Here is a 55,683-nt window from a genome sequence, read left to right as displayed (position 1 = left end):
AAGGACGACCTCGATGCGCGCGGGAACGGTGCCGCCCTTCGCCGCGTGATCGGCAGACGCCGGGGCGAGCCGCTGCGCTTCGGCGTCGTGCATCCCTATTCGGGCCATAACTACGAATTGCGCTACTGGCTGGCGGCGAGCGGCATCGATCCGGACCGCGACATCGAGATCGTCGTCCTGCCCCCGCCGGACATGGGCGATGCGCTGGCGCAAGGCCTTATCGACGGCTACTGCGCGGGCGAGCCCTGGAATACGTTCGGCGTGCTCGAGCGCGGCGGGCATCTTGCCACCGTCAAGGCGGCCATCTGGAAGTCGAGCCCGGAAAAGGTGCTCGGCGTCAATGCCCGCTGGGCGGAAAGCCATCCCGAGGCGCTGGCGGCATTGCTCGTCGCGCTGCATCGGGCCTCGCTCTGGTGCGCACGGCCGGAAAACCATGGGGAACTGGCGCAGCTTCTCGCGCGGCCCGCCTATGTCGGGCGGGACGCCGCGCTGCTGCTGCCGGCCCTCAGCGGCACATTGCCGGTGGGCGGCGGTATCGTGCGGCAGGTCGGGGATTTCTTCGTTCCCCATGCCAAGGCCGCGACCTTCCCGTGGAAGAGCCATGCGCTGTGGTTCTATACCCAGATGGTGCGCTGGGGGCAGATCGCGCATACCGCCGGCCACCGGCGGATCGCCGCGCAGACCTACCGGCCGGATGTCTACCGCGCGGCGCTGACGGCGCTCGGCGTCGCCATGCCTTCGGCGAGCGCCAAGGTGGAGGGCGCCTTGACCGTGGAGACGCCGGTCGGCTCCTCCGGCGCGCTGACGCTCGGGCCCGACGGTTTCTTCGACGGCGGCCGGTTCGATCCGGACGACGTGGACGCCTATATCGAAATGCAGGCTGCCCGCCGATCGGGCGACTAATTTATGCGCACTGCACAAAAAATGGCTTCGCGGTGCGTCGATCTCCAGATTTCCACGTGCAAAAACAATAGTTTGATGAACTTGGCACGCCGGTTGCTTATCTTCTCGTAGGCCTTCGGGCCACGATATCGGCGTCCAATGACGGGCGCCTCCAGCAAAGCCGCTGATCAGGATCCTGCGAACCGGACCGTCCGTCTCGCGTGGCCCTGGCCAGCGGCTTTTCGTTTTTCACCCTCAAGATGGAGCGGCACGACCTTGTCGGGCCACGGAGAAGCCATGTCCGAGATCAAGCAACCTGTCCCCGCGCACGCACCCGCCGTCGCCCTGTGGATGTCCACCTTCGCCTTCACCATCTGTTTCGCCGTCTGGACGATCTTCGCGATCATCGGCATCCGCATCGGTAAGGACCTCGGGCTCAGCGAGGCCGAGTTCGGCCTCCTCGTCGGCACGCCGATCCTCACCGGCTCGCTGGTGCGCGTCGTGCTCGGCGTCTGGACGACCCGCTACGGCGGGCGCCTCGTCTATACGCTGACCATGCTGGCGGCGGCGCTTGCGACGCTCCTCCTCTCCCATGCCACGACCTATCCCCAGATGCTGCTCGCCGGCCTCGGCGTGGGGCTTGCCGGCGGCACCTTCGCCGTCGGCGTCGCCTATGTCTCGCCGTTCTTCCCGCCGGAAAAGCAGGGCACGGTGCTCGGCATCTTCGGCGCCGGCAATGTCGGGGCGGCGCTGACGAAGTTCCTCGCGCCCTTCGTGCTCGTCGCCGCCGGCTGGCAGATGGTGGCGCAGTTCTGGGCGGCGGCGCTGATCGTGGCGGCCTTCCTCTTCTGGTTCACCACGACCGACGATCCCGCCTTCCGCGACCGGCGCGCCGGCGCGGCGCCGCGGCGCAGCCTGCGCGAGGAGTTCGCCCCGCTCGGCGATGCCCGTGTCTGGCGCTTCTCGCTCTACTATTTCTTCGCCTTCGGCGGCTTCGTCGCGCTGTCGCTCTGGCTGCCGCGCTACCTCGTCGGCGTCTACGGCTTCGATATCGCGACGGCCGGCATGGTCGCCGCCGCCTACTCGATCCCGGGCAGCGTCTTCCGCGCGCTCGGCGGCGTGCTCTCGGACCGCAAGGGCGCCCGCAGCGTGCTCTACGGGATGTTCGCCGTCTCGGCCGCCGCCACCCTCGTCCTGTCGCTGCCGGCGGGTGTCTCGCCCGCGATCTTCATCGTCGCCGTCTTCGTGCTCGGCTTCGTCATGAGCCTCGGCAAGGCAGCCGTCTACAAGCACATCCCCACCTATTACCCGCAAAGCGTCGGCGCGGTCGGCGGTGTCGTCGGCATGGTCGGCGGGCTCGGCGGCTTCGTGCTGCCCATCGCCTTCGGCCTCCTCAAGGATGCGACGGGCCTGTGGCAGAGCTGTTTCATGCTGCTCCTTGCCGTCGTCGCCGCCGCGCTCGTGTGGATGCACCTGTCGATCCGCCGGATGGAGCGCCTCTCCGTCTCCGCCATCGCCGCATAATCGCAAGGAAACATCATGACCGAGAAACTCGTCATCATCGGCAACGGCATGGCGCCGGGCCGCATGCTGGAACATCTCCTGGAAAAAGCGCCCGGCCGCTACGAGGTGACCATCTTCAACGCCGAGCCGCGCGTCAACTACGACCGCATCATGCTCTCTCCGGTGCTGTCCGGCGAGAAGGACTACGAACAGATCATCATCCACGGCGACGGCTGGTACATCAAGCACGGCATTACGCTCTACAAGGGCCACCGCATCGTCGCCATCGACCGTGACGCCAAGACCGTCACCTCCGACCATGGCGTGACGGAGAGCTACGACAGGCTGGTGATCGCCACCGGCTCCGTGCCCTTCATCCTGCCCGTGCCCGGCAACAACCTGCCCGGCGTCATCACCTATCGCGACCTCGACGACGTGCAGGCCATGCTGCTGGCCGCCCAGTCGCGCGAAAAGGCGGTGGTCATCGGCGGGGGCCTGCTCGGCCTGGAAGCGGCCGCCGGCCTTGCCGGCCGCGGCATGGACGTCACCGTGCTCCACGTCATGCCCACCCTCATGGACCGCCAGCTCGACCCCGCCGCCGGCTACCTCCTGCAGAAGGAGCTGGAAGGGCGCGGCATCAAGGTCGTCTGCAAGGCCAACACCAAGGCCATCGTCGGCAAGGGAAGGGTCGAGGGCATCGAGCTTGAGGACGGGCGCGTCATCCCGGCGACGCTGGTCGTGATGGCCGTCGGCATCCGCCCCAGCGTCGGCCTTGCGAAGGAGGCGGGCCTTGCCGTCAATCGCGGCATCGTCGTCGACCACGGCATGCAGACCTCGGACGGCTCCATCTGGGCGCTCGGCGAATGTGCGGAAGTCGGCGGCATGGTCTATGGCCTGGTCGCCCCGCTTTACGAAATGGCGCGCGTCGCCGCCGCCCATCTTGCCGGCGATCCCTCGGCCGCCTTCGTGCATTCCGATACGCCGACCAAGCTCAAGGTGACGGGCATCGAGCTGTTCTCGCTCGGCGATTTCGCTGATGGGGACGACCGCGAGGAGATCGTGCTGCGCGATGCCTCGGCCGGCGTCTACAAGCGGCTGGTGCTGAAGGACAACCGCATCATCGGCACGGTCCTCTACGGCGAGACCGCCGACGGCGCCTGGTTCAACGACCTGAAGAAGAAGGCGACCGACATCTCCGAGATGCGCGAGACGCTGATCTTCGGTCAGGCCTACCAGGGGGGGGGCCCGCTGGACCCTATGGCGGCCGTTGTAGCCTTGCCGGATGATGCGGAGATCTGCGGCTGCAACGGCGTGTGCAAGGGCAGGATCGTCTCGGCGATCACGGAAAAGGGCCTGACCTCGCTCGACGACGTGCGCGCTCACACCAAGGCGTCGGCCTCCTGCGGATCCTGCACCGGCCTCGTCGAGCAGTTGATGACGCTGACGCTGGGCGATGCCTACAACCCCGCCGCCGTGCAGCCGATTTGCGGCTGCACCGATCTCGGCCATGACGACGTGCGCCGCCTCATCAAGGCGAAGAAGCTGAAGACCATTCCCGCCGTCATGCAGGAGCTGGAGTGGAAGACCTCCTGCGGCTGTGCGAAGTGCCGGCCGGCGCTCAACTACTACCTCGTCTGCGACTGGCCGGACGAATATGCCGACGACTACCAGTCGCGCTTCATCAACGAGCGCGTCCACGCCAATATCCAGAAGGACGGCACCTATTCCGTCGTGCCGCGCATGTGGGGCGGCGTCACCAATGCCTCCGAGCTGCGTGCCATCGCCGACGTCGTCGACAAGTTCGAGATCCCGCTGGTGAAGGTGACGGGCGGCCAGCGTATCGACCTGCTCGGCATCGAGAAGGAGGACCTGCCGGCCGTCTGGGCCGATCTCGGCAAGGCCGGCTTCATCTCGGGGCAGGCCTATGCCAAGGGACTGCGCACGGTGAAAACGTGCGTCGGCTCCGACTGGTGCCGTTTCGGCACGCAGGATTCCACCGGGCTCGGCATCCGCATCGAGAAGTTCATGTGGGGCTCGTGGACGCCGGCCAAGCTGAAGATGGCGGTCTCCGGTTGTCCGCGCAACTGTGCGGAGGCGACCTGCAAGGATATCGGCGTCGTCTGCGTCGATTCCGGCTTCGAGATCCATTTCGCCGGCGCGGCCGGCCTCGACATCAAGGGCACGGAAGTGCTCGGCCTCGTCAGAACCGAGGACGAGGCGCTGGAGCATATCGTGGCGCTGACGCAGATGTACCGCGAGCAGGCGCGCTATCTCGAGCGCATCTACAAATGGGCAAAGCGCGTCGGCCTCGACGAGATCCGCCGCCAGATCATGGGCGACGCGGACAGGCGCAAGGCCTATTTCGACCGCTTCGTCTTCTCCCAGAAATTCGCCCAGGTCGATCCCTGGTCGGAGCGCGTCTCCGGCAAGGACAAGCACGAATTCCGGCCGATGGCGACCATCGGCTACGGTCAGGCCGCGGAGTAAGCCCATGGACACGAACTGGATCGCCATCGGCAATATCGCCGACATCCCGCTCCGCGGCGCGCGCTGCGTGAAGACCCCGCAGGGCAGGATCGCCGTCTTCCGCACCGCGGAAAACGAGGCCTTCGCCATCGAGGATCATTGCCCGCACAAGGGCGGACCGCTCTCGCAGGGCATCGTCCACGCCAAGGCCGTCACCTGCCCATTGCACAACTGGGTGATCTCGCTGGAAACCGGCAAGGCGCTCGGCGCGGACGAAGGGGCGGTGAAGACCATTCCGCTCCGCAACGAGGACGGGGCGCTGTTCATCGCGCTCGAAAGCCTGATGATGGCGGCGGAGTAGAGGCTTGATGCAAACAAAAGCACCCCCCTCTGCCCTGCCGGGCATCTCCCCCTCAAGGGGGGAGATCGGCAAGACGAAATGGCATCGCCCGAACTCGACGTCGACGATGGGCGAAACAGTGCTCCATCCAATCTCCCCCCTTGAGGGGGAGATGCCCGGCAGGGCAGAGGGGGGTATCGGGGCACGCCGCCTCCCGCCGCTGACGGGAGCCGCCCATGCCCGTTGAGACGAAAACCACCTGCCCCTATTGCGGCGTCGGCTGCGGGGTCGTCGCGACGGTGGCGGAGGACGGGGGCGTCTCCGTCAGGGGCGATCCGGATCATCCGTCGAATTACGGCCGGCTCTGCTCGAAGGGATCGGCGCTCGCCGAGACGATCGACCTCGACGGCCGCATCCTCCATCCCGAGATCGGCGGCCGGCAGGCCTCCTGGGATGAAGCGCTCGACCTCGTCGCCGGGAAATTCGCCGCCGCCATCAAGGAATACGGCCCGGATTCCGTCGCCTTCTACGTCTCAGGCCAGTTGCTGACGGAGGACTATTACGTCGCCAACAAGCTGATGAAGGGCTTCGTCGGCTCGGCGAACATCGACACCAATTCGCGGCTCTGCATGTCGTCCTCCGTCGCCGGGCACCGCCGTGCCTTCGGCGCCGATACGGTGCCGGGAACCTATGAGGACCTCGAACTGGCGGACCTCGTCGTCCTTGCCGGCTCGAACCTTGCCTGGTGCCATCCCGTGCTCTACCAGCGCCTTGCCGCGGCCAAGGCGAAGCGGCCCGGCATGAAGGTCGTCGTCATCGATCCGCGCCGCACCATGACGGCCGATATCGCCGACCTGCACCTCGCGATCCGTCCCGACGGGGACGTGGCGCTCTTCGCCGGCCTCTTCTCCCATCTGGTTGCCGGCGATGCCGTCGACCAGAATTACATCGCCGCGCATACGTCCGGTTTCGCCGATGCCTTCCTGGCGGCCGGCCGCCTCTCCTTTGCCGAAGTGCTGGAGCGGACCGGCTTGCCGGCCATGCAACTGCGCGAATTCTACCGCCTGTTCGCGGAAACCGAAAAGGTGGTGACCTGCTACAGCCAGGGCGTCAACCAGTCGTCCTCGGGCACGGACAAGGTCAATGCGATCCTCAATTGCCACCTTGCCACCGGCCGCATCGGCCGGCCGGGCATGGGGCCGTTCTCGCTCACCGGCCAGCCGAACGCCATGGGGGGGCGCGAGGTCGGCGGGCTCGCCAACATGCTCGCCGCCCATATGGCGCTCGAAAATGCTGACGACCGCGACCGCGTGCAGCGCTTCTGGCGCGCACCGGCCGTTGCGCAGAAGCCGGGCCTCAAGGCCGTCGACCTCTTCAAGGCGGTGGGCGAGGGGCGCATCAAGGCGCTGTGGATCATGGCGACGAACCCTGTCGTCTCCATGCCGGATGCCGATGCGGTCGCGGAGGCGTTGGAAGCCTGCCCCTTCGTGGCTGTCTCCGATGTCCTGGGAAAGACCGACACCACCCGCTACGCCCATGTCCTGCTGCCCTCGCTCGGCTGGGGCGAGAAGGACGGTACGGTCACCAATTCGGAGCGCCGCATTTCCCGCCAGCGGGCGTTCCTCGCGGCGCCGGGGCAAGCGCGCGCCGACTGGTGGCAGCTTGCCGAGGTCGCCCGCCGCATGGGCTTTGCCGATGCCTTCGCCTATGCGGCGCCGGCCGATGTCTTTTCCGAGCACGCCGCCCTCTCTGCCTTCGAGAACGACGGCAGGCGGGATTTCGATATCGGCGCCCATGCCGGTCTCGCGCGCGCTGCCTATGAGGTCCTTGACCCCTTCCAATGGCCGCAGCCGGCGGGGCGAGAGCCTGCGGAAAGCCGCTTCTTCGGTACTGGCGGTTTCTACCATGCGGACGGCAAGGCCCGCCTTGTCGCCGTCGCGCCGGCCGAAACCGACCGCACCGATGCCGCCTATCCCTTCACGCTCAACACCGGCCGCATCCGCGACCAGTGGCACACCATGACGCGCACCGGCAAAAGCGCGCGCCTTTCCTCCCATATCGCGGAGCCCTTTGCGGAACTGCACCCGCGCGATGCGATGGAGATCGGCGTCGGCAATGCCGGGCTGGTCGAGATCGAGAGCCCGCAGGGCAGGGCGGTCGTTCGGGCCCTCATCACCGAGCGGCAGGCGCGCGGCAGCATTTTCGCGCCCATGCACTGGAACGACCAGTTCGCCGCGCGCGCCCGCATCGATGCCGTCGTGCCGGCGATCACCGATCCGTTCTCGGGCCAGCCGGCCTCGAAGAACGTCGCCGTTGCGGCCCGCCGGTTCGCGGCGCGGCACTATGCCTTTGCGGTCTCGCAGGCACGGCCCGTCGAACCGGATGCCCCCTATTGGGCGCTGGCGAAGGCGGCTGGCGGCTGGCGGCTGGAGCTTGCCTTCGCCGAACCGGCCGGGGACTGGGCCGGCTGGTGCCGCCGGGTCTTCGCCATTCCGGACGGCGTCGAACCGCTCGGCTATGCGGATGCGCAGACCGGCGACATCAGGCTCGCCTTCTTCGACGGCACGCGCCTTCTCGCCGCGTTCTTCCTGGCGCGCGGGCCCGTCGCCGTCGCGCGCAACTGGGCGATCGCGCAGCTTGCCGCCGACCATGCCGATCCGCGCCGGCGCTTTGCGCTCGTCGCCGGGCGGCCGGGGGCGGACAAGCCGGATCCCGGCGCGACCGTCTGTTCCTGCTTCGGCGTCGGCGTCAACCAGATCGTCGCCGCCGTGCGCGGCGGCTGCCACAGCGTCGAGGCCGTCGGCAAGACGCTCAATGCCGGGACGAACTGCGGCTCCTGCCGCGCGGAAATCCGGGGGATCGTCGATGGATGCCTTGCCGCGGCCGCGGAGTGAGGCGGCCGCTTATCACGCGGGCGTCGGCTCTGACGGCGTGAACAGAGGCGGGATTACCGGACTGGGGAGAGCGGCCGCGCGCGGTCGGGATCGGCAAGGCAGGAGGCAATCGCCGCGCCGTCTCCGGCTGCGGCATGCAACAGTTCGACGCAGCGCCGGCGCTCTTCCTCTATGCCCTCGACGATCATCGCGACGGGGTCGGTCTGCCCGCTGAGAAGGTGGCGTGCCGCGATGTTCCAGGCCATGCGCTCCGTGCTCGATGCAAAGATGCCCGTTCCGTTGTCCAAGGGTTTCTCCGTGCTGGTGGTATGGCGGTGGAAGATGCATGGACGTCCTTGTGCGAAGATTGCCGCTACAGGCGCGGACGGCCTTGTTTCGCCCAATATGAGCATTACCTTTTTAAAAGGATGAAGCGCTGCCGCTTGCGTGCAGGCCGTGCAGTCGAGGTGACCCGTGAAGAGCATCGCGGACGTTATTGCCGAACTCACCAGGGCGGCCGACGAGGTGCGGACGCTTTCGGAAGGCGAGAAGCTGCGCCTGATCGGGCGGGCCTACGTCACGATCAGGGAAGGCTGGGACATGCTCGGCGCACCGGCGCAGCTACGGGAATCCGCCGAGGCCATGGACCTCATCCTGGCCGGCGGGATGCCGGTGCATCTCTATGACGACGAGATGAGGGCCATCTTGCTGGAAGCGGCCAAGGTGATAAGCCAGATCGAAGCCGCCATGAAGGCGAAGAGCGTCGAAGGACCTGCGGCGGACGGGCGATGATGCCGCCGGTGCCGCCGCAGGGTGTGTCTCAGCCGATCTCGTCTGCTGCCGCCTCGCCGGACGAGGCGGCGCGCAGGTCGTTTTCGGTGATATGAAGCGGGCCGGTGCCGTTCGGATCGTATTTCTCGCCCGCGATGCGTTCGAGCAAAGGCCTGTGCCGTTTGAGCAACCCGACCGGGCCAACGGAGTCCGGATCGAACGCCTGCAGCGCGCTGGCATAGACATAGACCTCGACGGTCGTTCCCTCGGTCGTCTGCATTGGCCAGAACAGTCCGAGTTCCTTCGGCGCCGGTGCGCCGGTCTTCCTGATAAGGGGCATTTCATTTCCTGCATGCATTTCACTCGACGGGTGGACCCGGCGCAGCGGAAGCTGCCCGGATCAACCCGGCACCTCCGCCAAAGCGGAGGAACGGCGGTGATCTGGCGCATCGCGGCAGGAAGTCAAATCATTATCGTGGCATGCCCGCAAAAAGACGAAGGGCGCTCGACCCTTTCGGGGAGCGCCCTTCCAACCCGGACGACTACGAACGCGCGACAGAGCACCATCGCTGCAGGCAGTCATCGATGACGGGCAGTGAGCGATAGATGGGAAGAGGCGTCGGGGAATTCAAGGCCGTCCGGACCGTCCGTCGCGTGGACGGGCAAACCGAGGCATGCATCGCAAATGCCGCAGCCGTCGTCGTCCATCGGCTGGTCCGCCCGCTGGCAGCAGACGCAGACGGCCGCGCCTGAAAAACCGCGCTTTCGTCTGTGCGGCACAGAGACTTCCACCGTATCGTCCGATACGAGATCGATGACGAATTCCTTCATCGCGGCTGCTCCTTGACCTCCCGCTAAAGAGATAGGAACTGCCGGACGCTTTGCAACGGCGAGGGCGTCTCCTCCCTACGTTCCGCCCGCCTTTGCAGCCGGTGCGGAGATGTCGTGCCAGCCATGCGGCGGGCCGAAGCCCTTCATCGCTTCGGCCGGTCCCCAGGTGCCGGGCTCGTAGAGGGGCGGGGGCGCCGGATCGTCCAGCACGGGCTCGACGATGCGCCAGGCGATCTCGCTGGCGTCCTGCCGGGTGAAAAGCTGTGCGTTGCCGTTCATCGCGTCGCCGATCAGCCGCTCGTACGGCGTCATGTCGCCGGTGTCGTCGTCGACGGCCAGCAATTCGACGGGCTCGCCGACCATGGCATCGCCTGCGGCCTTGCGCCTTGCGCCGAGCGCGACGGCGACCTGTGGGGAGATGCGGAAGCGCAGGTAATTGGCGTCGTCGGGGCGAAGCGTGTCGAACACGTCGAGCGGCGGGCGCTTCAGGCGCACGACGATCTCCGTCGCGTGGACCGGCAGGTTCTTGCCGGCGCGGATGTAGAAGGGAACGCCTTCCCACCGCCAGGTATCGACATGGAAGCGCACGGCCGCGAAGGTCTCGGCCGGCGAGTTCTCCCGGACGCCCGGCTCGTCGAGATAGCCCTTGAACTGGCCCCGCACCACATCCTGCCTGCGGAGCGTGCGCACCGCCTTCAGCACCTGCACCTTCTCGTCGATCAGGTCGTCGGCCGTGCGGCCGGCGGGCGGCTCCATGGCCAGCAGCAGGAGGGCGTTGAGCAGGTGGTTCTGGATGACGTCGCGCAGGCACCCGACCTCGTCGTAGAACTTGCCGCGGCCTTCCACGCCGAAATCCTCGGCCATGGTGATCTCGACGCTCTCGACGTGGTTGCGGTTCCACATCGGCTCCAGGAAGGAATTGGCGAAGCGGAAATAGAGGAGGTTCTGCACCGCCTCCTTGCCGAGGTAGTGGTCGATGCGGAAGATCGCCTTCTCCGCGAAAGCCCCGTGCAGGATGGCGTTGAGCGCCTGGGCCGATTGCAGGTCGCGTCCGAAGGGCTTTTCCACCATCAGCCGCCCGTCCGTCGCAAGGCCCGTCTGCTGCAGGCCCGTGACGACGGTCTCGAACATGCTCGGCGGAACGGCGAGATAGAAGAGCCAGTGCCGGCGCTTGCCGATCGCCGCCTTCAGCCTGTCGAAGGTCGCCTTGTCGCGGTAGTCGCCGCTGACATAGGTCAGGAGCGAGGCGAGCTTGGCGAAGACCCTCTCGTCGACTGATCCGAAGGCGTTGGCGATGCCGTCGCGGGCGCGTTCCACCAGCTTTTCGAGCGGCCACGGATCGTAGGCGATGCCGATGACGGGTTCATCGAGATGCCCGCGCTCCACCATGCGGTAGAGGGCGGGGAAAATCTTCTTGTGCGCGAGGTCTCCCGTCGCGCCGAACAGCACCAGTCCGTCGGAACGTCCGTCCATCGTGCCCTCTCCCGTCATTTCTTCTTCTCGACATGGCCGCCGAAGGCGAAGCGCATGGCGGAGAGGAGCTTGTCGGCGAAGGCGGATTCGCCTTGCGAGCTGAAGCGGTCGAAGAGCGCGGAGGAGAGCACGGGGGCGGGAACGCCCGTGTCGATCGCCGCCTTCAGCGTCCAGCGGCCCTCGCCGGAATCCGAGACGCGCCCGCCGAAATTGGCGAGCGCCGGATCGTCCTTCAGCACGCCCGCCGTCAGGTCGAGCAGCCAGGAGCCGATGACGCTGCCGTGCCGCCAGACCTCGGTGACAGCGGCAAGGTCGATATCGAACTGGTAGTATTGCGGGTCCTTGAGCGGGCTCGTCTCCGCGTCCGCCTCGCGCCTGCGCTTGCCGGCATTGGCGGCCTTCAGAATGTTGATGCCCTCGGCATAGGCGGCCATCACGCCGTATTCGATGCCGTTATGCACCATCTTGACGAAGTGGCCGGCGCCGCTCGGCCCGCAATGGAGATAGCCGTAGGGGGCCGTGCCCTCGCTTGCCGCGGGTGTCGCGCCCGCGTCGGCGCCCGGCGCGAGGGTTGCGAAGATGGGGTCGAGATGGCGCACGGCCTCGTCCGGACCGCCGATCATCAGGCAATAGCCGCGCTCGCGGCCCCACACGCCGCCGCTCGTGCCGACGTCGACGAAGCTTATGCCTTTCGGCTCCAGCTTGCCGGCGATGTCGACGGCATCCTGGTAATGGGAGTTGCCGCCGTCGACGATGATGTCGCCGGGCTGCATCAGCGCGGCGACCTCCCCGGCGATCCGGCCGGTGATCGCGGCCGGCAGCATCAGCCAGACGCAGGCGGGCTTGGAGAGGCCGGCGACGAAATCCTCCATGGAGGCCGCGCCGGTCGCACCTTCGGAAACGAGGGCCGAGACGGCGGCCGCATTGATGTCGTAGACCACGCATTCGTGGCCGTCCGCCATCAGGCGCCGCACCATGTTGGCGCCCATGCGCCCCAAGCCCATCATTCCGATCTGCATGGCAATGTCCTTTCCGAGACCAGGCACGTCCACGGCGAACGGATCATCGATCCGGCGTGACGGCGATAACGGAAATCATGCCTGCCCGGCGCTCGCTTTCAACCCTAAAGAAGAGTTCGGCACTTCTTTTTCCTTCAAGGGGTTGAAGGCTTTACAGCGATGCGCCGACCACCCCTGCCACCAGCGCCAGCGAGACGGCGCCGGCATCCGGATGGCCGATGCTGCGTTCGGCGAGCGGACGGGCGCGGCCGAGCTTCGGCGTGAGCCCGGCGGTCGCGACGGCCGCCGCCCGCGCCGCTTCCGCCGCGTCGGCCCAGGCCGCTTTCAGCGGCTTGCCGGCCGCAAAGGCGGCTTCCAGCGTTTCCACGAAGGGCACCAGCGCGTCCACCAGCGTCTTGTCGCCGACGCGGGCGCGGCCGAGGCGCGTCACACCGTCGAGCGCGAGGCGCGCGCCCCTGACGACGGCGGCTTCGTCCATCCCGTCCTCGTCGGAGAGCGCGTTGCTCCATGCGCGCAGCAATAGGCCCCAGATGGCGCCGGAGGTGCCGCCTGCGCGATCCGCCCAGGCATCGCCCGCAATGGCGAGCGCGCTGGCGGCCCCTGCGCCGGCCGTCACCGCATATTCGATGGCATCGCGTGCGGCGGCCGAGCCCCGGCGCATGCCCTGGCCATGGTCGCCGTCGCCGGCCTGCGCGTCGATGCGGCCGAGTTCGTCTTCCGCATCCCGGAGCGCATCGGCGACATGGCCGACGAGCCGGGCGATGCAGGCTGCGCCTTCCTTCGATCCGGCGGAGGCAGGGCCGAAAACGGGCGTCGCATCCTCGTTCGCGATCGTGTCGGTGGCCGGCACGGTGCGGATCTCGCCGCCGCGCTTCAGCACCGGCGTGTCGCAGGCCGCCTTCCAGTAGGTTTCGAGTTCGCCGTCGAGCCAGGTCAGCGTCAGCGAGCAGCCCTGCATGTCGAGGCTGGTGACGAATTCGCCGGCTTCGGGCGCCACGATCTCCAGCCCCGCATCCTTCAGGAGCCGGGAGATCGTGGTCCAGAGGACGAAGAGTTCCTCGTATTTCGTGGAGCCGAGGCCGTTGAGAAGGGCCGCGACGCGTCTGGCGCCGGCCGGGCGCTCGGCGAGGAGCTTGCCGGTGAGGAGGCCGGCAAGCTCGCGCGCCGAAACGATGGCTTCTTCCTTGATGCCCGGCTCGCCGTGGATGCCGAGGCCGAGCGCCATGCGCCCCTCGGGCACGGAAAAGAGCGGCCCGCCCGCACCCGGCAGGGTGCAGCCGTCGAAGGCGACGCCGAAGGAGACCGTGCGGTCGTTGGCGCGGCGTGCGATGCGCTCGACCTCGTCGAGCGAAAGGCCGGCCTCGGCCGCCGCGCCGGCGATCTTGAAGACGACGAGGTCGCCCGCGATGCCGCGGCGCTTGGCATGGGCCTCGGCCGGCGCGCTCGCCACGTCGTCGGTGACCGGGACGATGCGCACGTCGATGCCCTCGGAGCGCAGCCGCTCGGCGGCGACGCCGAAATTCAGCACGTCGCCGGCATAGTTGCCGAAGCCGAGCAGGATGCCGCCGCCGCGATGGGCCTGGCGGCAGACGCGGGCGACGGCCGCCGTCGAGGGTGAGGCGAAGACGTCGCCGGCCACCGCCGCGTCCGCCATGCCGGGGCCGACATAGCCGGCGAAGGCCGGATAGTGCCCGGAGCCGCCGCCGACGACGACGGAGACCTTGCCCTTCGGCACGGCCGTCGCGCGCACCACGCCGCCGCGCACGAGGCGGACATGGCGGCTGTAGAGTTCGGCAAAGCCGGCAAGGGCCGTCGCCGCGAAGTCCTCCGGAGCATCGAAGATGGTGGTCATCGTAATCGTCTCTCGCGTTCTGTGATCGTGTTTCAGCGGCGCGGCAGGATGCGCCGCAGGTAATCGCGGTTGGCGGCCGAAACGGTGAGGCCGTCGCCGCCGTAATGCTCGCAGAGGAAGGCGCTGTTGAAGCCGTGGTCGAGCGCCGTGCGGATGGCGGCCCGGTAGTTGATGAGCCCCGATTCCAGCGGGGCCGGATGGGTGATGATGGCGCCCGTGCCCGGATCCTCGACGCGCGTATAATTCTTGACGTGCCAGTATTTCGTGAAGGGGGCGACCTTCGCCATCATCGCCTGCCAGTGCTCGACGGGACGGTGCAGGCGGATGAGGTTGCCGAGGTCGGCGTTGATGCCGACATTCGGCAGGCCGACCTCCTCGACGAAGCGCACGCTGCTGTCGGCCGTGCCGAGATAGGTGTCCTCGTACATTTCCAGCGAAACCTCGATGCCGAGCTCCTCCGCGTGGCGGCCGAGCTCGCGGATGCGCGCCACGGCCTTCTGCCAGACGGCGGGATCGTCCGGGTTCTTCGCACCGTCCACCGTCCAGAACCAGAGCGCCTTCTTCTGCGCCTCCGTCAGCGGCTCGAAGAGGCCGAAGGAGACCGCGCCGGCGCCGATTGCCTTCGCCGTATCGATGACCCGGTGGCAGTAGGCGAGATAGGCATCGCCATGGACGGCGTCGATGACGCTACGGCGCGAGGTCGAGATCGCCGGGACGGTCAGCCCGAGCGAGCGGGCAAGCGCCATGAAATCGTCGCGCCGCGCCGGGGAAAGGTCGGCGAGCCGCAGCCAGCTATCCGTCGGGTCGAGCTCCGTGAAGCCGGCATCGACGACGTCGTCGAGCGTCGCGGCCCATTCCTCGACGGACTGTTCCTGGACCGAGCGGCCGTCGGCAAGGACGTTCGGATACTGGATCATGGCGGCGGCGATCGGCCATGTTTCGCGGGTCCATGCGGGGGCAGAGGCGGTCATTGCGAACTCCTGGAATGGGGGGTGGGGAGCCGGCGGATCAGGCCGCCGGCGTTCCGTCTTGCGGGGGCTTGGGGACACCCAGCCTGCGGCGGCGCGAGATGCCGAGGAGCCAGAAGACGAGCGGGGAGAGGAGCAGCGCAAGGCCGACCAGCATCAGCGTCGTTACCAGCCCGTTCGACCAGAAGACCGAGAGTTTGCCGTTGGACAGCAGCATGGACTGGCGGAACGCATCCTCCGCCTTGTCGCCGAGCACCATGGCGAGCACGAGCGGGGCGAGCGGATAGTCGAGCTTCTTGAAGACGTATCCGAGCAGGCCGAAGACGAGCACGAGCCACATGTCGCTCACCGCATTGCCGACCTGGTAGGCGCCGGAGAAGATGACGGCGACGATGACCGGCCCGATGATGGCGAAGGGAATGCGCAGGATCGAGGCATAGAGCGGCACGGTGGCGATGACGAGGATCACGGCGACGATGTTGCCGAGATACATGGAGGCGATGAGGCCCCAGACGAAATCCGGCCTATCGGTGAAGAGCGTCGGGCCGGGGGTAAGGCCCCAGATCATCAGCCCGCCCATCATGACCGCCGCCGTCGCTGAACCCGGCACGCCGAGCGCGAGCATGGGCAGGAGCGCGGAGGTGCCGGCGGAATGGTCGGCCGTCTCCGGCGCGACGATGCCGCGCGGATCGCCCTTGCCGAACTGCGACTTGTCGCGGGCCGAGCGGCGGGCGACGCCGTAGCTCATGAAGGAAGCGGCGGTGGGGCCCGCCGGCGTGATGCCCATCCAGATGCCGATCAGCATGGAGCGGCCGATGGTGAACCAGTAGCGGGGCATCTCGATCAGGGTACGGCCGATCTCGGAGAGCCTGACGCGCGCCTTGATCCCGTCGAAGCGCAGGCCCTCTTCCGCCGTCAGCAGCAGTTCGCCGATGCCGAAGAGGCCCATGACGGCGACGAGGAAGGAGACGCCCTTGATGAGCTCGGGAATGTCGAAGGTCAGGCGCAGGTTGCCGGAAATGGTGTCCATGCCGACGGAAGCGAGCGCGAAGCCCACCATCATCGACACCAGCGTCTTGAACGGCGACTGGGCGCCCATCGAGATGAAGCTGGCGAAGGCGAGGAAGTAGACGGCGAAATATTCCGGCGAGGAGAAGCGCAGCGCGAAATTGGCGACCCAGCCGGAAAGCAGCGTGATCATCACGACGCCGGCCAGCGCGCCGAGGCCGGCCGACACGAAGGCGAGCGTCAGAGCGCGGCTCGCCTCGCCCTTTCTCGCCAGCGGATAGCCGTCGAAGGTCGTCGCGACGGAGGAGGGTTCGCCCGGGATATTGAAGAGGATGGAGGTGGTCGATCCGCCGAAGAGCGCGCCCCAGTACATGCAGGAGAGCAGGATGATGGCGGAGATCGGGTCCATCGAGAAGGTGAGCGGCAGGAGCAGCGACACGCCGTTCGGCGCGCCGAGGCCCGGCAGCACGCCCACCAGGATGCCGAGCGTGACGCCGAGCATCATGAGCAGGATGTGGTTGAAGCTCAGGATATGGCCGAAGCCTTCCATGAGGAGACCGATATTTTCCATGTCTTTCCTCCGAAGACAGGCGCCGACCGGATCAGTAGATCCCGAAGAACGCCTCGACCGGGCCCTTCAGGAGCGGAACCTTGAAGCCGATCTCGAAAATGACGAAGAAGAAGAGGGCAACGCCGATGCCCGTCGCAAGGCCGGCCCACCACTTGTACTTGCTCTGGAAGATCATCGTGCCGGCGATATAGAGCGTCGTGCCGACGTAAAGGCCGAGGACGGTGGAGACCGCGGCGAAGGCGACGAGCGGCAGCAGGAAGCCGAGCACCACCTTGAAGCGCGCCATGTCGACGAAGATCTCGCCCGTGCCGCGGTGCTTGACGAAGGCATAGACGAGGTTCGCCGCGCTGCCGAAGGTGATCAGCAGGCCGATATAGAAGGGGAAGTAGCCGGCACCCGGCCCCATGTCGGTCCAGCCGGCATCGGCCTCGATCGAGCCATAGGCGACGGCGATGCCGAAGGCGCCCGTCAGGAGCGCGACCGCCGCCTCCATGGCGAAGCGGGAAAGCCCGTTCACGCTGTTCTCACTCATGGATCAAACCCTTTCCGAAAGAGGCGGGCGCCGAAGGCGGCACCCGCATGGAGCCTGCCACAACAGGTGTGCGGCAGACTTGCGCCCGGAACGAGGCGGGATGAAAGCGGGGCTCAGTTGGCGAGCCAGCCTTCACGCTTGAGCACGGCGGAAACGGCCGTCTCGTCCTTCTTGATGAAGTCGGAGAATTCCGCGCCGCTCATATAGGTGCCGGACTGCGAGGTGTCGGCGAGGTATTTCTGCCATTCCGGCGTCTCGGAGACCTTCTTCAGCACGTCCGTGTAGAAGGCGACGGCATCCGGGTCGACGCCCGCGGCCATCCAGACGGTGCGCGGCATGGCGTAGTTGTCGATGGCGATGCCGGATTCCTTGCAGGTCGGGATATCGCTCCAGCCCTCGTTGCCGGCAACCTTCGTCTCGCTCTTCAGCCGTTCCGACTTGAAGACGCAGACCGGCTTGACCATGCCGGCCTGCCACTGGCCGAGGTTCTCGCTCGGATTGTTCACGTTGGCGGCGACGTGGTCGCCGGCAAGCTGCACGGCCGCTTCGCCGCCGCTCTTGAACGGAACGTAGCCGATATCGGCGCCCGTCGCGTCGTTGATCATCGAGGTGAGGATCTGGTCGACGTCCTTGGACTGGCTGCCGGCGACCTTCAGCTCGCCCGGGGCGGCCTTCGCCTTGGCGATGAAGTCGGCGGCCGTCTTGATGTCCGACTTGCCGTTGACCCAGAGCACGAACTCGTCGGAGGCAAGGGCGGCCACCGGCGTGAGGTCCGCCTCGGTATAGGGCACCTTGGCGCGGATCGGCAGGAGATAGGCATTGTTCGTGCCGAAGGTCAGCTTGTAGGCGTCGCCCTTGGCGGTCGCGGCATAGACGAAGCCTTCCGCACCGCCGGCGCTGCCCTTGTTGACCACGACGATCGGCGCCTTCATCAGCTCGTACTTGGTGATGATCGCCTGGATGGTGCGGGCGAAGATATCCGTGCCGCCGCCGGGGCCGGCAGTGACGACGAATTCGACCGGACGGTCCGGCTCGAAGGCAAAGGCGGGCATGGCGACGCTCGCCGCGGCCGCTGCGATGCAGGCGATGGTAAGGGACTTCTTCATCTTGCTCCTCCGTTGGGATGATCCCGGCACGAACCTCCTCCATGCCGGTATAGCTGAAATCTTGGCCGGTCAGGCCGCCGTCGAGAGCGCGGCTGCCTTTTTCGCCATGCGGGCGGCGAGCAGCAGCGCCTCGCGGCTGGCGCCGACATCGGCGATGCCCTTGCCGGCAATGTCGTAGGCCGTGCCGTGGGCCGGCGTGCAGAGCGGGAAGGGCAGGCCGCCCATCATGGTGACGCCCTTGTCGAAGCCCATGAGCTTCATCGCGATCTGGCCCTGGTCGTGATACATGGTCATGACCGCCTGGAAGCCGTCCTTCAGCGCGCGCAGGAAGACGGTGTCGGCCGGGAAGGGGCCCTCGACGTTGAAGCCGCGCGCCTTCGCCGCCGCGACGGCCGGCTCGATGATGTCGATCTCCTCCATGCCGAAGGAACCGCCGTCGCCGGCATGCGGGTTGAGGCCGGCGACCGCGATCTTCGGGTCGTCGTAGCCGGCATTGCGAAGGCAGGTCGCCGTCAGCTCGATCTCGGCAAGGATCGCCTCGACCGAAAGGGCCGCCGCCACGTCCTTCAGCGGGATGTGCGAGGTGACCCGCGCATTCCAGACCTTCTCCAGCACGTTGAACTCGCGGACCTTGCCGGAAAAGCCGATGACGTCGGCGACGAAGCGGATCTCGTCGTCATAGCCGGGATAGGCATAGCGCATCGCCTTCTTGTTGAAGGGCGTGAAGCAGACCGCCTGGGCCTTGCCCTCGTCGGCAAGCTGAAGGGCGGTGCGGAAATTGGTCGTGGCGAAAGTGCCGCCGGCAAGGGTCGCCTCGCCGCGCGTGACATCCGCCGGGTCGAGATGGCCGAGGTCGATGAAGACGTGGCGCTCGCCGCTTGCCTGCTGGAACGTCTCGAGCGTGGCCGGCTCCAGGTCCAGCGTGAGGCCGGCGGCCTTCGCGCCTTCGTCGAGAATGCGGCGGTCGCCGATCACCACGAGATGCGCGGCGGCCTTGACGTCGTCGAGCGCGATGATGCGCGCGGTCAGTTCGGGGCTGATGCCGGCCGGGTCGCCCATGGCGAGCGCGATGACGGGACGGGCGCTCTTGGCACTCTCGGTCATGGAAAACTCCTCCTCTGCATTCTGTATGCAGGTTTATAAGGCATCCGGAAAACTGTATCAAGTCTTTTGTATTCTGTATGCAGCATTTTCCGTTGACGTCGCCGCCCGGCCTATTCATGCTTTGGCCAAATCGCTGGCGACGGCCGATGCCGTGCGCCGAAAAGGAAGATGCAGATCAAGACCATGGATGAGAGCAGAAGCTTGGAGCGGCCGGAAAGCGCTCTGCCGGGACCGATCCGTCGAACGGCGTTGCACGACACGCTCGTCAACCGCCTGCGCGACATGATCATCGAGGGGCACCTGTCGCCGGGAACGCGCCTCAACGAAGGCCAGCTCGGCCAGATGCTCGGCGTCTCGCGCACCCCCTTGCGCGAGGCCATCAAATATCTGGCGAGCGAAGGCCTCGTCGAGCTGGTGCCGAGCCGCGGCGCCGTCGTGAAGCGCTTCGGCGCCAAGGACGTGCAGGACATGCTGCTGGTTCTCGGCACGCTGGAGGAGCTTGCCGCGAAGCTCGCCTGCGCGATTGCGAGCGAGGAGGGCATTGCCGAAATCCGCGGCCTGCACGACCGCATGGTGCAGCACTACAAGGCGGGCGACCGTCTGGAATATTACAAGCTCAACCAGAACATCCACACGGCGATCGTCGCGCTGTCGGGCAATGCGCCGCTCGCGGAAATCCATGCGATGCTGCAGACACGCCTCAAGCGAATCCGCTTCATCGGCCACGAGGGGCCGGAAAAGTGGGCGGCGGCCGTTGCCGAGCACGAAGAGATGATCGAAGCGCTCGAAGCGCGCGACCAGCAAAGGCTCGCGGCCGTTCTCGGCCGCCACCTGACGAACGCCTGGGAGCGGGTGCGCGGCGCGATCTAGCGGGCGGCGCGAGGCAAGGAACGGCTGCCGAGGTCGGACCTGCCGGCGCGCGGCATCTCGCAAGGGGCGCCGAACCGGCCTATACTCCGGCAATGCCGAAGGGCGGCATGGCGGAAGGAGAAACGATTGCCTCATATCATCGTCAAGGCTTTTCCGGGCAGGACGGACGAGCAGAAAGCAAGGCTGGCCGAGGCGGTGGCCCGGTCGGTCATCGATATCTTCGGATCGTCGGATTCCTCGATCTCCGTCGCGTTCGAGGACGTGCCGCAGGAGCGCTGGAAGGAAGCGGTCTACGACAAGGACATTGCGGGCGGCAGCGTGCAACTCGTCAAGGCGCCCGGCTACACGATGTAGCGGGTCGGAAATCCGCCGGCCGTGGCCGCCGTTCGACGGCATTTCCCCTTGTCCGGCGCGGGCCTTCGGGTTACGGGGAGGGGCCGTCGTTACGGGCTATTCCAGGTGTATGGCAGTCATGGGCCGACGATGTTCTCCGGCAGGGTTCGCCGATGGACGTGACTGCAACGCTTGAAGAACGGCGAAGGACGCGGCACAGTCGGCCTTTCTCGATACGAACTGAAAGAAATATCCATGAACGCTGATAGTTCGCGCCTCTCCTTCGCCGTGAAGACGAATGCCAACCCCATGCCCGAGGCGGAGCGGCAGGCGGCTTTTGGAAATCTCGGTTTCGGCACGCTGTTTTCCGACCATATGGCGGTGATCCGCTGGCACGCGGACAAGGGCTGGCATGGCGCGGAGATCGTTGCGCGCGGCCCCTTCGCGCTCGATCCCGCATCGAGCGTCCTGCACTATGCGCAGGAGATTTTCGAGGGGATGAAGGCCTACCGCACCGAGGACGGCCGCACGGTGCTCTTCCGCCCCGAGGAGAACGCCCGGCGCTTCAACGAATCGGCGCGCCGCATGGCGATGCCGGAACTGCCGGAGGCGGATTTCCTCGCCGCCGTCGAGGAGCTCGTTCGCATCGACGCCAAATGGATCCCGCAGGGCGAGGGGAGCCTCTATCTGCGGCCCTTCATGTTCGCCAGCGAAACCTTCCTCGGCGTGCGCCCCTCGCGTGAATATATCTTCTGCGTGATCGCTTCGCCGGTCGGTCCCTATTTCAAGGGCGGCGCGAAGGCCGTGAAGATCTGGGTCTCGCAGAACTACACCCGCGCGGCCCTCGGCGGCACGGGCGTCGCGAAATGCGGCGGCAACTATGCGGCAAGCCTCGTCGCGCAGGCCGAAGCCTCCGCACAGGGCTGCGATCAGGTCGTCTTCCTCGACGCCGCGGAACATCGCTGGGTGGAGGAACTCGGCGGCATGAACATCTTCTTCGTGATGGAGGACGGCTCGCTCCTCACCCCGCCGCTCGGCGGCACCATCCTTCCCGGCGTTACCCGCAAGTCGCTGATCGCCCTTGCCCGCGACCAGGGCCTGACGGTCCGGGAGGAGCGCTATTCCTTCGACCAGTGGAAGGCCGACGTGGCATCGGGCCGCCTCAGGGAAGCCTTTGCCTGCGGCACGGCGGCGGTCGTCGCCGGCATCGGCACGGTGAAGTTCGCCGATGGGGAATTTGCGATCGGCGACGGTGCCACCGGGCCCGTCACGACGCGGATGCGCGAAGCGCTCGTCGGCATCCAGCGCGGCCAGCGCCCCGATCCGCAGGGCTGGGTGCGCGCCGTTACCGGCGCCTGAACGGAACGACGGGCGTCGGGCTATCGGCCCGGCGTCGCCGAACTGCGGAGGCGGTACGAAATCGCCGCTGAGATTACCTCAATTTCTCCGTGCCAAATCTTCCGCAACGAAACGACGGAGCGGTATCGGCATGGTCACAGCGGTTTCATCGACGACGGCGGCGAGCGTCACCCTTTCCTCCTCCTCCGGCACGTCCAGCCTTTCGGCGCTCGAAGCGAAGCTCGCCAGCAAGGAAAGCGAGCTGGCCGAGGCCGAGGGCGCGGACAAGAAGGCCGAGATCCAGGAGGCCATCGCCAGCCTGAAGGCCGAGATCGCCGCGGCGAAGGCCGCCAAGGAGGCGAGCGCCGCGCAGAAGGCGCCGCAGGCATCCGAAAGCGAAAGCACCTCGCGCATCGGCACGCGCAATTTCGAGGACGGCGATCCCTTCGGCGACCGGGAGATCTACGTCTGATCGGGCCTTCCGGTGCCGTGGACGAAGATGCGGATGCAGCGGCGCATATAGTCCTTGCGTGCCTCCAGTCCGGGCCATTCGGCGGCGGTGCCGGTCTTCGTCACCACCGCGCCGAACATCATGTCCATGAGGATCCGGGCCGCGCTCGCCGTATCGTCGACGAAGAGGCGGCCGGCCTTTTTCTCCCCCTCCATCCATTCGGCCAGAAGGGCGTGCGCGCGCTGCCCGCCCAGCCGGCGCATCATCTCGCCGACCTCCGGGAACTGGGCGGCCTCCACGATGGTGAGGCTGAGGAAGGCCGCACGCTCCTCGTCCGCCGCCTCGTCGATATCGACCTGGAAGATCCTCTCCAGCGCCTCGCAGAGGCCGAGCCCCTCGTAGTCGCCCGGCAGGGCGAGCATGCTGGTCCTGTGCTGCTCGATCACCGCGGCGAGAAGATCGGTCTTGGACGGGAACAATTCGTAGAGCGTGCGCTTGGAGGCGTGGCAATGGGCGGCGACCTCGCTCATCGTCGTGCGGCCGTAGCCCTCGGCAAGGAACAGCCGGCGCGCCGCCTCGACGATCCCGGCCCGGCGCTCATCGGCGGAGGCGACCTTCGGGCGCCCGCGCGCCTTGCGCTGCGTGTGCGGCTGAGGGGAAGAGGGTTTCGGCATGGGAGCATTCCGGTGCGGGCGGCATTGACATTCTCGGCTGATCGACATTAATGGTACTCATTGGTTTTGTAAATAAGGCGACCGGGCGAGATGATCGCCCCGCGCCGGCAAGAGGTGCATGATGCGCGCTTTGGCAATCCGGATCGGCCTTGTGGCCGCTGGCCTCTTCCTCGTCTCCTGCTCGGAGCAGAACGGCGGCGGGCAAGGGCCGGGCGGAGCGGCGCCGGCCATCGAGGTGGGGGTGATCGCTCTCAAGGCGCAGTCCGTGCCGCGGTTCGCCGCGCTGTCCGGCCGGGTCGGGGCGCGCGCCACGGCGGAGATCCGCCCGCAGGTCGACGGTATCGTCAAAAGCATCGATTTCCGCGAGGGGCGCCCGGTGAAGGCGGGCGACGTGCTCTTCACGGTGCACGACGACAAGTTCAGGGCGGCCTATGAGGCTGCGAGCGCCACCCTCTCCCGCGCCGAGGCCTCGCAGCAATCCGCTGAGGCCGCCTTCGACCGCTCCGAGCGGCTGCAATCCTCCAGCGCCGTCAGCCAGCAGGCGCTGGACGAAGCGCGCACGACGCTCCTGCAGGCGAAAGCGGATGTGGAATCGGCCAGGGCCAGCCTGCAGACCGCCAAGATCGACCTCGACAACACGACGATCAAGGCGCCGATCTCCGGCATCATCGGCACGGCGAGCGTCAGCGTCGGCTCGCTCGTCACGCAGAACCAGACGGATGCGCTGGCGACGATCCGCCAGATCGACCCGGTCAATGTCGACCTCGTCGACACCAGTGCGAACCTCCTGAAAATCCGCGAGGACGTCGAGGCGGGCCGCCTCGGGCGCGAAGGCCAGCAGGGTGCGCCGAGCGTCAGGCTGACGCTGGAGAACGGCGCCGAATACGGGCCGCGGGGCACGATCTCGCTGGCGACGGTGAATGTCAGCGAGAGCACCGGCACCTTCACCCTGCGCGCCACCTTCCCCAATCCCGAGCGGGTACTGTTGCCCGGCATGTTCGTCAGGGCCTCCGTCGACCTTGGCAGCATGCCGAACGCCTTCCTCGTGCCGCAACGCGCCGTCCAGCGCAGCGGGGCGGGGGATGCGGTCGCCTATGTCGTCTCTACCGACGGCAAGGTGGAGGAGCGCAAGCTCGCAACGGCGGGAACCCAGGGCAACGACTGGATCGTGACCGACGGGCTGAAGGACGGCGACCGGCTGATCGTCGACGGCTTCCAGAAGATTTCCGCCGGCGCCGCGGTCACGCCCGTCGACGTGACGATCGACGAGGACGGCGTCGTCAAGCAGAACTTCGCTTCGACGGGAGCCGCCCAATGAGCGGCGGTTTCCGGCGCAATGCCCTGGCGAGCTTCTTCATCGCCCGCCCGGTCTTTGCCATCGTGCTCGCCATCGCCACGCTGCTTGGCGGCGTCATGGGCATCTATTCGCTGTCGATCTCGCAATATCCGGACGTGGCGCCGGTCACGGTGCGCATCGGCGCGAACTATTCCGGCGCGACGGCCGAGGCCGTCGAGAACTCGGTCACGACCAAGATCGAAAGCGTGCTGACGGGCCTCGAAGGGCTCCTCTACATGGAGTCCACCTCCAGCACCGGCTCGGCCTCCATCTCGCTCACCTTCGCAAGCGGCACGGACCCGGAACTGGCGCAGGTGGAGGTGCAGAACAAGCTTGCGCGCGTCGAATCGCAACTGCCCGAAGCGGTGCAGAACGCCGGCGTCACCGTCTCGCGCTCGCCCTCCGGCATCCTGATGATCGGCAACATCGTCTCGCGCGACGGGCGCTATACCTCGTCCGAGCTCTCCGACATCATGTCGAGCAGCATCGAGGAGCGGATCGAGCGCCTCGACGGCGTCGGCTCCGTCCAGTCCTTCGGCAGCGGCTATGCCATGCGCATCTGGCTCGATCCGGACCAGATGCAGAAATACCAGCTCGTCCCCTCCGACGTCACCGCGGCGATCCAGGCGCAGAACGCGCAGGTCGCCGCCGGCTCCATCGGCGCGACGCCCGTGGTGCGCGGCCAGCAGCTCAAGGCCAGCATCGTCGCGCAGACGCAGATGACCTCGGCGGACGAATTCAAGAAGATCATCCTCAAGACCGCGCCGGACGGTTCCGTCGTGCGGCTCGGCGACGTGGCGCGGGTGGAGATCGGGCTGGAGAAATACGGCCAGAGCTCGACCTATAACGGCATGCCGGCCGCCGGTTTCGGCGTGCAGCTTGCCAGCGGCGCGAACGCGATCACCACGGCCGACGCCGTCCATGCCGAACTCGACAGCCTCGCCGGCTCGCTGCCGGAGGGCGTCGAGATCGCCTATTCCTACGAGACGACGCCCTTCGTCGAACTGTCCATCGAGAAGGTGGTGCATACGCTCATCGAGGCGGTCGTTCTCGTCTTCCTCGTGCTGCTGCTCTTCCTGCAGAACCTGCGGGCGACGCTCATTCCGATGATCGCCGTGCCGGTGGTGCTGCTCGGCACCTTCGGGGTGCTGGCGGCGCTCGGCTATTCCATCAACATGCTGACGATGTTCGCCATGGTGCTGGCCATCGGCCTTCTCGTCGACGACGCCATCGTGGTCGTGGAGAATGTCGAGCGCATCATGACGGAGGAGGGGCTTTCCGCACGAGAAGCCACCGAGAAGTCGATGGGCGAGATCACCGGCGCGCTGATCGGCGTGGCGCTGGTGCTGACGGCGGTGTTCATTCCCATGGCCTTCTTCTCCGGTTCCGTCGGCGTCATCTACCGGCAGTTCTCCGTCACCATCGCCAGCGCCATGATCCTTTCCGTGCTTGTCGCCGTCGTTTTGACGCCGGCGCTCTGCGCGATGCTCCTGAAGCCGACCCATGGCGGGCTTGCCGCGCGCATCTTCGGCGGCTTCAACCGCGGCTTCGAGAAGACGACGCGCGGCTATGTCGGCGCGGTCGGCCGCCTCGTGCTTCGGCCGCTGCGCATGCTCGTCGTCTTCGCCGCGCTGCTCGGCGGGGCCTGGTGGGTCTATACCCAGCTTCCCTCCTCCTTCCTGCCGGAAGAGGACCAGGGCGTGCTGATGACGCAGATCACCCTGCCTGCCGGGGCCAATGCCGCCCGCACGCAGGCCGTCATCGACATGGTGGAGGATTATTTTCTCAACGACGAGAAGGACGCGGTGGAGAGCGTCTTCATGACGCTCGGCTTCGGCTTCGGCGGCAGCGGGGAGAACGCCGCCATGGCCTTCGTGCGCCTCAAGGATTTCGACCAGCGTACCGACAGCGCGCTGTCGGCCTCCGCCATCTCGCAGCGCGCCTCGGCCCATTTCCGCAAGATCCGCGACGCCGAGGTCTTCGTGCTCGCCCCGCCGGCCATCCAGGGCCTCGGCCAGAGCAACGGCTTCTCGATGTATCTGGAGGATACCGGCAACCGGGGCCGCGACGCGCTGATCGCGGCCAGCAACACGCTTGCCGACCTTGCCCTCAAGGACGATACGGTCGGCAACGTGCGCGGCAATACGCGCACGCTGGAAAGCCAGCTCAAGATCGACATCGATCAGGAGAAGGCTGGGGCGCTCGGCGTCGGCATCAGCGGCATCAACAACCTGATCTCGGTCGCCTTTGCCGGCAGAAACGTCAACGACTTCGTCTATAACGGCGAGATCAAGCCCGTCTATGTGCAGGCGGATGCCCCCTTCCGCATGCAGCCGGGGGATATCGAGCGCTGGTACGCCCGCAACGATGCCGGCGAGATGGTGCCCTTCTCCGCCTTCGCGACGACGAAATGGGTGCAGGGCTCGCCCTCGCTCTCGCGCTTCAACGGCACGGCCGCCATTGCCATGAACGGCTCGGCCCAGCCCGGCGCGAGCTCCGGCAATGCCATGGACCGCATGGAGGAGCTCGTCGCCGGCCTTAACGGCGGCTATGCCTCCGCATGGTCCGGGCTCTCCTACCAGGAGCGGCTGGCGGGCTCGCAGGAGGCGATGCTCTATGCCGTCTCGCTGCTCGTCGTGTTCCTCTGCCTTGCCGCGCTCTACGAGAGCTGGTCCATTCCCTTCTCCGTCATCCTTGCCGTGCCGGTCGGCGTGCTCGGCGCGCTCGTCGCGGCGTGGCTCTTCGGCCAGTCGAACGACGTCTATTTCAAGGTGGGCCTGCTCACGACCATCGGCCTCACGGCGAAGAACGCCATCCTGATCGTCGAATTCGCCAAGGATTTGCGCGACCAGGGCAGGAGCGCGGTCGAGGCCGTGCTCGAGGCCGCGCGCATGCGCCTTCGCCCCATCGTCATGACGTCGCTCGCCTTCATCCTCGGCGTGCTGCCGCTCGCCTTCGCGACGGGCGCGAGCTCGGCGGCGCAGAATGCCATCGGCATCGGCGTTATGGGCGGCATGATCGCAGCCACCGTGCTCGGCGTCTTCTTCGTGCCGCTGCTCTTCGTGGTGATCGCCGGCCTACGGCGCGGTGGCGCTGCCAAGGTCGAGGCAAGCCCATAATTCGTCGACCCGGGCGGTGACGTCCGGCGTCATGGCGAGCACGCGGCCCCATTCGCGCTCCGTCTCGGTGCCGATCTTGGTGGTGGCATCGAGGCCGAGCTTGCCGCCGAGGCCGGATTTCGGCGAGGCGAAGTCGAGATAGTCGATGGGCGTGTTCTCCACGACCATCAGGTCGCGGCTTGCGTCGAAGCGGGTGGAGAGCGCCCAGATCACGTCCGGCCAGCTTCTCACGTCGATGTCGCCGTCCACGGCGATGATCAGCTTGGTGTAGCTGAACTGCGGCAGCATGGACCAGAGGCCCATCATCACCCGCCGCGCCTGCCCGGGATAGCGCTTGTCGATGGAAACCACCATGGCGCGGTAGGAGCAGGCCTCGGGCGGCAGCCAGAGGTCGCGGATCTCCGGGAACTGGCGCTTGACCAGCGGCACGAAGAGTTCGTTCATCGCCTCGCCGAGCCGGGAGGGCTCGTCCGGCGGGCGGCCGGTATAGGTCGAGAGGTAGAGCGGGTTCTTCCGCATGGTGATCGCCGAGAGCGTCATCACCGGGAAGGGCTCGACGGCATTGTAGTAGCCGGTGTGGTCGCCATAGGGGCCTTCGTCCGCCGTCTCGCTCATCGAGACCATGCCCTCCAGCACGATTTCCGCGCTCGCCGGCAGGGGAAGGGGGACGGTGAGGCCGCTTGCCGTCTCCTGCCGCCGGCCGGCAAGGACGCCGGCGAAGGCAAGCTCGCTCATGCCGTCCGGCAGCGGCATGACGGCGGACAGGATCGTCGCGGGATCGGCGCCGATGACGACGGCGACCGGCATGTCGAGGCCCCTGGCCTGCCAGAGGCGGTGGTGCCGCGCCCCGCCGCGATGGGCGAGCCAGCGCATGATCAGCCGGTTCCGGCCGAGCCGCTGCATGCGGTAGATGCCGACATTGATATCCGAAGGATCGTCCGGCGAGGCGGTGATGACGAGCGGCCAGGTGACGAGCGGGTCGGGCTCGCCGGGCCAGCAGGTCTGGATGGGGAGCCGGCCGAGGTCGATATCCTCGCCGCGCCGGACGATCTCCTGGCAGGGCGGGCGCCGCACCGCGCGCGGGTTCATCGAGAGCGCGGCCTTCAGGTGCGGCAGCTTCCCCCAGGCATCGCGCAGCGAGCGCGGCGGGCGCGGGTCGCGAAGGTCGGCGAGGAACGTGGCGAGACGCGGCAGCCCGCCGGTCTCCAGCCCCAGCCCCCATTCGATGCGCTCGCGCGTGCCGAAGAGATTGGCGAGGAGCGGGATCGGCTGGATATTGCCCTCCGCATCGACCGGCCGCTCGAAGAGCAGGGCCGGGCCCTCTTCCGCCAGCACGCGGCGATGGATTTCCGTGACCTCGTGGACGAGGCAGACGGGCGCGGAAATGCGCTTCAGCCGCGCCCGCCGTTCCAGGAGGGCGACGAAATCCTGAAGGCTGTCGAAACGGCGCGGGATCGAGGCATCGGCTTTCATGCCGGCTCCCTTGCCGGGGAAAAACGTCCCGGTCTTTGTGCTGGCGCAAACTCCTTCCGCGCATGGCTCCCTAGGTTCCGGCCAATCGCATCTCGTCAGGGCCTTTCCATGTCGTCGCTTCCCCCGATCCTCGCAAAGCCGGTTGATATCGCGCCGATCTGGCTGGTGGAGCGGGTGGCGCGGCTCATCTTCTCGGGTGTGCTGAAGGCGCATCCCGATCTCTTCGAGCGGCTCGGCGACTACCGGCAGACCCGCTACGGCTTCTCGCCGACCGACCTGCCGCTGCACTTCACCGTCGTCCCGGCGGCGCAGCAGCTCACCGTCTCGCGCGGCCAGCCGCCGCTTGTCGATGCGCGCATCGAGGGGCTGCTGGTGCTGCTGCTCGGCCTTCTCGAAGGCCGGTGCGACGCGGATGCGCTGTTCTTCTCGCGCGACCTTTCCGTCACCGGCGACATGGAGGCGATGCTGGCGCTGCGCAATGCGCTCGACGACAGCGCCATCGACCTGCCGCGCGAGCTCGGGGCGCTGGCCGGGCCGTTCTCGCCGCTCGTCGCCGGCACGGCGCGCTACATCCGCACCAAGGCCCTCGAAGGAAGGGATACGACATGGAACTGATCTGCCCCGCCGGCACGCCCGCCGCCTTCCGCGAGGCGGTGGAGGCCGGCGCCGACGCCGTCTATTGCGGCTTTCGCGACGAGACCAACGCCCGCAATTTCCCCGGCCTCAATTTCAGCCGCGAGGAACTGCGCCAGTCGATCGCGCTCGCCCGCAGCCGGCGGGTCCTCACCTTCGTCGCGCTCAATACCTTCATGCGGGCGGGCGACGAGGCGCTGTGGTACCGGGCGGCCGACGATGCGGTGGCGCTCGGCGCCGACGCGCTGATCCTCGCCGATTTCGGCCTGATGGCCTATGTCGCGGAAAAGTACCCCGAGCAGCGGCTACACGTCTCCGTGCAGGCCTCGGCCTCCAATCCGGATGCCATCCGCTTCCTCATCGAGGCCTTCGGGGCGAAGCGCGTCGTGCTGCCGCGCGTCCTCACCGTGCAGGACATCGCCCGGCTGACGCGGCAGATCGGCTGCGAGGTGGAGGTCTTCGCCTTCGGCGGGCTCTGCGTCATGGCGGAGGGGCGCTGCTCGCTTTCCTCCTACGCCACCGGCAAGTCGCCCAACATGAACGGCGTCTGCTCGCCGGCAAGCCATGTGCGCTACCGGCAGGACGGCGAGGATCTCGTCTCCGAGCTCGGCGCCTATACGATCAACCGCTTCGGCGCGGGCGAGGCCTCCGGCTATCCGACGCTCTGCAAGGGTCGCTTCGAGATCGGCGACGTCGCGGGCTATGCCTTCGAGGATCCCGTCTCGCTCGACGTGATCGACGAGATCGACGCGCTGCGGGCGGCCGGCGTCTCGGCGCTCAAGATCGAGGGGCGCCAGCGCGGCAAGGCCTATGTCGCCGAGGTGGTTTCCTCCCTCAAGAAGGCGTTGCGCGCGGCGCCCGCCGAACGGGCGGCGCTCGTCGCCCGCCTTCGCGCCATGAGCGAGGGCCAGCGCACCACCACCGGCGCCTACGACAAGCGCTGGCGATAGGAGACGACATGACGACGACGCGCAAACCGTCCCTCAGCCTGGGGCCGGTCTATTTCCTCTGGGACGGGCCGAAATGGCGGGATTTCTATTTCCGCATCGCCGACGAGGCGCCCGTCGAGCATGTCACGCTCGGCGAGACGGTCTGTTCCAAGCGCCAGCATTTCAGCGAGCCGCACATCGCCGAGGTGATCGAGCGGCTGGAGGCGGCGGGCAAGAAGGTGACGCTCTCGACCCTCGCCATGGTGACGCTGGAGCGCGAGAGCCGGCAGGTGCGCGACCTCATCCGCGACAGCGAGCATCCGGTGGAGGCGAACGACCTCTCGGCGCTCGGCCTCCTCAGGGACCGGCCGCATTCCATCGGCCCGCTCGTCAACGTCTACAATGCCGCGACGGCGCGCACGCTCGCCGCGCGCGGGGCTGAGAACATCTGCCTGCCGCCGGAGCTGCCGGCCGCGTCCGTCCTGCAGATGCTCGCCGCCATGCCGGATTTCTCCTTCGAGCTCTTCGCCTTCGGCCGCATGCCGCTCGCCATCTCCGCGCGCTGCGCCCATGCCCGCTCCAAGGGGCTGACGAAGGACAATTGCCAGTTCATCTGCGGCGAGGAGCCGGACGGCCTGCCGCTGCGCACGCTCGACAAGCAGTCCTTCCTCGTGCTGAACGGCGTACAGACCATGTCGAACAGTTGCGCCGTGCTCGTCGACGACCTTGCGCCACTGGTGGAGGCGGGGCTGTCGCGCGTCCGGCTCTCCCCGCAGGATTGCGACATGGTGAAGGTGGCCGGCCTCTACCGTGCCGTGCTCGACGGCCGGATGGACGGCGAGGAGGCGATTTCGGAACTGGCGGAGGTCTATCCGGGCGTCCGCTTCTCCAACGGCTTCCTGCACCAGCAGGAGGGTGCGGCCTGGGTCTCGCGCGGGCGCAACGCGGCGATGGGGCACGGCTGAGGCGGGCTTCAGGCGAAGACGTCGCGCGACTGCTCCCTCGCCGAGAGCAGGGCTTCGAGGATCATCTTCTCGGAAAAGACGTGGCGGCGGAGACTCTCCTGGAAGCCGCCGATCATGCGGGAGACCGCTTCCGGCGGCAGCGTGCAGCAATCGTCGGCGATAGCCTGCAGCGTCTTCGAGATCTCGCCCGCGGCAAACTGGTCGCAGCGGTGCTCGGCCTTCAGGCGCTCGATGGTGATCGTCGCGAAGTGCGAGCCGGCATGATGGTCGAAATCGGGAAAGAGCAGGCGTTCCTCCAGCTCGTGCGCCGATTTCAGGAGCGGGACGATGGTCTCGGCAAGCTCGCGCAGCTCCCCGGCGATGGCGGGATCGCCCGCCGCCTCCTCGAGGCGCAGGCAAAGGTCGAGCAGGCGGGTATGCAACGTCTCCAGCCGGCCGATATCGGCGGCAGCCAGTACGGGTTCGCTCATGGCGCCCTCCTACTGGCCGAAGAACAGGACGGCGGCGATGACGACCGAGGCGCCGACGGCGGAGATCGTGCCGGCCCCCTGCAGCACGCCCATGCGATAAAGCACCAGCGCGAAGCCGGCGATGACCGGGGCCGCGACGACGAGGCCGAACTGAGCGTCCGTCATGGAAGGATCCTTTCGTTTTGCCGTCATCATGCCGCGCGGGGCATCGCCGCTCTTTGTGCCGGCGCAAAGAAGGCCCCGGCTCGCCACGCTAGGGAAGCCCCATGGCGACGATAGATGACATGGACATTGCGGCGGGCAGCGCGGAGAGCGGCGAAGCCGACTCGCTCCTGCTCTGGATCCTCGTATGGAGCGAACTTGCCGCCTTCGGCGCGTTGCTCATCGCCTTCATGGTGATGACGGTGGTGGATATCGAAAGAGCGGCGCTGCTGCGCTCGCATCTCCATCCGGGGCTTGCGGCGCTCAACACGGTGCTTCTCGTCATGAGCGGCTGGCAGGCGGCGCTGGCCGTGCGCCGTGGCGATGGCGCGGTCCGTGGACCGCTGCTGCTCGCCGCGCTGTTCGGCCTTCTCTTCGCCACGGTCAAGCTCGTCGAATACGGCGTCGAGATCCGCTCGGGCATCGCCGCCGCCGGCGGGCTTTCGGAGCTCTATTTCCTCATCACCGGCTTCCACCTGCTGCACGTCGTCTTCGGGGCGGGCGTTCTCCTTCTCGTCGCCTGGCGGCCTTCGCGGGCGAACGTGGTGATGATCGCCACGCTCTGGCACGCGATCGACCTCGTCTGGCTCGTGATGTTCCCCATCGTCTATCTCACCTGAGGCACCCATGACCCGACAGGCCCGCGAACAATTCATCGCCACCCTCGCCATGCTGTTGACGCTCGCCGCCGGCGGCGCGCTCGTCGGCGGCCTCAGCGGCGGGCTCCTCGTGCCGGTCGCCGCCGTGCTGGTCATGGCCTTCGCCAAGGGCCGCCTCGTCATCCTCGATTTCATGGAGCTGCGCACCAGCCGCGGCATCCTGCGCTCCGCGCTGCTCGCCTGGCCGGCGGCGCTCCTGTCGCTCGCGCTCGTCCGCGCGCTCGCCGTCACGTTCATCGGCTGACGAACCGCCCCGGTCTTTGCCAATGCGCAAAGACCGCGTCGCCCCCGTGGCTAGAACCTCGGGTGTCCCGCATGCCGGCGAGGGGATCGCCGGCGAACCACCGCGGGGTTTTGTCGCCGGGCCCCTTGAGGTTCGGCAAGGGAAAGGACCAGGGGATGGCAGAGCGCCTAACCAAGACCGGGGCCCGCAACGTCTTCTATGGCGGGTCCATCTTCTTCTTCACGATCTTCGTCGGGCTGACGGCCCACTCCCACTATTACATGCGCACGACCTCCACCGACGAGTCGACGCTGACCGACAGCGTCGTGCGCGGCAAGCACGTCTGGGAAAAGAACGCCTGTATCAACTGCCACACGCTCTTGGGCGAGGGAGCCTATTTCGCGCCCGAGCTCGGCAATGTGTGGAAGCGCTACGGCGGCGTCGAGGATCCGGAAGGCGCGCGCGAGGCGCTGAAGGCTTGGATGGCCGCGCAGCCGAGCGGGGCGGAGGGCCGGCGGCAGATGCCGCAATTCAACCTCACCGAACAGGAGGTCAACGATCTCGCCGACTTCCTCGAATGGACGAGCAAGATCAAAACCCAGGACTGGCCGCCGAACGACGCCGGTTGACCGATTGCGCTCAGGAGACAAGACATGAAATATCAAACGCAAAAGGTCGCGATGCTGTACTTCTACGGCGCGCTCGGCCTCTTCCTCGCCCAGCTGGCCTTCGGGGTCCTCGCCGGCACGATCTACGTGCTGCCGAACACGCTTTCCGAGCTGCTGCCCTTCAACATCGTGCGCATGATCCACACCAATGCGCTCGTCGTCTGGCTGCTCATGGGCTTCATGGGCGCGACCTACTATATGATCCCGGAAGAGACCGAGACGGAGCTTTACAGCCCCAAGCTCGCCATCGTCCAGTTCTGGCTGTTCTTCGCCGCCGCCGGGCTCACGGTGGTCGGCTACCTCTTCCGCATCCATGAGGGCCGCGAATTCCTCGAGCAGACGTTCCCGGCCAAGATCGGCATCGTCGTCGTCGCGCTGATGTTCCTCTTCAACATCACCATGACGGCGCTGAAGGGCCGCAAGACCACGGTCATCAACATACTGCTCTTCGGCCTGTGGGGCCTTGCGCTCTTCTTCCTCTTCGCTTTCTACAACCCGGCGAACCTGGCGCTCGACAAGATGTACTGGTGGTACGTCATCCACCTGTGGGTCGAGGGCGTATGGGAGCTGATCATGGCCTCCGTGCTCGCCTTCCTGATGATCAAGCTCAACGGCATCGACCGCGAGGTCGTGGAAAAGTGGCTCTACGTCATCGTCGGCCTCGCGCTCTTCTCGGGCATCCTCGGCACGGGCCACCACTACTACTGGATCGGCGCGCCGGGCTACTGGCAGTGGATCGGCTCGCTCTTCTCGACGCTGGAAGTGGCGCCCTTCTTCACCATGGTCATCTTCACCTTCGTGATGACCTGGAAGGCCGGCCGCAACCATCCGAACAAGGCCGCGCTGCTCTGGTCGATCGGCTGCTCGGTCATGGCCTTCTTCGGCGCGGGCGTCTGGGGCTTCCTGCACACGCTGTCGTCGGTGAACTACTACACCCACGGCACGCAGGTCACCGCCGCGCACGGGCACCTCGCCTTCTTCGGCGCCTATGTGATGCTGAACCTTGCCATGATGGCCTATGCGATCCCGGAAATCCGCGGCCGCCAGCCCTACAACCAGTGGCTCTCGATCGCCAGCTTCTGGATCATGTGCACGGCCATGTCGGTGATGACCTTCGCGCTCACCTTCGCGGGCGTCGTGCAGGTCCATCTCCAGCGCGTGCTCGGGGAAAGCTACATGGACGTGCAGGACCAGCTTTCGCTGTTCTACTGGGTCCGCCTCGGCTCGGGCGCCGTCGTCCTCGTCTCGGCGCTGATGTTCATCTGGGCCGTGCTCGTGCCCGGCCGCGAGCGTGCCGACAGCCTCACCCGTCTGGTCCAGCCGGCCGAGTGAGCGCTGGCCGGCCCCGTCATCCCACGGGGCCGGCACCTCTTTCCTGAAGTTTTGGAGATCGAAATGAACGTCATGCTCAAGGCCGCGCGCGCCGACATTCCCGCCTACAGCCCCTCGGGCAATGAATGCGCCCTCTTCGAGAAAGCCTGGGTCCGCCAGCTACCGCTCCTCCTGAAGGGGCCGACCGGCTGCGGCAAGACGCGCTTCGTCAGCCACATGGCCGCAAAGCTCGGCCTGCCGCTCTCGACGGTCTCCTGCCATGACGACCTTTCGGCCGCCGACCTCACCGGGCGCTATCTCCTCAAGGGCGGCGACACGGTCTGGGTCGATGGGCCGCTGACGCGCGCGGTGCGTGACGGAGGTGTCTGCTACCTCGACGAGATCGTCGAAGCCCGCAAGGACGTCGCTGTCGTCCTCCATCCGCTCACCGACGACCGGCGCATCTTGCCGCTGGAGCGCACCGGCGAGGTGCTGGAGGCGCCGGCCGGCTTCATGCTCGTCGTCTCCTACAATCCCGGCTACCAGAACCTTCTCAAGGCGCTGAAGCCCTCCACCCGCCAGCGCTTCGTCGCCATCGAGTTCGACTTCCTGCCGAAGGCCGCGGAAATCCTGGTCGTCGCCGCCGAGAGCGGGCTGGACGAGGCGCGCATCGCGCCGCTGGTCGAGCTTGCCCATCGCCTCAGGGCGCTCAAGGGCCACGACCTCGAAGAGGGCGTCTCCACGCGCCTCCTCGTCTATTGCGCCTGCCTCATCGACAGCGGCATGGACGTGCGCGAGGCCGTTCGCGCGGCGATGATCGAGCCGCTGACGGACGAGCCGGACGTGCGCGCCGCCCTCCTCGAAGTCGCCGACGCGATGATCCGCTGAGGTCCGCCATGCTGGATTTCCTGGAGCTCGAGGAAACCGTCGGCCGCGCCTGGCACCGGCTGGTGGGCAAGGCCGGCAGCTGGCCGCGCCATCCCGACCACGCCGTGCGGCTGGAGGACGTGCGGCCGGTGCTCGCCGTCTGCTTCCGCGGCTTCGGCGGAGAGGGTGCGGTGCAGATCGCGCCGGCCCGCGGGCGCACGTCGACGCATCGCCTCAGGCTGCGCGAGCGCATGGGGCTCGGCGAGGAGAAGCTTGTCCAGCCCGGTCGCGATCACGCCACGCTGATGCTGCCCGGCGAAATCGACCTCTTCGCCGACCGCGGCCTCAACCGGGACCTCTACATCTGGCTCGCCGCCGCCATGGCGGTGATGCCGCTCGAACCGATCACCGAGAACGATCCGCTGCAACGCGACCTTGCCGCGCTCCGGCGCGCCGAGGCGACGGCGAAGGCCGTGCTCGCCGCCTTTCCGGGCCTCACACGGCGCTATCGCCGGCTTTGCGCCGCGACGCTGGAGGCGCGCCTTGCCCGGCCGTTGCCCTCCATCGAGCGCCATGTCGAGAACCGCATCCTCGGCCTTCTCAGGAAAGGCGCGGGATTTGCCGACGAGACGATGCCCGTCATCTTCCCGCACCGCGCGCCGCCGCGCTACCTTCCCATGCTGCCGGTGCCGCTCTGGCCCGATGCGCTGCTGCGCGCCGAGGGCGAGGGGCGCGGTGAGGACGACCAGCCGGCGGCGGGCGGCACGCCGCTTGCGCCTGAGACCGGCCGCCATATTGCGCAGCGCGAGGCGGCGGAGAAGCGCAAGGGCGAGCGCAGTCCCTTCATCCTCAACCGCTTCGAGAAGATCCTGGCGATGGCCGAGATGGTCAATGTCGACCGCCCCGGCGACGACAGCGACGACCACGATTCCAGCGCCGCCGACGAGCTCGACGACATGACGCTCGGCGAGCGCAAGGGGCGGCCCGCCGCCCGCTTCCGCTTCGATCTCGACCTGCCGCCCGAAGCGCTCGACCGCACGCGGCTGACGGGCGAATACACCTATCCCGAATGGGACTACCGCACCGGCACCTATCTGCCGGACCATTGCCATGTGCTCGCTTCGCCCGCCCCGGACACGGCGGCGATGCCGGAGGCCGATGCCGATACGAAGAGCCTCATCCGCCGCGTGCGCCGGCAGTTCGAGGTGCTGAGGCCGCGCCACGAGATGCTGCGTGCCCAGCTCGACGGGTCGGAACTCGACCTCGATGCCGTGGTGCGCGCGCGCAGCGACCTTGCCGCCGGCGGACAGGGCAGCGACCGCATCCACCTGATGAGCCGGCCGCAGGCGCACGACCTTGCCGTCACCATCCTCGTCGACGTGTCGCTGTCGACCGACGCCTGGTTCGACAACCGCCGGGTGCTCGACGTGGAGAAGGAGGCGCTGACGGTGCTCGCCCACGGGCTTGCCGCCTGCGGCGACAGCCACTCGATCCTCACCTTCACCTCACGCCGGCGCTCCTGGGTGCGGGTCGAGACGGTCAAGGATTTCGGCGAGCCGATGGGCCGTGGCGTGGAGGCGCGCATCACCGCGCTGAAGCCGGGCTTCTATACCCGCATCGGGCCGGCGATCCGCCATGCGGCGGCGAAGCTGCGGGAACAGCCGAACCGCCGCAAGCTCCTGCTCCTCCTCACCGACGGCAAGCCGAACGACGTCGACCATTACGAGGGGCGCTTTGCGCTGGAGGACAGCCGCCGCGCCGTCATGGAGGCGCGCCGCACCGGCGTCAGCGTGTTCGGGGTGACGGTGGACCGGGAGGCGCAGGCCTATGTGCCGGCCCTCTTCGGCCGTAACGGCTATGCCATCGTCGGCAACATCGCCCGGCTGCCGGCTGCGCTGCCGGCAATTTATCGCGGTCTCGTGGGATAGAGGCTGGAGACCGCGAGGAAGGGCCCGGCATGCCGCACCATGCCGGGCCCTTTTCGTTTCAGGCGGCCTTGCTGTGCGTGCGGGCCGTCTCGCCGATATAGGCGTCGAAGGCGGCGGCGACGGCGCGGATGATGAAGCGATGGTCCTGCCGCACGGTGACGGTGCCGCCGCGCACGTCGACCGCCCCGTCCTCGGCGAGCGCCGCAAGACGGGCATTGCCCTCGATCAGCGGCGCCGCGTCGAGGCCGTGGCGGGCGGCGATGGCGGCGACGTCCACGCGGAAATCGCACATCAGCCGCTCGATGATCTCGGCGCGCAGCCGGTCCTCGGCGGTCAGGCGGTAGCCCTTGACGGTGGCGAGGCGGCCGGAGGCGATGCGCTGGGCGTAGAGCCCCGGCGGCACCTCGTTCTGGACGTAGCCCTCCGGCGTGCGGCCGATGGCGGAGGCGCCAAAGCCGATCAGCGTCGTGCAGGCGTCCGTCGTATAGCCCTGGAAATTGCGCCGCAGCCGCCCGCGCCTGGCCGCAAGCGCAAGGCCGTCGCCCGGCAGGGCATAGTGGTCGAGGCCGATGCGGACATAGCCGGCGGCGGTGAGCGTTTCGGCGATCGCCTCGGCCTGCGCCATGCGTCCCGCGGCATCGGCCAGCGCGCGCTCGTCGATCAACCGCTGGTGCTTCTTGAAGGAGGGGATGTGAGCATAGCCGAAGACGGCGAAGCGCTCCGGCCGCATGGCGACGGCGGCCTTCGCCGTCTCGATGCAGGAGGCGACCGTCTGGTGCGGCAGGCCGTAGATCAGGTCGAAGTTGATGCCCTCGACGCCCGCCTTGCGCAGCCGGGTCACGGCCTCGGCCGTCTGCGCCTCGGTCTGGATGCGGTTGATCGCCTTCTGCACGACGGGGTCGAAGCTCTGCACGCCGAGGCTCGCGCGGGTGACGCCCGCTTCGCCCAGCGCGTCTGCCATTTCGGGCGTGAGGGTGCGCGGGTCGATCTCGACCGCGATCTCCATGCCGGCCATGAAGGCAAAGCGCGCGCGTAGGAGGCCGATGAGGTCGCAGAACTCTTCCGGCTGCATGATCGTCGGCGTGCCGCCGCCGAAATGCACATGGCGAATCTTCAGCCGCCGCTCGACCTTCTCCGAGACGAGGTCGATCTCCCTGCGCAGCATGTCGATGTAGTCGAGGATCGGCTCGTCGCGCTGGGTGATCGTGGTGTGACAGCCGCAATACCAGCACATGGAGCGGCAGAAGGGGATGTGGAGATAGAGCGAAGCCTCCGTGCCCGGCTTCACGGCGGAAAGCCAGTCTCCGTAGGTGCCGACGCCGACGGCCGGCGAAAAGCCGGGGGCGGTCGGATAGCTCGTATAGCGCGGCAGCCGCGCCTCGCCGTATTTTTCGATCAGGGCCTGTTGCATGGCGCTTCCTCTGTCCGTGATGGTCCGTCGAGGGGAGCCTAGGAGGGGCGGGCGGGCCCTTCTTTGCGAAAAGCCAAGCAGGGCGCCATCGCGGCCGGATTTGAGGAATTGTTTGCGCATCGTCAAAGTGGAGGCCGGAAGCGGGGGCTAGCCTCGGCTGGTTCCGGTCGGGTCGGCCGTGCTCTCCGGAACGGGATCGGAGCGGCCGGGACGGAAATATCGACCATGTCTGACCATCAGGAAAAGCCCTCCATCGACGTGCGCACCATACCGCCGCGCGAACGCCATCCGCGCATCTTCGGCATGCTGGGTTCGCTGCTTCCGGGCACATCCATGCTGATCACCAGCGACCACGATCCGCGCCCGCTGCACTACCAGCTCGAAACCAATTTCCCCGGCCAGTTCGGCTGGGACTACCTGGAAGAGGGGCCGGACGTCTGGCGCGTCGAGATCGGCCGGATGGACGAGGGCGGCTGTGAATGCTGCTGCGGCTCGGACCACTAGTTCCGTTCGCATGCGATTCCGGACGCCAGACGCTGCGCAGGGCGGCCGGAATTGCCAGGGTATAGGGCGCGGCGAAGGAGAAACGACATGCCGGGCGCCACGCTCTCCCGCTGGACGATGTCCTATTTCGCCATCGCCTGCCTGATGCTCCTCACCGCACAGGGCCTGATGGCCGCCGGCTACGGCTATCCGGCGGCATCGATCGGCGCGCCGGAAACGCTCGTCGTCGTGCATGTCACGGTGATCGGCTGGCTGAGCCTGTTGATGGGGGGCGCCCTCCTGCAGTTCGTGCCGGTGCTCGTCGCCCGTCCGCTCGTCGGCGGGCGTTTCGCGGCGCCCGCCCTCGTGCTGCTTGCCGGCGGGCTTGCCGCGCTCGTCGCCGGCTTCGTGGCGCTCTCGGGCAGTCTCGACCTGCCGCTTTTCCTGCTGCCGCTCGGCGGCGGCATGCTCCTTGCCGGCTTCGGCCTCCTTGCGGGCGTTCTCGCGGCGACGCTTCGTACGGCGCGCCCGCTGCCGCTGCCTGCCCGTTTCGTGGCGGCGGGGCTCGTCTGTCTCCTTGCGGCCGTTCTTGTCGGCGCGGCCTTCACCGCCGGCCTTTCGGGGCTCGACGAAAGCGCGCCGCTTGCCCGGCTGCTGGCCGACGGCGTGCCGCTGCACGCGGCGCTCGGGCTCGGCGGCTGGCTCTCCATCACGGCGGTCGGCGTCAGCTACCGGCTGCTCGCCATGTTCCTGCTGGCACCGGAGACCGACCGGCGGACGAGCCGCGCCGCCTGGTGGGCCATGGTGCTGGCGGCGGGGCTGGTCGCCTTGTGCGTGGTCCTCGTGCTTTTCGCCGTTTCCGGCGTGGACGTGCTGTTTACCGCAGCGCTCGTCCTCTCGCTCGCGGCCGTCGCGCTCTACGGCGGCGACGTGCGGCACATCTACCGTTCGCGCAAGCGCAAGCAGGCGGAGCTGAACATCCGCGCGACCTTTCCCGCCTTTTCTGCGCTCGGCCTTTCCCTCGTGCTCCTCAATATCCCGGCCGTAAGAGGCGGCGAGGGCGTTGCGGCAGCGGTCTATCTCTTCGTCTTCGGCTGGCTGACGGGGCTCGGGCTTGCCCAGCTCTTCAAGATCGTCGCCTTCCTGACCTGGCTGGAGGCCTATGGCCCCATTCTCGGCCGGATGCCGGTGCCGCGCGTGCAGGACCTTGTCGAGGAGCGCCATGCGCGTATCCTGTTCGGGGTCTATTACGCCGCATGCGCGGCGGCGGCACTCGCCCTTCTTGCCGGCGCGCCCGGCATGTTCCGGGGGCTGGTGGCCCTGCAACTCCTCGCGACGCTGGCGCTGGCGCGGGAGTTCATCCGCACGCGCCGGCTCGCCGTCGTGCCGGCGGCGCTTCGTGCGCCGGCCGGCATGGTGCAGCCCCATCTGTTCCTGCCTCTTTCCGCTTCAAGGAGATGACCATGCCCGATGTTTCAACCGAGACCGCACCGAAGGTCCTCGACGTGCGGCCGATCCTGCAGAACGGCGGCGAGCCGTTCCAGGAGATCATGCAGGCCGTCACCACGCTCGCCCCGGGGCAGGGCCTGAAGCTCGTCGCCCCTTTCCGTCCGCAGCCGCTCTTCCAGGTCATGGAGGGGCGCGGCTTCGACCATGAGGCCCGCGAGATCGGAAACGGCCATTGGGAGGTGCTGTTTACGCCGCGCGCGGACGTGGCGCCGGTCGAGACCTCGGCCGATGCCGACAGCCCGGAGACCTGGCCGGATCCCTCGCTCCATCTCGACCTCTCCGACCTCGATCCGCCGGAGCCGATGGTCCGCATCCTCGCGGCGGCCGAGGAGCTGGAGGCGGGCAAGGTGCTCTTCGCCGTGCTCTCCCGCGAGCCGATCTTCCTCTTTCCGGAGCTGAGCAAGCGGGGCCACCAGTGGGCCGGCAATTTCGACGAGACGGGCACGGCCTATCGCATCCTCGTGCGGGTCGGCCGGCCGAAGGCGTAAGACCATGGACGAAGACGAAAAAGCCGCGCTGGCGCAGGATATCCGCAATGCGCTGCGCATGATCATCGACCCGGAAATCGGCCAGAATATCGTCGATCTCGGCCTGATCTACGACATAACCGTGGAGGAGGGCGGCATCGCCCGCGTCACCATGACCACTACGACGCGCGGCTGCCCGGCGAGCGGCTACCTGAAAGAGGCGGTGGGCAATTGCGTCTGGTACGTGCCGGGCGTCGAATATGCCGAGGTGCACATGACCTACGAGCCGCCGTGGTCGCCGGACATGATGACGACGGCATGAGGAAACGGCCCGGAGGAAGCTCCGGGCCGTTCTACTTCCAGCACTTTCCGGGCGGCCGCCTAGACGAAGATCATGACGGCCGCCGCACCGATGCCGATCAGGATGAGCCCGGCGACGAGCATGGGCATCAGGCTGCTGCCGTTCAGGTCGCGGCCGCTGACGTCTTCGCTGGAAAACACGAACGGCTTACGCGTCTCTTCTTTGTCCATGGAAACCTCCGTTATTGTGGTAAATCATATGCCACTTTGAGGGGACGGTCTACGCGACCAAAAAACGCAGCCTCGCCGCGGGGAGGACGTGGGCGGACCGGCTTTGCCTTGCTTGTGCCCGCGCAAAGATGCTCTTCCGCCGGCCGCGCTATCTTCGCCCGCCGCCATGGAAACGAGGGACACGATGCAGATAGCCATCCTCACGATATCGGACCGCGCCAGCCGCGGGCAGTACGAGGACCTGAGCGGCCCCGCCATCGAGGAATGGCTGCGCGAGACGATCGTCTCGCCCTTCGAGATCGTGCGGTGGATCGTTCCGGACGGCTTCGGTCCGGTCCGCGATGCGCTGGTGGAGCTGTGCGACGAGCAGCGCGTCGACCTGATCCTCACCACCGGCGGGACGGGCCCTTCGCCGCGCGACGAGACGCCGGAGGCGATGCGCGCGGTCATGGTGAAGGAGTTGCCCGGCTTCGGCGAACAGTTGCGGCGGGCGAGCCTTGTGCAGACGCCGACCGCCATCCTCTCCCGGCAGACGGCCGGCACGCGCGGCAGCACATTGATCATAAACCTGCCCGGCAAGCCGACCTCGATCCGCGTCAGCCTCAACGCCGTCTTCGCCGCCGTACCCTATTGCCTCGACCTGATCGGCGCGGGCCGGATCGAGACGGATCCCGCCCGCCTCAACGCCTTCAGGCCCGTGTCCCCGGCCTGATGGGCGCGGGGAAGGGCGCCGGATCGCGTCCGCTGCTGGCCTTCCATCCGGCGGGCGTGTTCTTCGCGCTTGCCGCGCCCATGGCGGCCGCGCTGCCCTGGCTCTGGCTGCTGCCGCTTGCGGATCCGCGGCTGGCGCATGTGCGGCTCGGCCTGTTCGGCTTCGGCGGGGCGGCCGTCTGCGGCTATGTCATGACGGCGCAGAAGGCCTGGACGGGGCGGCCGCTTCCTCTGCCGGCCCTTGGCATCGGCGCGCTGGTGCTCGCCGCGCGCCTCGCCTCGCTTCTTTGCCGGCCCGAGGCGCTCTGGCCGGTCCTGCTGCCGGCGCCGGCCCTTGCCCTTGCGATCCTGTGGCCCGTCCTGCGGGCGGGGCGGTGGGACAAGGCGCCTCTGGCTGCGGTGCCGCCGATGCTGGCCGCGGCCGAGGCGCTGCTGCCAGTCCAGCCCGGCCTTGCCGGAGTGCTTCCCGAGGCGATGGCCGTGCTCGTCTTCCTCGTCGGCGGACGGCTGGTGCCGGCCTTCACGGCCGAGGCGCGCTGCCGCCGCGGGCTTCTCCCTCCGCGCCGGCCGCCGCTCTGGCTGGGGGCCGTCCCGCTGGGTGCCGGCCTCTTGCTGCCGGGCATCGCCGGGGCCGGCGCATTGCTCGCGGCTGCGCTCTGGGTTCTTTGCCACGGCCTCGATGGCCTCCGGCTGGGCGAGGCCAACCGCATGCTCTGCCTCGGCTATGCCGGCCTCGTTCCCGGTCTGCTCGCGATCGCCGCCGCAAGGTCGGGGCTGGTGCCGCATCTGGCGGAGGTCCATGCCCTGACCATGGCGGTCATGGGGCCGATGATCCTCGCGGTTGCGGCGCGCGTGTCGATGCGGCGTGCGGCCGGGGCGGAGCTCCGGCCCCGGCGGCGGCACTGGATTGCCTTCTGCCTCGTCTTTGCCGCCGCCGCGGCACGCATCATGGCGGAAGTGTCCGGGCCGTCCGTCCCGTGGCTTTCCGTCGCCGGGGCCGCATGGTCCCTTGCCTGGCTCCTCTTCCTGTCGGCGCATGCGCATGCGCTGGCGAAGCCTGCGCCCTTTCCCCTTCTCAGCGCGATGCGGGGCGGCTTGCCCCTGTGAACTCCATGCGGCTTCACCAGTCCGTGACTTGCATACTAGTCGACTAATTGCTAACACTGGCCCCACGATACGCAATCCGCAAGGGGGATGAGATGCGTCAGACGTGGCGGTGGTTTGGGCCGAAGGATCTCGTCTCGGTCGACGATATGCGGCAGGCGGGCGTGGAGGGTGTCGTCTCGGCGCTGCACCATGTGCCGACCGGCACGGTCTGGTCTCCCGAGGAGATCGCCGAGCGCCAGCGGGTCGTCGGCCTCATGGCGGACGGCGCGCCCTCCGGGCTTGCCTGGGAAGTGGTGGAGAGCCTGCCGGTCTCGGAGGACATCAAGAAGCAGAAGGGCGACTGGAAGGCGCATATCGCCGCCTGGAAGGAAAGCCTGACGAACCTCTCCCGCGCCGGGATCGAGATCGTCTGCTACAATTTCATGCCGGTGCTGGACTGGACGCGCACCGACCTTGCCTATCGCCTGCCGTCCGGCGCCACCTGCATGCGCTTCGACGTGGTCGATTTCGCCGCCTTCGACATCCATATCCTGAAAAGGCCCGGCGCGGCCGAAAGCTTCCCCGCCGACGTGGTCGAGGATGCCGCGCGCCGCTTTGCCGGAATGGACGACGACTGCCGCCGCCAGCTTGCCGGCAACGTCGTCTTCGGCCTGCCGGGCGCCGCCGAATCCTTTACGCTCGAGGATGTGCGCGCCCATCTTGCGGAATATGCCGCCATCAGCGAGGAAAGCCTTCGCGGCCATCTCGTCGATTTCCTCGCCGAGGTCGCGCCGCTGGCGGAAAAGCTCGGCGTGCGGATCTGCTGTCACCCGGACGACCCGCCGTTCCCGCTCCTGGGCCTGCCGCGCGTCATGTCGACCGAGGCGCATTATCGTCACGTCATGGATGCGGTCGACATCGCCGCGAGCGGCATCACGCTCTGCACCGGCTCGCTCGGCGCGCGCCTCGACAACGACCTGCCGGGCATGATGCGGCGGCTCGGCGACCGCGTGCATTTCCTGCACCTGCGCAACGTTCTCTGCGAAACCCCGCAATTCGGCGGCTCCTTCCACGAGGCGGGGCATCTGGAGGGCGGCACGGATATGGTGGCGATGATCGATGCGATCCTCGCCGAGGAACGCCGCCGCAAGGCGGCCGGCCGGGCCGATTGCAACATCCCGATGCGGCCCGACCACGGGCAAGACATCCTCGACGACCTCAAGCGGCAGGCGCAGCCGGGTTATCCCGCCATCGGCCGCCTCAAGGGCCTTGCCGAGCTGCGCGGCATCATGACCGCCCTTGAGCATCCGGCCGTGCGCGGTGCGGGGCAATGAGGCTCTCATCCAAGGCAGGGCCGCTCGACGGTTTTCCGGCACGCTGGCCGGGCTATGCGCCCGAGGAGAGGAAAACCGGGATCGTGCATCTCGGCCTCGGCGCCTTCGCGCGCGCCCATATCGCCGCCTATACCGATGGCGCTATGGCCGCCGGCCGCGGCGACTGGCGGATCCTCGGTGTTTCCCTGCGCGGCGAGGACGTGGCGAACGCCCTCAACCCGCAGGACGGCCGCTACACCCTGATCGAACGCGGCGAGACGCCGGATGCCCGCATCGTCGGCGCGATCGCCGGCGTCGTTGCCGGCGGGGATATCGGCCCGCGCGTCCTCTCCGCCATGACGGAGGCCGGCTGCCGGATCGTCAGCATCACCGTCACGGAAAAGGGCTACGGGCTCCTGCGCAGCGGCGGCTGCGACGAGAGCCATCCGGCGGTCGCCGCAGACCTTCTTTCGCCCGCCGCGCCGCGCGGCGTCCTCGGCCTGATCGCGCAGGGGCTTGCGCTCCGCTTCGCAGGCGGCCTGCCGCCCTTCACCGTCCTCAGTTGCGACAACCTGCCGGAAAACGGCACCCTGCTCCGGGCGGCGGTGATCGATTTCGCGCGGCGCGCGCACGGTCCCGCCCTTGCGGAGCGGATCGCCGGGGAGGTCGCCTTCCCCTCGACGATGGTGGATCGCATTACCCCGGCCGCGACGGCGCGCACGCGGGCCGATGCCGCCGCGCTGACCGGCTACGAGGATGAGGCGGCCATCGAGACGGAGCCGTTCAGCCAATGGGTGATCGAGGATCGTTTCCCAGCCGGCCGCCCTGCCTGGGAAGAGGCCGGCGCGCTCTTCGTCCCGGATGTCGCGCCCTACGAGAAGATGAAGCTCAGGATGCTGAACGGCAGCCATTCCATGCTGGCCTATGCCGGCTTCCTCAGCGGGAAGACCTATGTCTGCGACGTCATGGCGGACGGGGCGCTCGCCGCGCTCGTGCGCCGGCATATGACGGCCGCGGCGGCGACCCTGCCGGACATCGCCATGGACCTTGCGGCCTATGCCGACAGGCTCTGCACGCGCTTCGCCAATCCGGCCATCGCCCACGAGACACGGCAGATCGCCATGGACGGCACGCAGAAGCTGCCGCAGCGTATCTTCGCGCCCGCCCTCGAAGCGCTGGCGCGCGGCAACGACGTCGCGCCCTTCGCCTTCGCGACGGCGGCCTGGATGCGCTACGTGCTGGACCGGGGCGATCATCCACTGAACGATCCGCGCGAAAAGGAGCTCTCGGCCGCCCTGGCGGACACGCCGCGCGAGGATGCGGCGGCGATCTTCTCCGCCCTCGCCGCGCTGCCGGATTTCCTTCCCGAAGGGCTGTCGCACGGCGCCTTCGCTGAGGCGACGATCTTGAGGCTCGGCCGGATGCTGTCGCTCGGCATGGAGAAGGCGATCCGCGCGGAAGCCAGATAGGTCCTGCGCGGTCAGATATCGTTGACGATGAGGTCGGGGTAGCGGGCGGAAAGCTGCTCCGTCACCTTCAGCACTTCCGACAGATGATGGCGCACGGCCTTCTCGGCGGCGTCGGGATCGCGCGCGCGGACGGCGGCGATCATCTTCTCGTGCTGCTCGATCAGCACGGAGACGGGCGTGACGTTCGGCAGGCTGAGGAAGCGCAGCCGGTCGAACTGCGCCTTCTCCCGCTCCAGCACCGTCCAGATGTCCCCGACCGCGATACCGTTGGCGAAGGCGCGGTGGAAGGCGTCGTCGGCCTCGGTGAAGCGGACGGGATCCTCGCGGGCCGCATCCTGCTCGGCCATGATGGCGTCGAGCTGGGCGAGCACCGCCGCGGAAAGGCCTTCGATGGCGGCCTTGCGGAACACGGCGACCTCGATGGCCTCGCGCACGAAGCGGGCGCGCCGCACCGCCTGCAGCGAGATCGGCGTGATCAGCGTGCCGCGCTGCGGCCAGACCTCGACGAGGCCCTCGTCGACGAGCCGCAGCAGCGCCTCGCGAACCGGCGTACGGCTGGTGTTGAACCGGCGCGCCAGCTCGTTCTCGGAGACCTTGGCGCCGGGCATCAGCCGCAGCGTGATGATCTCGTCGCGGATGACGTCGTGGATGTCGTCGACGCTCGACGGCGCGCCGGCCGGGTTCTGGGCGCCCCTCATGCGCGGCAACCGCAACGGCTGCCGCGGGCGGCAAAGGTCATTTCATGTATAGCCACCATGGTCATCCTGTCACCGGCCCGCTGTTCCATCGCGTCCCGCCCGTCCCGGTCCTGCCGGGCCGCGCTGACGCCGGCTCGCCAAAGAGCATGACTTCGGGCTCCAAGGCAAGGCCCCGCGCCTGCCGGGGCGTATAATGCATGCTAGTATACAAGGCGAGGGGAGAGAGGCAAGCGGATGCGGAAGATTCCGCCTTCGCAAAGCAGGAGGGGCGAAACCGCAGGAGATGGCACACCTGCGGTCTCGCCCGGCTGACGATGCCCGTTCCCCTTACAGCGGTGTGCGGCGCCGGCGGGTGAGGATCGGCGCATATTCCAGGCAGAAGAGGCCGAAGGCGGTGATCCAGAGGACGCCGGAGGCGGCATAAATCGTCTGGCTCATGTCGGGAAGGACCTCGCCGAGCGGGCGGACCAGCGCGCAGGCGAAGACCGCCACATAGGCCGCGACGGTCAGGCGCGAGGCCGTCAGGGCATGGCCGGTATGGCCGAGGCTGGCGCGCGTCATCACCGCCAGCATCATGCCGGCAATGGCGCCGACGGAGAGGAGATGCAGCACCGAGCGTTCCTCCACCCAGCCGTTGGCGGCAAGGGCGATGGCCAGAAGGCCGAGCGGGATGAAGGCATAGGCGACGTGGAGGACGACGAGCAGCTTTTCCTGCGCCGTCGTCCAGCCGCGCCAGCGGTAGAGGCGGACGGCGTTGAGGATGGCGCCGGCAAGTGCGAGCACGGTCGTCGCGAGATGCATCGGATCGGCGGTCCAGGCGGCGAGCGCCGCGGTGCCGGCGAGGATGGCGACGGTGTCGAAGCGATTGAAGGGGACCGGGAATTTCGTCCGCCCCGCCTTGGCGAGCCAGTTGCGGGTGAAGCTCGGCACGATGCGCCCGCCGATGATCATCACCAGTATGACATAGGCGGAGAGGGCGAGGCGGATCGTCACCTCGTCGCGGTCGCCGCCGATGATGGCGACGTGGTAGAGCCCGTTCGCCAGCGAAAGGGCGAGGAGCGCCCCGAGCACCTTCAGGTCCTTCCACTTGCGCCCGGCGACGATCTCGCGCGTGCAGATGAGAAGGAGCACCGGAAGGAAGAGGCCGTCGATCACGGCGGCTGCCGTCACGCCGATCCAGTCGGTCATGAGGAGGGCGATGCGCCCGGCGCACCAGAGGCCGAAGAGCGCGCCGAGCGGCTTGCCGGAAACGGGCAGCCGGCCCGTCCAGTTGGGCACGGCCGTCAGCAGGAAGCCGGCGAGCACGGCCGAGGCGAAGCCGAACAGCATCTCGTGCGCGTGCCAGTTCGGCGCGCCGTAATCGCCGGCGATCTCGATATGGCCGGTGATCGCGGCGATCCACAGCGTCATGGCGACGATCGCCCACACGCCGCCGCCGAGGAAGAACGGCCGGAAGCCGTAGGAAAACAGCACCGGGCCGGTGCGGGAAAGGCCGCGTGGAACGGGGCCGCCGACGCGCCCCGCGGTTTGGCTTGCACTCATGATCGTGCTCCTTTGCATGTGTGAGTTTCCTTCTAGGGGCCGCGGCCGACGGGTTCTTTGCGAGATGACAAAGAGCAAGCAGGCGCCTGCCAAAATGCCGCAGCGGCCGGAAGGACCTGTTTGACCAGCCTCAAAGAGACGGCGCCGAATGCGCGTAGAACGAGAGCAACAGGGCGATACACCGCTCCGTTCTTTCAAAAGGAGACATGCAATGACTGAGCAGTTTCAGATGACCCGCCGCACGATCCTGGGCGGTGCCGCTTTCGCCGGCGTCCTGACGCCGCTCATCGCGGCGACGATGGCACGGGCCGAAGGCGGCGACATCCAGACCGATCCGACCGCCGCGGCCGCAAACGTCGCCAACCTTGAGCGGGTGAAGGTCGAGCTGGTGAAACCTCCCTTCGTCCACGCCCACAGCCAGAAGGCTGACGGCGGCCCGAAGATCCACGAATTCACCCTGACGATCGAGGAAAAGACGATGATCCTCGACGACCAGGGCACGGAAGTCCACGCGATGACCTTCAACGGGTCGGTTCCCGGGCCGATGATGGTGGTGCACCAGGGCGACTATGTCGAACTGACGCTGATCAACCCCGAGACCAACGAACTGCAGCACAACATCGACTTCCATTCGGCAACCGGCGGCCTCGGCGGCGGTGCGCTGACCGTGGTCAACCCGGGCGAAAGCACGGTCCTGCGCTTCAAGGCCACCAAGGCCGGCGTCTTTGTCTACCATTGCGCACCTCCCGGAATGGTGCCGTGGCATGTCACCTCGGGCATGAACGGCGCGATCATGGTGCTGCCCCGCGAAGGGCTCACCGACGGGCACGGCAAGGAACTGACCTATGACCGGGTCTACTATGTCGGCGAGCAGGATTTCTACGTGCCGCGCGACGAGAAGGGCAACTTCAAGAAATATGCCAGCGCGGGCGACGCCTATGCCGACACGATCGAGGTGATGCGCACGCTGACCCCGAGCCACATCGTCTTCAACGGCGCGGTCGGGGCCCTCACCGGCGACAACGCCCTGCAGGCGAAGGTGGGCGAGAAGGTGCTGATCGTGCATTCGCAGGCCAACCGCGACACCCGTCCGCACCTTATCGGCGGCCACGGCGACTATGTCTGGGCGACCGGCAAGTTCCGCAACGTTCCGGATGTCGACCAGGAGACCTGGTTCATTCCGGGCGGCACGGCGGGCGCGGCCTTCTACACCTTCGAGCAGCCCGGCATCTATGCCTATGTCAACCACAACCTGATCGAGGCCTTCGAGCTGGGTGCGGCCGCGCACTTCACGGTCACGGGCAAGTGGAACGACGACCTGATGACATCGGTCACGCCCCCGAACGGCGTCTGACCCCTGATGCCCGCCGCCTTGGCGGCGGGCCCTCTCCGGGCCGCCGGCGGCGGCCCGGCCTTTCACCGGCACCCGCCCCGGATGCCGAAACACCGTCCGGGCGCGTGCAAGGAGGCCGTCATGGCTGTGCTCGTTTCGAAACCCGGCATCTCGTGGACTTCGCTCGCTTTCCCCGCCGTCCTGCTCGCCGGCCTTGCCGGCACGCTGGCAGTTCAGGCCGATCTCTTCCGTCCCGCGCCGGCGGGGCCCGTCCTCGATGAACCGATGACGGTGGAGGTCGCGCCGCGCACCTTCCAGTATCGCGACAGCGGCGAATTCTTCCGCAACGGCTTTGCCGTCGACGGCCCGGTCGAGACCGTGACGATCCGCCGTCCGCTCACCATCATGAAATACCAGGTCACCGCCGCCGACTACGGGCGCTGCGTGGCCGATGGTGCCTGCCCGCCGGCCGAGCCGAGCTATGTGCCGGCCGATCCCGCTACCACCCCCGCCACGGGCGTCAGCTATGACGACGCCGTCGCCTATGCCGGCTGGCTGAGCGCGCGCACCGGCGAGATCTGGACGCTGCCGACCGACCGCGACCTTGCCTTCGCTGCAGGTTCGCGCTTCCCGGACGATGCGCTGGGCGTCGACATTAACAGCACCAATCCCGCCGACCGCTGGCTGGCCGACTATCGCCGCGAGGCGGCGCGCAAGGCCTCGCGCGATCCGGTTCCCCAGCCGCTCGGCCGCTTCGGCGAGAGCGAGTTCGGCCTTGCCGACTTCGCCGGCAATGTCTGGGACTGGACGGCGACCTGCAGCCGCCGCGTCAACCTCGACGAGGCGGGGGCTGTCGTGAAGGACACCCAGTCGTGCGGCGTCTACGTTGCGAGCGGCAAACACCGCGCCTCGCTGAGCTCGTTCGTGCGCAACCCCAAGGGCGGCGGCTGCGCGGTGGGCGTGCCGCCGGACAATGTCGGCTTCCGCCTGGTGAAGGACACCCGCTGGTATGCCGGCCTCCTCGACACGCTTCGCAGGAAAGGATTGCCGTTCTGAACTTCCGGCCGCGGCCCCGGCGTGATAGAAGCCGGTAACGTTCATACCGAGAGGCTACGGATTGTGAAGATCGACAGGACCGTCGTGCGCTCGCTCGCCTTGTTCGAGCGGATGAGCGACGAAGACCTCGACAGATTGCTGGCCCATGCGACCGCGCGCCGCGTGCCGCAGGGCGACGCCGTCTTCGAGCAGGGCCAGCAGGCGGCAAGCTTCTTCCTCCTGCTGCACGGCCGCCTGAAGGTGACGCAGGTGACGCAGGACGGCCAGCAGATCATCGTGCGCGTCGTCCATCCGGGCGACCTTTTCGGCTTCGCCAAAGCGCTGCAGCGGTCAGACTATCCCGGCACCGCGCGCGCGGCGACGGAGAGCGTGATCCTCGGCTGGCCGACGGATCTCTGGCCGAGCTTCGTCGAGCAGAACCCCCGCCTTGCCGTCAGCGCCATGCAGACGATCGGCCAGCGGCTGGAAGAGGCCCATACCCGCATCCGCGAGATGTCCACCGAGGAGGTGGAGCGGCGCGTCGCCCATGCCGTCCTGCGTCTCTCGCGCCAGGCAGGGCGCAAGGAGGAGGACGGCATCCGCATCGACTTCCCCATCTCCCGCCAGGACATCGCCGAGATGACCGGCACGACGCTTCACACCGTCTCGCGCATCCTCTCGGCCTGGGAAGCGCGCGGCCTCGTCGAGGGCGGGCGGCAGAAGCTGCTCGTGCGCGATATGAACGGCCTTTCGGCGCTCGCCGACGGCGCGAAGGAATAGGCTTTCCGCTCAGGTGGCTTCCTTGAGGATGGCCGAGAAGACCGGATCGAAGGCGCGGCGGATGGGATCGGCGGCCGCGCCGAGGGCGACCGCCCAAGGATCCATCGTGCCGAGCTGGAAGCGGGCGATCGTGCGGCCCGGCCGCTCGGCATTCGACGGCAGCAGCGGGAAGACGGCGGCAAACAGCCGCTCGGCGAGCGGCTGCGGCGCGCTGCCGGTCAAAAGCACGGTCTGCGGATCGAAGATGGTCTCGACCATGTGGACGGCCTGCCGGAGATCTGTCGCGGCCCCCTCCAGCCAGTCGAGAATGCGCGGGTCGCCCTCCCGCGTCAGCCGCTCCACCGTCTCGTAGGCATCCGTCGTCGCCGTGTCGAGGCCGAGGCGCTGGAACAGCGAGGCGAGCGAGGCGCGATGTTCCAGCGGCAGGACCGCGCCGCCGCGCGAAAAGAGCACCATGCCGATCTCGCCCGCATTGCGGTTGCTGCCGGTGTAGAGTTCGCCGCCGAGGATGAGCCCGGCGCCGATGCCGTATCCGAGATAGAGGCAGACGACATGGTCGAGGCCGTCGGCCGCACCGTTCATGCGCTCGGCCGTCGCGCAGGCCGTGGCGTCGTTCTGCAGGCTGACGTCGAGGCCGGTGCCGGCGGCGAGCGTCTCCAGCAGCGGGAAGGCCTGCCACTTGCCCATCATCCACGGATCGTCTCCGGCGGGCTCCAGCCCGAACGGCCCCGGCATGGCGATGCCGAGCCCGGTGAGCCGGTGGGCGGAGACCGGAATGCGTGCGACGAGGTCGGCGCGCACCTTCTCGACGAGCCGCAGGATCACCCGGCTGCCCTCGACGGGATCGCCCGGCGGCAGGTTGGCGACCGCCCGGGCGGCTTCCCGCCCCAGGAAATCGACGGCGACGACGCGGGTAAGCTCCCGGTCGATCTGCACGCCGAGCGCAAAGGCGCCCTCGGCCACGAGCCGGTAGGGCGTGGATGGCTGGCCGCGGCCGCGCCGCACCACGTCTTCGGAGGCGACGAGCCCGTCGGCCTCCAGGTTCTCGATGAGGTTGGAGACGGTCTGCTTGGTGAGCCGGGTCGCACGCGCGAGATCGGCGCGCGAGAGCGGGCCGTTCAGGCGGATAGCCTCGATGATGACGCGCCGGTTGTGCGCGCTCGTGCCTTCCTGATTGGTTCCGCTCTTGGCGCGGATCGTCCGCAGTTCGTTCATCGCCACTTCCCTCTTGACACCATTTGATTAATACAGAACAGTTAAGTCAAGACATTTGACTTAATAAGGAACCGAAGAGTTCCGGGAACGGGCCGCAAGGCCCATGGCAAAGACAAGCGCCCGTGCCGGGCGCTTTCGGCATCAAAGCAAACTGGAGGCTGGCATGTTGAAATCGATCTCGAAAACCCTGCTGGGCGCCGCGCTCATCGCCGCCGCGTCCGCTCCGCACGCCTTTGCGGAAACCACGCTCAACGCCCTCTTCATGGCGCAGGCCGCCTATAGCGAAGCGGACGTGCGGGCGATGACCGACGCCTTCACCAAGGCGAATCCGGACATCAAGGTCAATCTCGAATTCGTGCCCTACGAGGGCCTGCACGACAAGACCGTGCTCGCGCAGGGCTCCGGCGGCGGCTATGACGTCGTGCTCTTCGACGTGATCTGGCCGGCCGAATATGCGGCCAACAACGTGCTGGTCGACGTGTCCTCGCGCATCACCGACGACATGAAGAAGGGTGTCCTGCCGGGCGCCTGGACGACGGTGAACTATGACGGCAAGTCCTACGGCATGCCGTGGATCCTCGACACCAAGTACCTGTTCTACAACAAGGAAATCCTGGAAAAGGCCGGCATCAAGGCGCCGCCGAAGACCTGGGACGAACTGACCGAACAGGCGAAGATCATCAAGGACAAGGGCCTGCTGGCAACGCCCATCGCCTGGAGCTGGGCGCAGGCCGAGGCCGCGATCTGCGACTACACCACGCTCGTCAGCGCCTATGGCGGTGAGTTCCTCAAGGACGGCAAGCCGGCCTTCGCCGAGGGCGGCGGTCTCGACGCGCTGAAATACATGGTCGACAGCTACAAGTCCGGCCTCACCAACCCGAATTCCAAGGAATTCCTCGAAGAGGACGTGCGCAACGTCTTCCAGAACGGCGAGGCGGCCTTCGCGCTCAACTGGACCTACATGTACAACATGGCCAATGCCGGCAAGGACAGCAAGGTCGCCGGCAAGGTCGGCGTCGTGCCGGCGCCGGGCGTTTCCGGCAAGAGCGAGGTCTCGGCCGTCAACGGCTCGATGGGTCTCGGCATCACCACGACGAGCAAGCATCCCGACGAGGCGTGGAAATACATCGTCCACATGACCTCGCAGGAAACGCAGAACGCCTATGCCAAGCTCAGCCTGCCGATCTGGTCCTCCTCCTATGACGACCCGGCCGTGACCGCCGGGCAGGAAGAGATGATCGCCGCCGCCAAGCTCGGCCTTGCCGCCATGTATCCGCGCCCCACGACGCCGAAGTACCAGGAGCTCTCCACGGCTCTCCAGCAGGCCATCCAGGAAGCGCTTCTCGATCAGGCCTCGCCGGAAGATGCGCTGAAGTCCGCCGCGGAAAACAGCGGCCTCTGACGAATGCGTCTTGCGGGCGGCCCCGGCCGCCCGCACACTCACTAGCCCGAAGACCGACAAGAGGACGCTATGTCCAGCACCTGGATGACGACCCGGGCATGGCTTCTCATGCTGCCGCTCCTGGCGATCATGATCGCGGTGATCGGCTGGCCGATGGCCGATACGGTGCGTCTTTCCTTCACCGATGCCAAGCTCGTCGGCCTCGGCGGCCGGTTCGTCGGCTTCGACAATTACGTGAAGATGCTGACGAGCGGCAATTTCCAGCGCGCCCTTTATGCGACCACCTGGTTCGCGGTCGTCTCGGTGACGGCGGAAATGGTGATCGGCGTCCTCGCCGCCCTGCTGCTCAACCAGCGCTTCTATGGTCGTGCCGTGCTGCGCGCGCTGCTCATCCTGCCCTGGGCGCTGCCCACCGTCGTCAATGCGACCCTGTGGCGGCTGATCTACAACCCGGAATACGGCGCGCTGAACGCCGCGCTGACGCAGATCGGCCTTCTCGATAGCTATCGTTCGTGGCTCGGCGAGCCGGGCACGGCCATGACGGCGCTGATCCTCGCCGACTGCTGGAAGAACTTTCCGCTCGTCGCCCTCATCGCGCTCGCCGCCCTGCAGGCCGTGCCGCGCGACATCACCTCGGCCGCGCTCGTCGATGGCGCAGGGCCCTTCGCCCGCTTCCGCTTCGTCGTGCTGCCCTATCTTGCCGGTCCCCTCATGGTGGCGCTGGTGCTGCGCACCATCGAGGCTTTCAAGGTGTTCGACATCATCTGGGTCATGACGCGCGGCGGGCCGGCCAATTCGACGCGCACGCTCTCGATCCTCGTCTATCAGGAGGCCTTCTCCTTCCAGCGGGCGGGCTCGGGCGCCTCGCTCGCCCTCGTCGTCACGCTCATCGTTACCGTGCTGGCGGTCGGCTACGGCCTGCTGGTGCGCCGCGCCGCGGGGAGCGCCGCC

54 protein-coding genes (2 of these 54 only partly in view) are annotated in these 55,683 nt (G+C 67.7%); 34 read left to right on the top strand and 20 right to left on the bottom strand.

Annotated features, from left to right (window positions below):
* The 5 genes from HNQ66_RS16875 to HNQ66_RS16855 all read left to right on the top strand — a co-directional run.
* Nucleotides 1-903, top strand: the 3' portion of a protein-coding gene (locus HNQ66_RS16875; protein ID WP_184145343.1) for a CmpA/NrtA family ABC transporter substrate-binding protein. The gene continues 324 nt to the left of window position 1, outside the view; the window shows 903 of its 1,227 coding nt (coding positions 325-1,227); its start codon lies beyond the left edge, outside the window; it ends in the stop codon at nt 901-903.
* A gap of 276 nt (nt 904-1,179) precedes the next feature.
* Nucleotides 1,180-2,406 (top strand): MFS transporter, encoded by a 1,227-nt coding sequence (locus tag HNQ66_RS16870; RefSeq protein WP_184145342.1) that lies wholly within the window; start codon nt 1,180-1,182, stop codon nt 2,404-2,406.
* Between the two features lie 15 nt (nt 2,407-2,421).
* Complete coding sequence (gene nirB, locus HNQ66_RS16865; RefSeq protein ID WP_184145341.1) at nt 2,422-4,872, top strand: nitrite reductase large subunit NirB; 2,451 nt, start codon at nt 2,422-2,424, stop codon at nt 4,870-4,872.
* A 4-nt stretch (nt 4,873-4,876) separates the two neighbouring features.
* On the top strand, nt 4,877-5,212 hold the full coding sequence (gene nirD / locus HNQ66_RS16860) for a nitrite reductase small subunit NirD (protein ID WP_184145340.1): 336 nt from the start codon (nt 4,877-4,879) through the stop codon (nt 5,210-5,212).
* A 215-nt stretch (nt 5,213-5,427) separates the two neighbouring features.
* Entirely contained in the window at nt 5,428-8,085 is a 2,658-nt protein-coding gene (locus tag HNQ66_RS16855; RefSeq protein ID WP_184145339.1) for a nitrate reductase, read from the top strand.
* Nucleotides 8,086-8,138: 53 nt separating this feature from the next.
* Here the strand turns inward: HNQ66_RS16855 and HNQ66_RS16850 are convergent, their stop codons facing one another.
* Nucleotides 8,139-8,372, bottom strand: a complete 234-nt coding sequence (locus HNQ66_RS16850) for a hypothetical protein (RefSeq protein WP_184145338.1) — start codon at nt 8,370-8,372, stop codon at nt 8,139-8,141.
* A gap of 166 nt (nt 8,373-8,538) precedes the next feature.
* Here HNQ66_RS16850 and HNQ66_RS16845 point away from each other — a divergent pair, with 166 nt between their 5' ends.
* Complete coding sequence (locus HNQ66_RS16845) at nt 8,539-8,856, top strand: hypothetical protein (protein WP_184145337.1); 318 nt, start codon at nt 8,539-8,541, stop codon at nt 8,854-8,856.
* A gap of 28 nt (nt 8,857-8,884) precedes the next feature.
* Here the strand turns inward: HNQ66_RS16845 and HNQ66_RS16840 are convergent, their stop codons facing one another.
* The 10 genes from HNQ66_RS16840 to HNQ66_RS16795 all read right to left on the bottom strand — a co-directional run bounded on the left by HNQ66_RS16840 (nt 8,885) and on the right by HNQ66_RS16795 (nt 19,299).
* The gene (locus tag HNQ66_RS16840; RefSeq protein ID WP_184145336.1) at nt 8,885-9,175 is read right to left on the bottom strand and encodes a hypothetical protein; all 291 of its coding nucleotides are present in this window, start codon (nt 9,173-9,175) and stop codon (nt 8,885-8,887) included.
* Between the two features lie 239 nt (nt 9,176-9,414).
* Complete coding sequence (locus HNQ66_RS16835; RefSeq protein ID WP_184145335.1) at nt 9,415-9,666, bottom strand: hypothetical protein; 252 nt, start codon at nt 9,664-9,666, stop codon at nt 9,415-9,417.
* A gap of 75 nt (nt 9,667-9,741) precedes the next feature.
* The gene (zwf, locus tag HNQ66_RS16830) at nt 9,742-11,139 is read right to left on the bottom strand and encodes a glucose-6-phosphate dehydrogenase (protein ID WP_184145334.1); all 1,398 of its coding nucleotides are present in this window, start codon (nt 11,137-11,139) and stop codon (nt 9,742-9,744) included.
* Between the two features lie 14 nt (nt 11,140-11,153).
* Nucleotides 11,154-12,158, bottom strand: a complete 1,005-nt coding sequence (gene gnd / locus HNQ66_RS16825; RefSeq protein WP_184145333.1) for a phosphogluconate dehydrogenase (NAD(+)-dependent, decarboxylating) — start codon at nt 12,156-12,158, stop codon at nt 11,154-11,156.
* Between the two features lie 151 nt (nt 12,159-12,309).
* Nucleotides 12,310-14,010 (bottom strand): dihydroxyacetone kinase family protein, encoded by a 1,701-nt coding sequence (locus tag HNQ66_RS16820; protein WP_184145332.1) that lies wholly within the window; start codon nt 14,008-14,010, stop codon nt 12,310-12,312.
* Nucleotides 14,011-14,042: 32 nt separating this feature from the next.
* Complete coding sequence (locus HNQ66_RS16815) at nt 14,043-14,981, bottom strand: sugar phosphate isomerase/epimerase family protein (protein WP_184145331.1); 939 nt, start codon at nt 14,979-14,981, stop codon at nt 14,043-14,045.
* Nucleotides 14,982-15,018: 37 nt separating this feature from the next.
* Complete coding sequence (locus tag HNQ66_RS16810; RefSeq protein ID WP_184145330.1) at nt 15,019-16,557, bottom strand: tripartite tricarboxylate transporter permease; 1,539 nt, start codon at nt 16,555-16,557, stop codon at nt 15,019-15,021.
* Between the two features lie 31 nt (nt 16,558-16,588).
* On the bottom strand, nt 16,589-17,089 hold the full coding sequence (locus HNQ66_RS16805) for a tripartite tricarboxylate transporter TctB family protein (protein WP_184145329.1): 501 nt from the start codon (nt 17,087-17,089) through the stop codon (nt 16,589-16,591).
* Between the two features lie 113 nt (nt 17,090-17,202).
* A complete protein-coding gene (locus tag HNQ66_RS16800; protein WP_184145328.1) occupies nt 17,203-18,195 on the bottom strand; it encodes a tripartite tricarboxylate transporter substrate binding protein in 993 nt (330 codons plus the stop codon).
* A 69-nt stretch (nt 18,196-18,264) separates the two neighbouring features.
* Nucleotides 18,265-19,299, bottom strand: coding sequence for a 4-hydroxythreonine-4-phosphate dehydrogenase PdxA (locus HNQ66_RS16795; protein ID WP_184145327.1), 1,035 nt, complete (start codon nt 19,297-19,299; stop codon nt 18,265-18,267).
* Nucleotides 19,300-19,482: 183 nt separating this feature from the next.
* Here HNQ66_RS16795 and HNQ66_RS16790 point away from each other — a divergent pair, with 183 nt between their 5' ends.
* The 4 genes from HNQ66_RS16790 to HNQ66_RS16775 all read left to right on the top strand — a co-directional run bounded on the left by HNQ66_RS16790 (nt 19,483) and on the right by HNQ66_RS16775 (nt 22,312).
* Entirely contained in the window at nt 19,483-20,169 is a 687-nt protein-coding gene (locus HNQ66_RS16790) for a GntR family transcriptional regulator (protein WP_184145365.1), read from the top strand.
* A 126-nt stretch (nt 20,170-20,295) separates the two neighbouring features.
* Nucleotides 20,296-20,523 carry a tautomerase family protein gene (locus HNQ66_RS16785; protein ID WP_184145326.1) on the top strand — a complete coding sequence of 76 codons (228 nt, stop codon included), beginning with the start codon at nt 20,296-20,298 and terminating at the stop codon, nt 20,521-20,523.
* 234 nt (nt 20,524-20,757) lie between these two features.
* Nucleotides 20,758-21,861, top strand: a complete 1,104-nt coding sequence (locus HNQ66_RS16780; RefSeq protein ID WP_184145325.1) for a branched-chain amino acid aminotransferase — start codon at nt 20,758-20,760, stop codon at nt 21,859-21,861.
* Nucleotides 21,862-21,991: 130 nt separating this feature from the next.
* Nucleotides 21,992-22,312: a hypothetical protein gene (locus HNQ66_RS16775; RefSeq protein ID WP_184145324.1), complete on the top strand. Its 321-nt coding sequence runs from the start codon at nt 21,992-21,994 to the stop codon at nt 22,310-22,312.
* On the opposite strand, the gene HNQ66_RS16770 is transcribed toward HNQ66_RS16775, so the two are convergent.
* Complete coding sequence (locus HNQ66_RS16770) at nt 22,303-22,965, bottom strand: TetR/AcrR family transcriptional regulator (RefSeq protein WP_184145323.1); 663 nt, start codon at nt 22,963-22,965, stop codon at nt 22,303-22,305. The two genes, HNQ66_RS16775 and HNQ66_RS16770, sit on opposite strands and share 10 nt — an antisense overlap.
* A gap of 121 nt (nt 22,966-23,086) precedes the next feature.
* On the opposite strand from HNQ66_RS16770, the gene HNQ66_RS16765 reads away from it, so the two are divergent.
* Complete coding sequence (locus HNQ66_RS16765) at nt 23,087-24,283, top strand: efflux RND transporter periplasmic adaptor subunit (protein ID WP_184145322.1); 1,197 nt, start codon at nt 23,087-23,089, stop codon at nt 24,281-24,283.
* A 23-nt stretch (nt 24,284-24,306) separates the two neighbouring features.
* Nucleotides 24,307-27,420, top strand: coding sequence for an efflux RND transporter permease subunit (locus tag HNQ66_RS16760; protein WP_184145364.1), 3,114 nt, complete (start codon nt 24,307-24,309; stop codon nt 27,418-27,420).
* Here HNQ66_RS16760 and HNQ66_RS16755 read toward each other — a convergent pair.
* Nucleotides 27,379-28,893, bottom strand: a complete 1,515-nt coding sequence (locus HNQ66_RS16755; protein WP_184145321.1) for a UbiD family decarboxylase — start codon at nt 28,891-28,893, stop codon at nt 27,379-27,381. The two genes, HNQ66_RS16760 and HNQ66_RS16755, sit on opposite strands and share 42 nt — an antisense overlap.
* A gap of 108 nt (nt 28,894-29,001) precedes the next feature.
* Here HNQ66_RS16755 and ubiT point away from each other — a divergent pair, with 108 nt between their 5' ends.
* The 3 genes from ubiT to ubiV are packed head-to-tail and all read left to right on the top strand — an operon-like array spanning nt 29,002 to nt 31,420.
* Nucleotides 29,002-29,508, top strand: coding sequence for a ubiquinone anaerobic biosynthesis accessory factor UbiT (gene ubiT / locus HNQ66_RS16750; RefSeq protein ID WP_184145320.1), 507 nt, complete (start codon nt 29,002-29,004; stop codon nt 29,506-29,508).
* Nucleotides 29,499-30,476: a ubiquinone anaerobic biosynthesis protein UbiU gene (gene ubiU, locus HNQ66_RS16745; RefSeq protein ID WP_184145319.1), complete on the top strand. Its 978-nt coding sequence runs from the start codon at nt 29,499-29,501 to the stop codon at nt 30,474-30,476. The genes ubiT and ubiU overlap by 10 nt, the downstream gene beginning before the upstream one ends.
* Nucleotides 30,477-30,484: 8 nt before the next feature.
* Nucleotides 30,485-31,420 carry a ubiquinone anaerobic biosynthesis protein UbiV gene (ubiV, locus tag HNQ66_RS16740; protein ID WP_184145318.1) on the top strand — a complete coding sequence of 312 codons (936 nt, stop codon included), beginning with the start codon at nt 30,485-30,487 and terminating at the stop codon, nt 31,418-31,420.
* 8 nt (nt 31,421-31,428) lie between these two features.
* Here the strand turns inward: ubiV and HNQ66_RS16735 are convergent, their stop codons facing one another.
* Both HNQ66_RS16735 and HNQ66_RS16730 read right to left on the bottom strand, forming a co-directional pair.
* A complete protein-coding gene (locus tag HNQ66_RS16735; RefSeq protein WP_184145317.1) occupies nt 31,429-31,890 on the bottom strand; it encodes a hemerythrin domain-containing protein in 462 nt (153 codons plus the stop codon).
* A 9-nt stretch (nt 31,891-31,899) separates the two neighbouring features.
* Nucleotides 31,900-32,055, bottom strand: coding sequence for a hypothetical protein (locus HNQ66_RS16730; RefSeq protein ID WP_184145316.1), 156 nt, complete (start codon nt 32,053-32,055; stop codon nt 31,900-31,902).
* 101 nt (nt 32,056-32,156) lie between these two features.
* Between HNQ66_RS16730 and HNQ66_RS16725 the strand changes: the two genes are divergently transcribed.
* The 6 genes from HNQ66_RS16725 (at nt 32,157) to HNQ66_RS16700 (ending at nt 37,747) form a co-directional block, all read left to right on the top strand.
* Nucleotides 32,157-32,711 (top strand): cytochrome c oxidase subunit 3, encoded by a 555-nt coding sequence (locus HNQ66_RS16725; RefSeq protein ID WP_184145315.1) that lies wholly within the window; start codon nt 32,157-32,159, stop codon nt 32,709-32,711.
* Nucleotides 32,712-32,718: 7 nt separating this feature from the next.
* Nucleotides 32,719-32,994, top strand: coding sequence for a cytochrome C oxidase subunit IV family protein (locus HNQ66_RS16720; protein WP_184145314.1), 276 nt, complete (start codon nt 32,719-32,721; stop codon nt 32,992-32,994).
* A gap of 155 nt (nt 32,995-33,149) precedes the next feature.
* A complete protein-coding gene (locus HNQ66_RS16715) occupies nt 33,150-33,602 on the top strand; it encodes a c-type cytochrome (protein ID WP_184145313.1) in 453 nt (150 codons plus the stop codon).
* Between the two features lie 24 nt (nt 33,603-33,626).
* On the top strand, nt 33,627-34,973 hold the full coding sequence (locus HNQ66_RS16710) for a nitric-oxide reductase large subunit (RefSeq protein WP_184145312.1): 1,347 nt from the start codon (nt 33,627-33,629) through the stop codon (nt 34,971-34,973).
* A gap of 63 nt (nt 34,974-35,036) precedes the next feature.
* Nucleotides 35,037-35,840, top strand: a complete 804-nt coding sequence (locus HNQ66_RS16705; protein ID WP_184145311.1) for a CbbQ/NirQ/NorQ/GpvN family protein — start codon at nt 35,037-35,039, stop codon at nt 35,838-35,840.
* A gap of 8 nt (nt 35,841-35,848) precedes the next feature.
* The gene (locus HNQ66_RS16700) at nt 35,849-37,747 is read left to right on the top strand and encodes a nitric oxide reductase activation protein NorD (RefSeq protein WP_184145310.1); all 1,899 of its coding nucleotides are present in this window, start codon (nt 35,849-35,851) and stop codon (nt 37,745-37,747) included.
* A gap of 58 nt (nt 37,748-37,805) precedes the next feature.
* On the opposite strand, the gene hemN is transcribed toward HNQ66_RS16700, so the two are convergent.
* Entirely contained in the window at nt 37,806-39,158 is a 1,353-nt protein-coding gene (gene hemN, locus HNQ66_RS16695; RefSeq protein WP_184145309.1) for an oxygen-independent coproporphyrinogen III oxidase, read from the bottom strand.
* Between the two features lie 225 nt (nt 39,159-39,383).
* Between hemN and HNQ66_RS16690 the strand changes: the two genes are divergently transcribed.
* The 4 genes from HNQ66_RS16690 (at nt 39,384) to HNQ66_RS16675 (ending at nt 41,939) form a co-directional block, all read left to right on the top strand.
* Nucleotides 39,384-39,662 (top strand): DUF2249 domain-containing protein, encoded by a 279-nt coding sequence (locus tag HNQ66_RS16690; protein WP_184145308.1) that lies wholly within the window; start codon nt 39,384-39,386, stop codon nt 39,660-39,662.
* Between the two features lie 87 nt (nt 39,663-39,749).
* The gene (locus HNQ66_RS16685) at nt 39,750-41,102 is read left to right on the top strand and encodes a hypothetical protein (protein ID WP_184145307.1); all 1,353 of its coding nucleotides are present in this window, start codon (nt 39,750-39,752) and stop codon (nt 41,100-41,102) included.
* A 2-nt stretch (nt 41,103-41,104) separates the two neighbouring features.
* The gene (locus tag HNQ66_RS16680; protein ID WP_380780060.1) at nt 41,105-41,638 is read left to right on the top strand and encodes a DUF2249 domain-containing protein; all 534 of its coding nucleotides are present in this window, start codon (nt 41,105-41,107) and stop codon (nt 41,636-41,638) included.
* 4 nt (nt 41,639-41,642) lie between these two features.
* A complete protein-coding gene (locus HNQ66_RS16675) occupies nt 41,643-41,939 on the top strand; it encodes a metal-sulfur cluster assembly factor (RefSeq protein ID WP_184145305.1) in 297 nt (98 codons plus the stop codon).
* A gap of 59 nt (nt 41,940-41,998) precedes the next feature.
* Here HNQ66_RS16675 and HNQ66_RS16670 read toward each other — a convergent pair whose 3' ends face one another.
* Entirely contained in the window at nt 41,999-42,148 is a 150-nt protein-coding gene (locus HNQ66_RS16670) for a hypothetical protein (protein ID WP_184145304.1), read from the bottom strand.
* Nucleotides 42,149-42,332: 184 nt separating this feature from the next.
* On the opposite strand from HNQ66_RS16670, the gene mog reads away from it, so the two are divergent.
* From mog to HNQ66_RS16650, 4 genes are all read left to right on the top strand, one after another.
* Entirely contained in the window at nt 42,333-42,860 is a 528-nt protein-coding gene (gene mog, locus HNQ66_RS16665; protein ID WP_184145303.1) for a molybdopterin adenylyltransferase, read from the top strand.
* Nucleotides 42,860-43,966, top strand: a complete 1,107-nt coding sequence (locus HNQ66_RS16660; protein ID WP_184145302.1) for an NnrS family protein — start codon at nt 42,860-42,862, stop codon at nt 43,964-43,966. Before mog ends, HNQ66_RS16660 begins: the two co-directional genes overlap by 1 nt.
* Nucleotides 43,967-44,058: 92 nt before the next feature.
* The gene (gene uxuA / locus HNQ66_RS16655; RefSeq protein WP_184145301.1) at nt 44,059-45,279 is read left to right on the top strand and encodes a mannonate dehydratase; all 1,221 of its coding nucleotides are present in this window, start codon (nt 44,059-44,061) and stop codon (nt 45,277-45,279) included.
* Entirely contained in the window at nt 45,276-46,727 is a 1,452-nt protein-coding gene (locus tag HNQ66_RS16650; protein ID WP_184145300.1) for a mannitol dehydrogenase family protein, read from the top strand. The genes uxuA and HNQ66_RS16650 overlap by 4 nt, the downstream gene beginning before the upstream one ends.
* Nucleotides 46,728-46,738: 11 nt before the next feature.
* Here the strand turns inward: HNQ66_RS16650 and HNQ66_RS16645 are convergent, their stop codons facing one another.
* Together HNQ66_RS16645 and HNQ66_RS16640 are read right to left on the bottom strand one after the other, a co-directional pair.
* Nucleotides 46,739-47,425, bottom strand: coding sequence for a GntR family transcriptional regulator (locus tag HNQ66_RS16645; RefSeq protein WP_184145299.1), 687 nt, complete (start codon nt 47,423-47,425; stop codon nt 46,739-46,741).
* Between the two features lie 327 nt (nt 47,426-47,752).
* A complete protein-coding gene (locus HNQ66_RS16640) occupies nt 47,753-48,967 on the bottom strand; it encodes an NnrS family protein (protein WP_184145298.1) in 1,215 nt (404 codons plus the stop codon).
* A 211-nt stretch (nt 48,968-49,178) separates the two neighbouring features.
* Between HNQ66_RS16640 and nirK the strand changes: the two genes are divergently transcribed.
* From nirK to HNQ66_RS16625, 3 genes are all read left to right on the top strand, one after another.
* Nucleotides 49,179-50,321 (top strand): copper-containing nitrite reductase, encoded by a 1,143-nt coding sequence (gene nirK, locus HNQ66_RS16635; protein ID WP_184145297.1) that lies wholly within the window; start codon nt 49,179-49,181, stop codon nt 50,319-50,321.
* Nucleotides 50,322-50,441: 120 nt separating this feature from the next.
* Nucleotides 50,442-51,356 (top strand): SUMF1/EgtB/PvdO family nonheme iron enzyme, encoded by a 915-nt coding sequence (locus HNQ66_RS16630; RefSeq protein ID WP_184145296.1) that lies wholly within the window; start codon nt 50,442-50,444, stop codon nt 51,354-51,356.
* Nucleotides 51,357-51,419: 63 nt separating this feature from the next.
* Nucleotides 51,420-52,115: a cyclic nucleotide-binding domain-containing protein gene (locus HNQ66_RS16625; protein ID WP_184145295.1), complete on the top strand. Its 696-nt coding sequence runs from the start codon at nt 51,420-51,422 to the stop codon at nt 52,113-52,115.
* 9 nt (nt 52,116-52,124) lie between these two features.
* Here the strand turns inward: HNQ66_RS16625 and HNQ66_RS16620 are convergent, their stop codons facing one another.
* Entirely contained in the window at nt 52,125-53,330 is a 1,206-nt protein-coding gene (locus HNQ66_RS16620; RefSeq protein ID WP_184145294.1) for an ROK family transcriptional regulator, read from the bottom strand.
* 163 nt (nt 53,331-53,493) lie between these two features.
* Here HNQ66_RS16620 and HNQ66_RS16615 point away from each other — a divergent pair, with 163 nt between their 5' ends.
* Both HNQ66_RS16615 and HNQ66_RS16610 read left to right on the top strand, forming a co-directional pair.
* Nucleotides 53,494-54,732, top strand: a complete 1,239-nt coding sequence (locus tag HNQ66_RS16615) for an extracellular solute-binding protein (protein ID WP_184145293.1) — start codon at nt 53,494-53,496, stop codon at nt 54,730-54,732.
* Nucleotides 54,733-54,801: 69 nt separating this feature from the next.
* Nucleotides 54,802-55,683, top strand: the 5' portion of a protein-coding gene (locus HNQ66_RS16610; protein ID WP_184145292.1) for a carbohydrate ABC transporter permease. The gene runs 3 nt beyond the window's last position; the window shows 882 of its 885 coding nt (coding positions 1-882); the start codon lies at nt 54,802-54,804; the stop codon falls past the right edge of the window.

The organism is Shinella fusca, assembly GCF_014203155.1.
In the GTDB taxonomy this organism is placed as follows: Bacteria; Pseudomonadota; Alphaproteobacteria; order Rhizobiales; family Rhizobiaceae; genus Shinella; species Shinella fusca.
The sequence above is the reverse complement of the archived record's forward strand: the minus strand, read 5'-3'. Positions and strand labels throughout refer to the sequence as shown.

Coding starts and splice junctions, on each gene's coding strand:
- nirK (WP_184145297.1), top strand. CDS start 49,179: ATGACTGAGCAGTTTCAGATGACCCGCCGCACGATCCTGGGCGGTGCC.
- HNQ66_RS16820 (WP_184145332.1), bottom strand. CDS start 14,010: ATGACCACCATCTTCGATGCTCCGGAGGACTTCGCGGCGACGGCCCTT.
- HNQ66_RS16690 (WP_184145308.1), top strand. CDS start 39,384: ATGTCTGACCATCAGGAAAAGCCCTCCATCGACGTGCGCACCATACCG.
- HNQ66_RS16660 (WP_184145302.1), top strand. CDS start 42,860: ATGGGCGCGGGGAAGGGCGCCGGATCGCGTCCGCTGCTGGCCTTCCAT.
- uxuA (WP_184145301.1), top strand. CDS start 44,059: ATGCGTCAGACGTGGCGGTGGTTTGGGCCGAAGGATCTCGTCTCGGTC.
- HNQ66_RS16810 (WP_184145330.1), bottom strand. CDS start 16,557: ATGGAAAATATCGGTCTCCTCATGGAAGGCTTCGGCCATATCCTGAGC.
- mog (WP_184145303.1), top strand. CDS start 42,333: ATGCAGATAGCCATCCTCACGATATCGGACCGCGCCAGCCGCGGGCAG.
- HNQ66_RS16645 (WP_184145299.1), bottom strand. CDS start 47,425: ATGAGGGGCGCCCAGAACCCGGCCGGCGCGCCGTCGAGCGTCGACGAC.
- ubiV (WP_184145318.1), top strand. CDS start 30,485: ATGACGACGACGCGCAAACCGTCCCTCAGCCTGGGGCCGGTCTATTTC.
- HNQ66_RS16705 (WP_184145311.1), top strand. CDS start 35,037: ATGAACGTCATGCTCAAGGCCGCGCGCGCCGACATTCCCGCCTACAGC.
- HNQ66_RS16800 (WP_184145328.1), bottom strand. CDS start 18,195: ATGAAGAAGTCCCTTACCATCGCCTGCATCGCAGCGGCCGCGGCGAGC.
- HNQ66_RS16700 (WP_184145310.1), top strand. CDS start 35,849: ATGCTGGATTTCCTGGAGCTCGAGGAAACCGTCGGCCGCGCCTGGCAC.
- HNQ66_RS16615 (WP_184145293.1), top strand. CDS start 53,494: ATGTTGAAATCGATCTCGAAAACCCTGCTGGGCGCCGCGCTCATCGCC.
- HNQ66_RS16680 (WP_380780060.1), top strand. CDS start 41,105: ATGCCCGATGTTTCAACCGAGACCGCACCGAAGGTCCTCGACGTGCGG.
- HNQ66_RS16790 (WP_184145365.1), top strand. CDS start 19,483: ATGGATGAGAGCAGAAGCTTGGAGCGGCCGGAAAGCGCTCTGCCGGGA.
- HNQ66_RS16650 (WP_184145300.1), top strand. CDS start 45,276: ATGAGGCTCTCATCCAAGGCAGGGCCGCTCGACGGTTTTCCGGCACGC.
- ubiT (WP_184145320.1), top strand. CDS start 29,002: ATGTCGTCGCTTCCCCCGATCCTCGCAAAGCCGGTTGATATCGCGCCG.
- nirB (WP_184145341.1), top strand. CDS start 2,422: ATGACCGAGAAACTCGTCATCATCGGCAACGGCATGGCGCCGGGCCGC.
- HNQ66_RS16735 (WP_184145317.1), bottom strand. CDS start 31,890: ATGAGCGAACCCGTACTGGCTGCCGCCGATATCGGCCGGCTGGAGACG.
- HNQ66_RS16840 (WP_184145336.1), bottom strand. CDS start 9,175: ATGCCCCTTATCAGGAAGACCGGCGCACCGGCGCCGAAGGAACTCGGA.
- HNQ66_RS16770 (WP_184145323.1), bottom strand. CDS start 22,965: ATGCCGAAACCCTCTTCCCCTCAGCCGCACACGCAGCGCAAGGCGCGC.
- HNQ66_RS16725 (WP_184145315.1), top strand. CDS start 32,157: ATGGCGACGATAGATGACATGGACATTGCGGCGGGCAGCGCGGAGAGC.
- HNQ66_RS16640 (WP_184145298.1), bottom strand. CDS start 48,967: ATGAGTGCAAGCCAAACCGCGGGGCGCGTCGGCGGCCCCGTTCCACGC.
- HNQ66_RS16715 (WP_184145313.1), top strand. CDS start 33,150: ATGGCAGAGCGCCTAACCAAGACCGGGGCCCGCAACGTCTTCTATGGC.
- HNQ66_RS16805 (WP_184145329.1), bottom strand. CDS start 17,089: ATGAGTGAGAACAGCGTGAACGGGCTTTCCCGCTTCGCCATGGAGGCG.
- gnd (WP_184145333.1), bottom strand. CDS start 12,158: ATGCAGATCGGAATGATGGGCTTGGGGCGCATGGGCGCCAACATGGTG.
- HNQ66_RS16730 (WP_184145316.1), bottom strand. CDS start 32,055: ATGACGGACGCTCAGTTCGGCCTCGTCGTCGCGGCCCCGGTCATCGCC.
- HNQ66_RS16815 (WP_184145331.1), bottom strand. CDS start 14,981: ATGACCGCCTCTGCCCCCGCATGGACCCGCGAAACATGGCCGATCGCC.
- HNQ66_RS16685 (WP_184145307.1), top strand. CDS start 39,750: ATGCCGGGCGCCACGCTCTCCCGCTGGACGATGTCCTATTTCGCCATC.
- HNQ66_RS16720 (WP_184145314.1), top strand. CDS start 32,719: ATGACCCGACAGGCCCGCGAACAATTCATCGCCACCCTCGCCATGCTG.
- HNQ66_RS16710 (WP_184145312.1), top strand. CDS start 33,627: ATGAAATATCAAACGCAAAAGGTCGCGATGCTGTACTTCTACGGCGCG.
- HNQ66_RS16870 (WP_184145342.1), top strand. CDS start 1,180: ATGTCCGAGATCAAGCAACCTGTCCCCGCGCACGCACCCGCCGTCGCC.
- HNQ66_RS16765 (WP_184145322.1), top strand. CDS start 23,087: ATGCGCGCTTTGGCAATCCGGATCGGCCTTGTGGCCGCTGGCCTCTTC.
- HNQ66_RS16855 (WP_184145339.1), top strand. CDS start 5,428: ATGCCCGTTGAGACGAAAACCACCTGCCCCTATTGCGGCGTCGGCTGC.
- HNQ66_RS16675 (WP_184145305.1), top strand. CDS start 41,643: ATGGACGAAGACGAAAAAGCCGCGCTGGCGCAGGATATCCGCAATGCG.
- HNQ66_RS16775 (WP_184145324.1), top strand. CDS start 21,992: ATGGTCACAGCGGTTTCATCGACGACGGCGGCGAGCGTCACCCTTTCC.
- zwf (WP_184145334.1), bottom strand. CDS start 11,139: ATGGACGGACGTTCCGACGGACTGGTGCTGTTCGGCGCGACGGGAGAC.
- HNQ66_RS16630 (WP_184145296.1), top strand. CDS start 50,442: ATGGCTGTGCTCGTTTCGAAACCCGGCATCTCGTGGACTTCGCTCGCT.
- HNQ66_RS16780 (WP_184145325.1), top strand. CDS start 20,758: ATGAACGCTGATAGTTCGCGCCTCTCCTTCGCCGTGAAGACGAATGCC.
- ubiU (WP_184145319.1), top strand. CDS start 29,499: ATGGAACTGATCTGCCCCGCCGGCACGCCCGCCGCCTTCCGCGAGGCG.
- HNQ66_RS16620 (WP_184145294.1), bottom strand. CDS start 53,330: ATGAACGAACTGCGGACGATCCGCGCCAAGAGCGGAACCAATCAGGAA.
- HNQ66_RS16795 (WP_184145327.1), bottom strand. CDS start 19,299: ATGACCGAGAGTGCCAAGAGCGCCCGTCCCGTCATCGCGCTCGCCATG.
- HNQ66_RS16670 (WP_184145304.1), bottom strand. CDS start 42,148: ATGGACAAAGAAGAGACGCGTAAGCCGTTCGTGTTTTCCAGCGAAGAC.
- nirD (WP_184145340.1), top strand. CDS start 4,877: ATGGACACGAACTGGATCGCCATCGGCAATATCGCCGACATCCCGCTC.
- HNQ66_RS16755 (WP_184145321.1), bottom strand. CDS start 28,893: ATGAAAGCCGATGCCTCGATCCCGCGCCGTTTCGACAGCCTTCAGGAT.
- HNQ66_RS16835 (WP_184145335.1), bottom strand. CDS start 9,666: ATGAAGGAATTCGTCATCGATCTCGTATCGGACGATACGGTGGAAGTC.
- hemN (WP_184145309.1), bottom strand. CDS start 39,158: ATGCAACAGGCCCTGATCGAAAAATACGGCGAGGCGCGGCTGCCGCGC.